This window comes from Nocardia sp. JMUB6875, from assembly GCF_041154655.1.
Lineage (GTDB): Bacteria > Actinomycetota > Actinomycetes > Mycobacteriales > Mycobacteriaceae > Nocardia.
In genome coordinates this window covers 1-51,224 of record NZ_BAAFGR010000042.1, presented here as the reverse complement: position 1 = coordinate 51,224, position 51,224 = coordinate 1, and the positions used below count along the sequence as shown (strand labels likewise).

The window sequence follows — 51,224 nt, the reverse complement described above, 5'->3', positions numbered from 1 at the left end:
CCCGCCTCTCGATCACGGTCCGGGACTGAACCCGATCCCGTTCGAACGGTTTCGAGGAATCAGCGCAGGTGGGTTTCGAAGAAGCCGAAGATGCGCTTCCAGGCGTCCTCGATGGCTTCCTCGTTGTAGCCCAGGCCGGTGACGCGCAGCAGCGGTTCGGCCGGGGTCATATTGGCGAAGGAGTGGGTCACGCCCGGGTAGGTCTTCACGTCGTGAGCGATGTTCTGGTCGGCCAGCACCTTCTCGAGTTTCGGTCCGCGACCCGGATTCGCGGGGTCGAGCGCGCCGTAGCTGGCCACGACCGGGCAGGAGCCGCGCAGCATTTCGTCGTAATTGCCGCGGCCCGACGGATAGAACGGCGCCGCGACGTCGAAACCCTTGGTGGCCACCAGTAGTGCGAAGCCGCCGCCCAGGCAGAAGCCGACCACCGCCACCCGGCCGGTGCAGTTCGGATCCGCGATGAGATGGGCGCGGGCGCTGAGGATGTCGTGCACGGTGACGCCGTCGCCATTGGCCAGCAGCTCGCGCATCATGCCGGGCACGCAGCGAACGCGGCCGCGCGCGAACAGGTTCGGGGCGATGGCGAGATAGCCGTTCGCGGCCAGGCGGTTCGCGGTGCCCTGGACGTCCGCGCCCATGCCGAGGCCGTCGTGCAGGACCACCACACCCGGCCAGGGTCCTGCCCCGGCCGGAGTGGCGACATAGGCGTCGATCGGTCCGTTAGGCGTGGTCAGCTGGATAGAGCTCATCGTCGAACCCCTCGGTCGTGGACGGAACCAGTGACCGCATCCTAACGTGTCTGGGACAATCAGCTCTCGATCGGGAGGCCCGCTTCGGTCCAATCCTGAATGCCCTCACGGTATTTGCGGACATTCGTGTAGCCCAGCTGCTCGAGCTTGGTGGCGACGAACTGACTGTTGGCGCAGGCGGGGTTGGAGCAGTAGGTGACGATGGCCGCGTCGAGGTCCGGGAGCAGTTGGGGCGCCTTGGTTTCCACGTCGGCCTCGACCAGGGCGAGCGCGCCGGGGAGGTGCGCCTTGGCGTAGTACTCGCCGCCGAGGGCGTCGAGCACGATCACCGATCCGGCCTCGATCTCCTTGACGAGTTCGTCGCGAGTGATGAGTGCGGTCATGGGATTTCCCTTCGGAACATCGGATCGAACTTCTAGCGCACGAAAGTGTGTGCGTGTGCACGCTACTACTTACGTGCGCGCGCACGCAACTGGTTATGATGGGGCGGTGTCCACCTCCCGATCCCATCCGGCCGTCCACGCCTGGGCCGCCCTGCTGCAGGTCCACGCCAAACTGGTGCCCGAACTCGACGCCGAACTGCGCCGGACCACCGGGCTGCCGCTGAGCTGGTACGACGTCCTGCTGGAACTCGATGGGCCGCACCGGCTCCGGATGAGCGACCTGGGCGAACGCGTGGTACTCAGCCGCACGCGGGTGAGCCGGCTGGTCACCGAGATGGAATCGCACGGTTTGGTGCGGCGTGAATCCAATCCCGACGACGGGCGATCGGCGTTCGTGAGCATTACCGATACCGGCCGCCGCCGCTTCCGCGAGGCCGCGCCGCACTATCTCGCCGGGATCGAGGCGCGCTTCGGGGGCAGACTGGACAAGGCCGAACTCGAGACCGTGGCCGCGGCGCTGCGCAAGGTGCTCGGCCCGGCCGACGTCGATCAGCGGCCGAGGTGACCACACCGAACTCGAACAGAGGAGATATCTAGTGCGTTTCGGCATCTTCGTCCCGCAGGGCTGGCGGCTCGATCTGGTCGGAATCGATCCCGCCGCGCAATGGGGAGTGATGCGAGACCTGGCCCGGCGGGCCGACTCCGGCGACGCCTGGGAATCCCTGTGGGTCTACGACCACTTCCACACCGTGCCGGTGCCGACCGAGGAGGCCACCCACGAGGCGTGGTCACTCATGTCCGCGTTCGCGGCCAGCACCTCACGAATCCGGCTGGGACAGATGTGCACCGCCATGAGCTACCGCGATCCGGCCTATCTGGCCAAGGTCGCGGCCACCGTGGATCTCATCTCGGGCGGGCGCGTGGAAATGGGTATCGGCGGCGGCTGGTACGAGCACGAGTGGCGTGCCTACGGCTACGGATTCCCCTCCGCCGGTGTGCGATTGGGCCGCCTCGACGAGGGTGTGCAGATCTTCAAGCAGGCCTGGACCACCGGCAAGGCCACCTTGAACGGCAAGCACTACCAGGTCGACGGTGCAATCGTGCGTCCGCTTCCGCTGCAGGAGGGCGGCATTCCGATCTGGATCGCGGGCGGCGGCGAGAAGGTGACGCTGCGCATCGCGGCGAAGTACGCGCAGTACACCAACTTCGCGGGCGATCCGGAGACCTTCGCGCAGAAGTCGGAGCTGCTGCGCGGCCACTGTGCCGCGGTCGGAACGGATTTCGACGCCATCACCCGCAGCTCGAACTTCAACACCCTGGTCGGCGCGACCGAGGGCGAGGTGCAGGAGCGACTCTCCGCGCTGGAGGCACGCTTGACGCCCTTCGTCGGCGCCGAGGGCGCGGCCCAGCACGTCAAGGATCTGTTCCGGAACTCCCCCGCCGTCGGCACCCCGGAACAGATCGTCGAAAGGCTGTCTCAGGTAAAGGATCTCGGCCTTGGCTACTCGATCCATTACTTCCCTGAGACAGCCTACGAAACATCGGGTGTGGAGCTGTTCGAGCGGGAGGTCATTCCCGCTCTGCGCTGATCACCGGAAGAACGAGAAGAACTCGTAGCCGGTCGGATCCCCGCTCATCTTCCAGTGCAGGCCTTGGAGGAAGAAGCAGGCGATCAGATTGGTGGCGGCGAAGGTGAACAGCACGGCCGGAGTGATGCGGGCGGCCCGGCGCAGGGCCTGCGAGGTGGCGCTCACCCGGCCGGGTTCGCTGAAAGCGGCCAGGAAGAGCACGATTCCGGCGGCGAGCACGGCCATCACGAAGGTGATGAAGGCCCAGGTGTAGAGGTGCAGGCCGAACAGGGCGCCGGCGTAGCCGGGATCCGGGGGCACGATGTGCATGAGCACCTGGGCTCCGGAGACGAAGCTGCCGAGGATGGCGGCCATGACGGCCCAACCCCAGCCGGAGGCGAATTCGCGGGTGGTCACCGACCCGGTCCGCGAGCGGACGATGATGTAGGCGGGGCCGATGGCGCTGAGCAGGAAGAACATTCGCTGCAGCAGGCACATGGGGCAGGGGTACTCCCACAGCACGAACTGGAAGGTGTAGGCGCCGAGCAGGGTGGCGCACATGCCGATCACGTAGACGTGGGCGAACCAGAGGCCGAGCTTGTTGGAGAGCGAAGGGGAATCGGTGGTGACCCGGGCGCCGGTGCCGGCGGGGGCGGTGAGGGTGGTCATGAGATCAGCTCCTGGGGTGGTGGTCACAGGTCGAGGACGAACGAGTGATCGATGACGTGGGGAAGGAAAGCGAGAACCGACAGGGCCAGGGTCGCCGAGCACAAACCCATCGCATAGCCCCGCGGCCAGCCGCGTACCACCGCCACCACACACAGCAGGATGAGAGCGAAGAGGAGGGTGTACATTGTGTCCTGATTTCGTCGGGGATTCGGTCACCCCTTACTTTTCACCCGACGAGAACACGCTGGTAGACGCCCCGTTTCGATGCACCCATAGAACCGGCCTATGACATCCGGAGGAGTCGCCAGGTGGTCTAGCGGGGCACGGTCACCGGGTCGGTGCAGCTGGCGAGGGCGTCGACCAGGGAGCAGGGCTTCGGGTCGCGGGTCGGGCGGTAGTCGGCGGGGACGCCACCGGCGTGGGTGATGTCGGTGTAGGCCGGGACCGCGTCGGTGGGGCGGCGGGTGAGGGTGGGGTCGGTCAGGACGTCAACCGTGTAGAGGCCGAAACGCGGTGTGTAGGAGCCCCATTCGTAGTTGTCGGTGAGGCTCCAGTAGTTGTAGCCGATGACGTTCATGCCGTCGGCCTTGGCGCGCTGGATCCAGTAGACGGTGTCGCGCAGGTCGTCGGCGCGGGTGTAGCCGTCGGGGCGGGGCTTCCCGTTCTCCGTGGGCATGCCGTTCTCGACGATGTAGAGCGGTTTGCCCGGAAAGGCGCGCGAATAGTGTTCCAGCGCATAGTAGATGCCGTCGGCCTGGAGCGGGTTGTTCCACATGTCGAGTCCTACGGGCGAGCGCAGCGCATCGGGCGAGAGGCCGTAGTAGTAATCGATGCCGATGTAGTCCAGCTTGGGCGCGATCTTGTCGATCAGCGGGCCGTTCACCGCGTCCTCGGCGGTGGGGATGTAGGCGACATTGCTGGTGACCTGCGCGCCCGGCTGCACCTGGTGGATGTAGTCGTAGATGGCGTTGTGCGCCTGCGCGATTCGATCCTGCATGACCGGGACGGCGGTGGCGGGCAGGGTGCCCAGGCGGACCTCGTTGATCATGTACATGGTCGGCTCGTTGAAGGTGACCCACAGCGGATTGCCGGAGGCGTAGCGATCCACCATCTTTCGGGCGTTGGCCAGCCAGTCCGCGACCATCTCGGGGTGGTTCCAGCCGCCGCGGTCGGCCTCCCAGCCCGGATACACCCAGTGGTCGAGGGTCAGCATGGGCCGCATGCCCGCAGCCTCGATCGCGCCGATCACCTTGTCGTAGAAGCGAAGTCCGTCCTCGTCCCACACACCCGGCCGCGGCTGCACCCGCGCCCATTCGATGCCGATCCGGTACACCTTCACGCCCAGCCCCCGCGCCAACTGGATGTCGGACAGGTACCGGTCGTAGAAGTCGATCGAATCGTGGTACGGGTCCTGGGTCTGGCCGGAGGCGGCGTAACGGGACCAATTACTGTCCGGCGCATGGCCTTCGGACTGGAAGCCGGAGGCCGCCACACCCCAGAGGAAATCCGAGCCCAGCGGCGCGACGCGCGCGGGCGGCTCCGGGCGGGCGAAGGCCGGGGCGGCGGTCGCGGTCAAAGCGGCGGCGGCGGCCACGACGGCCAGGCTGAGGATGCGGCGGCGGGATCCCATGCCGAAAACCGTACAGTCCACGGTTTTGGAGGACAAGCAACTCTCAGAGTCCCTTTAGACTTTCCGGGTGGCGAAACGCGGACCCTACGGGAAGGGCATCGAACGGCGGGAGCAGATCCTGGAGGCCGCCCTGCGCACGATCTCCGAACGCGGATTCCTGGCGACCTCGGTGGCCGAGCTGGCCGAGGCGGTCGGGCTGAGCCAGAGCGGGCTGCTGCACTACTTCGGTTCCAAGGAGGAGCTGTTCGTCGCGGTCCTGCGCAAGCGCGATGAGATCGACGCGAGCATCCTCGACGAGCCCGGTCCGCGGATCCTGGTCGAGATCGTCCGGCGCAATACCCAGGTGCCCGGGCTCATCGAGCTGTTCACGCACATGCAGGCGGCCGCGGCCGATCCCCGTCACCCCGCCCACGAGTTCATGCGCGAGCACTACGCACGCGGCACCGCCGGATTCGCCGAACTGCTGCGCGGGATGCAGCAGGCGGGCCAGGTCCCCGAGAACGTGGATCCCGAGGTGATGGCGACCGCGTTCATGGCGCTGAGCGATGGGCTGCAATCGCGCTGGCTAATCGACCCTTCCCTCGATATGGAGTTCCACCTCCATCGGTTCTGGACCCAGTACACCGGAATGCCGTTCCCGGACGCCTAACCGATCCAGGCCGCGACGGCCAGGAACACGCAGATCAGCACGAACAGGATCGCCATCAGCGGGGCGATGAACTTCACGTAGCGGTCGTAGCGCACCTTGGCCAGGGCGATACCACCGGTGACCACCGCGGTGGTCGGCGTGACCAGGTTCGCCCAGCCCGACGCCGACTGCCAGCCCGTCACCACCAAAGACCTTGGCACGTGCGCGAAGTCGGCCAGCGGGGCCATGATCGGCATGGCCAGGGTGGCGTGCCCGGAGGTGGACGGGATGAGGAAGGCCAGCGGCACGTTCACCAGGAACACGCCCACCGCGAACACCGCCGACGAGGTGCCCGACACCACGCCCTCGAGCGCGTGCAGCACCGTGCTGGTGATCTGGGTGTTGTTCATGATGACCGTGACGCCGCGGGCCAGCACGATGACGATGCCCGCGCCGACGAAGTCGCTGAACCCCTTGCCGATGTTCTCCGACATCTTCCCCTCGCCCAGCCCGCCGGCCAGGCCCACCACCACCGCGCCCACCAGGAACAGCGCCGTCAGCTCGGAGAAGCTCCAACCCAGTTCCCACGGGAACGGTTTCGCGCCCTGCCCGTTGACGACCGTGCCCCACGGGATGACCGCGAAGATCATGAACGCGAAGGTGAGGCCGACCAGCCACACCACCGCGATCTGGCGCGCGGTCATCGGATCAGGTTCATGCTCATCGGCTTTCACGTCGCGGTCCCCGGGTTGCCAACCGGACCACGACTTGTCGGGATCCGCCTTGACGCGGCGGGCGTACCAGACCACGTACGCGACCGTGACCGCGGTCAGCACCACCAGCATGGCCAGCCGCAGCACGATGCCGTCACCGAGCGCCACCCCGGCCGCCGAGGACGCGGTGCCCGTGGCGAAGGGGTTGACGGTCGAACACAGCACGCCGATGCCCGCACCGGCGATGATCGCGCCCACCGCCGTCATCCGGTCGTAGCCCAGGGCCAGGGTCAACGGCACCAGCAGGGCGTAGAAGCCCAGCGTCTCCTCGGCGAAACCCTCCACGGTGCCCGCGATGGCGAACACCACCATGATGCCGACGATCAGCAGATACGACTTGTTGCGCAGCTTGAACGCCAGCCGCCCGATGCCGCTGTCGAGCGCGCCGGTCGCGAACGCGACGGTGATGAACGCGCCCACCGCGAGCACGAACAGGAACACCGCGGCCGCACCGTAGAGCGAGCCCACCGCATCGGGGGCGACCTGGCCGGTCTTGTCGTCCTCAATGCCGTACAGGCCGTTGACCGGAGCCAGGAACAGATCCCGCACCCGCGCGCCGAAGCTCTTCGCGTCCTCGATGCGGTGGTAGGAGCCCGCGATCGGATGCCCGTCGGCGTCCGAGTCGTAGGCGCCCGGCGGAATCACGAAGGCCGCCAGCCAGACCGCCAGGGTGACGCCCGCCAGAATGGTGTAGGTGGACGGGAACGCCCACTTCCGCTTGCGCGGTGCGGGTTTCGGCTCGGCCTCGATGATCCCGGCGTCGGTCACTTGCGCATCCTGTCCGCGAAGAGTTGGAAGAATTCGGCCTCGGCGAGCGCCACATTGCGCAGCTCGCTCACCAGCACCCGCTCGTTGAAGCCGTGCATATTGCACTTGGAATCCTCGACGCCGAGCATGAGCACCTCGGAGTTCGGATTGGCCGCGGCCATCGAATTGGTGAGCGGAATCGATCCGCCCATGGCCGAGTCGACGGCGTCCACGCCCCACGCCTTCTTCATGGCCTCCCCCATGGCCGTGTACGCGGGACCGCTGGTGCCGGCGGCGAATCCGGCGCCGACATCACCGCCGGTCACCTCCAGCTCGATCCCGTACGGCTTGACCTTCTTCAGATGCTCGATGACCGCCCGCTGCCCCTCGGCCGGATCCTGTTCCGGATGCACGCGCACGTTGAGATACGCCTTCGCATACGGAACCACCGCCGAGGCAGCGGTTTTCGTCGGGGGCGCGTCCAGGCCGATGACGGTGATGGCGGGGCCGTACCAGATGCGCTCGCCGATGGGCCCGGTCCCGAGCAGGGGCATGCCCGGCGCCATCCCGGTCACCTCGGCGAACTCCTTGTCGGTGTAGTTCGCCCCCTGCCACTTGTCGCGGCGCAGCCCGGGCACCGCCACATTCCCGTCGGCGTCGTGCAGCGTGGACAGCGCGGAGATCAAGGCCAGCAACGCATCCGGCGCGGCGCCGCCGAATTGCCCCGAATGCACCGGCGCGGCCAGCGTGCGCACCTCGACGAACACGTCCGCCACCCCGCGCAGCGCCGTCACCAGCGTCGGCTGGCCCGCCCGGATATTGCCCGCGTCGCAGATGAGCAGCGCGTCGGCCTGGAACAGTTCCGGCTTCTCCGCCGGGTAGTCGTCGAAGACCGAGCCGTATTCCTCCTGGCCCTCGATCACCACCGTCACGCCCACCGGCGGCTTGCCCCCGAAGGCCCGGAGCGCACCGATATGCGCCACCACATTGGCCTTGCAGTCCGCGGCCCCGCGGCCGTAGATCGCGCCGTCCTTCTCGGTGGCCGTGAACGGCGGTGTGTTCCAGAGCTTTTCATCCCCGGAGGGCTGCACGTCGTAGTGCCCGTAGAGCAGCACGGTCGGCGCTCCTTCGGGAGCCGGGATCCGCCCGTAGATCACCGGCGAGGTGTCCGGCAGATTCAACACCTGAATCTCGCCGACGCCGGACTTCCGCAACTCCTCGGCGACCAGGTCGTGGGCGCGCTGGACGTTCTCCTTGGGATAGTCCGGGAACGCGATGGATGGTATCGCCACCAGCTGCTCGAGCAGCCCCTTCAACTCGGGCATCAGCCCGTCGACAGTCCCACCCAGATCCTGGCGCAGTTCCATGCCCCCATCGAACCACCTCCGGGCCCGATTCCAGCGAATCTCAGGCGACACGCGCGGGCCGCACTCCCGCCGCTAGGGATCACCCGCCGCGGTCGCGCTGAACCGCAGGATCGCGGCCGTCGCGGCCGCGCCGTAGGCGCGACTCGCGAGAGTGGGACGGGCGGAAGGGAAATTGGAGCGGTGGATCACCGTGACGTCGTTCGCCAGCGTCACGGTGCCGTCGGCGCGGGTCACCACGCAGTTGCCGCCGGACTTGGCGGTCAGGTCGACCACTACCGCACCGGGCGGGAGGGCGGCCAGGCCGGAGCGGTCCAGCAGCATCGGCGCGGGCGTACCGCGCTGTCCCGCAGCGCATATCACCAGATTCGGACGGACCGCCGCGATGTACTCGGCCACCTGATCCGGACCGGGAGCGAGGAGGAATTCGCTCGCGCCGTGCGTCAGCGCGGCGGCCCGTTGCTCGGCCCGGCGGCCGATGGCGGTCGGCGGCACATCACCGCAGGCGACCGCGGCGTCGAGAGCCGCCAGCCCGGCCTGGCCGCAGCCGATCACCAAGGCGCGCACCAGGGGATCCGGCTGCCGCGTGCGCAGGCGTTGCCTGCCTTCCCGGTACGCCACCCCACCCGCGATCCGGCTCATGGCCGTGAGCGGATCGAGCTCGGCCGCATCCGGACCCGGTGGCAGGTGGTCGAATACCGCCATGTGCTCGAACGCGACGGCCTCCACCCCGCGCCTGCCCAGCCGGTGGATGTGCCGACTGCGCTGCACCGGATCCTGGAACCCGAAGAGCAGTTGACCGCTGCGCATCGGCATCGAATCCAGTTCGTAGACGGGCGGTTTCACCCAGGCCACCACATCGGCGGCGGCGAAGACCGGCTCCGGTCCGCCGACCACCGAGGCGCCCGCGGCCCGATACTCGGCATCGGTGAAATCGGCTCGCCAGCCCGCGCCCTGCTCGACCAGCACCCGCAGCCCGCGCCGGACCAGGGTCGCCACATCCTCGGGCGTCGCGGCGACCCGCAGTTCGCCCGCGGCCGTCTCGCGCAGCACGCCCACCGTGGCGACCCGCGCGGACCGGGCGGGTATCCGCCGTTCCAGCAGCGCGCCGGAATAGGTCAGCCCGCCGTCGATCCGCTGGAGCAGGCGCTCGATGCGATCGAACAGCTCCGAGACCAGGTCGGCGCCCGCGTCGCCGGAGGCGCGCCGGGGCGTGGTCACATTGAGCCGCACACCCATTCGCGGCGATCCGGTGCGGTCCAGGGCGACGCAGTCGACGCCCGCGGCCATCAGCAACAGGTCCTCGAGATCCGCGCTGGAGCGCACCGCGGCCGCGGACATGACCTCGGTGTCGAATTCGAGCGTGAGGAACATGCCGTCGCTGCTGCCCAGCGGGCGCAACAGCGCGGTCCCGAATCTGTCATTGATCCCGGCCACCCGCTGCCGCGCGAATTCCATTCGCTCCCTGAGGATCTTGCGATTCTGGATCAGGTAGTCCTCGGAGGTGCCTTCGATGGTGGCGCGGGCCAGATGCGTGGACTCGCGCTGGAACGCCACCCGCAGCCGCGAGCGGATCGCGGCCAGCCACTGTCCGTCCCCGGAGCACGCCGCGCCCAGCTTGCACGGGCCGAAGGCGTTGAAGGCCTTGGAGTTTCCGGTGATGGTGAGCACCCGGTCGTAGAGCCGGACCGGCCCGTCGGCGGTGGGGACCACGATCGAGGCGATCGGAATGTGCCCGTCCACCAGCAGGTCGAACGACATATCGCAGATCACCGGCACCTCGGCCGCGACGAGCACCCGGCCGATCTCGACCAGCTGCTCGACGGTGTAGTCGGCGACCACCGGATTGCCGGGCAGCGTCAGCAGCACCCCGCACAGATCGCCCTGCGCCGCATGGTGTTCCAGGGTGCGGGCCAGGGCCTCCGGGTCGATCCGGAAGTCGTCGTCGGCGGTCACCGGACTGATCACCATGCGCAGGCCGTACTTGGTGATGTGCCCCGCCACGCTCTTGTAGTAGCCCTCCGGGCAGACCAGGACCCCGCCCGGGCGCGCCAGCGTGGCGATCGCCTCCTCCAGCAGCACCATGCTCGAGTACGGACTGACGATCACATCCGCGAGATCGATGTCGACGCCGGGCATTTCGGAGGTGGGCTGCGCGATTCGTGCGAACAGCCGGTCCGCCGCCAGCCGCCGCAGGATCAGCGGCTGCTTCTTGTCGTAGGGCAGCCCGTCCTCGCGATCGGCGTATATGCCGCCCGACGCCCCGCCGTGGCCGGACATCACCTGCGCCCACGCCGAATTGAGGGCGGCCGCGGCGTTCTCGGCCATGGGCAGCCCGGTCTCGCCGTGGTAGGCGTCGATGATCCCGTGATGAATCCGCCCCTCGGTACCCGGGAACCGGGTCGCGCCGTCGAGATAGACCCGCGCGGTCCGCTTGCGTTGATCCGAGCGGTCCGCCGCGTCGAGCGGGTTCGGCGGTACGGTCTGTCGGCTCACCTGGGTGCGCTCTCGGTGCCCGGATCCTCGTCGTTCCACGCGCGGTGCAGCGCCGCATGGAACCGGGGCCGGCAATCCTGATTGTCCAAGCGCTCGAACGCGGCCAAACCCGTCTCCTCCACGAGATCGTTGACGACCAGCGCCATTCCGTAAGTCCTGAGCTCACGCAGGTGGTTGAACTTGCGCAGCGCGGTCTGCACATCGTGCCGCAGCGTGGAGAACCGGCTGGAGTCGCGTTCCCGGCGGCGGAAGTCGTAGTCACCGGCCAGCACATAGCTGTCGTCGACGATCAGCATGCCCTGGGCGTTGGGCGCGAAATCCCGCTTCACCAGGATCGTCTCCACGCCCGCCTTGACCTGCTGCCAGAGTTTGTCCGCGTACGGCACCACATTGTCGACATCGTCCAGCACATAGACACGCTGCACCGACACCCCGGAGCGTGCCTTGCCGAGGATGGCGCGGTGGTACTCGTCGCCGATATCGCCGCCGATGGCGCCCAGTTCGGCGGAGTGGATGGCGCAGATCCTGCGCTGCGCCCGCAGCAGCACCGAAAGCCAGTCGTTGACCGTATTCCATTCCCGCACAACGACACTGCCCGACGGGATCTGGGCGACGACCTCCGCGGCCCGGTCCAGCTGCCGATCGGCGATCTCCCGGAGTGGCACGAGTTCGTCGCCGGTGTCCTCCAGCGCGACCAGGCTCTGCCCGAGGCCGACGACCCGGTCGGCGATTTCCGGGCTGCGGCTCAGCAGCTGTTCGAATCGGAAACGCAGATCGCGCAGCGCCTCGTCGGCATCGGTCTCGTCGCCTACGCCGGGCAGCCGCTCCCCCAGCGCCCAGCTCAGCTTCTCGCGCTGCGCGGACGGGGGCACGCGTTTACCGTTCTCGATCTGTTGAATCAGGCTGCGCGAGCAGCCGACCCGCAGGGCCAGCGCCTCCTGAGTGAGGCCACGCTGCCGGCGCAGTCGTTTGACCGTCACGCCGATAACCTCGCCGTCCGAGGCCGAGCCAGACATGCTCGTCTCCCCTCATGTTCCGCGTTTGCCCCGACGTGTCATGCGAAGCCCATCCTAAGCACGGTGTGTCATTTTCGCCATCGCAGGACTTGCAAGGTTCCCCGGAATCTTTTACAAGCCAGGCTAAACGGGCGAAAGGGCTATAGCTGGCATGCGGAGTCGCGTCCAGTTCCGCATCGAACTCGTCAATCGAACGGCTGTCGAGAGCCAAAGTGCTTGTCATCTACGATATCCGGCCTTGCTGCTGTCTGTATCGCTTATCTATAAGCACAATTCGCTTACCAAGTATCTCCGATGAGCATAATTTCTGGCTTTTTGCCATCGATGCCCGTGGGTATCGTTAGTGCTACAACCAGATTTGAGGAGGTGTCCGACCTCATGGCCCTCGACATCAACCCCGAGACCGTCCGCAGCGACAAGACGCCCGAGATCGCGGTTCGCACAACCCTTCCCACGGACTCCTGGGTGCTCTCCTGGCTCCCGAACCGGTTGCTCACCTTCGAACAGGCCCGCAGCGGCATGGTGCTCGACGAGATCCTCAGCGATCCCGCGCCCGCCGATCCCGAACAGGCCCTCGAATTCGCCGAACTGCGCGCCGCCGAACTCGGCCTCGCCCTCCCCGAAGTCGTTGCGCTGCTGTGGGATCGCTACGAAGAGCGCGATCACCGACCCACCCCGCGCCGATGCGCCGCCACCGGCCACCCCCGGTGCCGTCCCGATCGGCGACCTCCCTGGTGCTGCCGTCCCGCGGGGCGGCACGGGCGGTGACGGCCGGAGGGGTGCCGTCACCGTCCGGGAACCAGCGACGGATCGGAAAGGATTGCGCGGCGGGCGAAACCGAGCGCACCGGCCACGATGCCGTCCTCACCGAGGGCCGACGGTGAGATCCGGAGACCGAGCCCCGGGGCGAGGGCCCGGCGGCCGCTGAGGTCGGCCTCCAGCGCCGGGGACAGCCACGGATACCACTCGGCGAGCAGGCCGCCGAGCACGACCTCGTCGACGTCGAGGAGGGCGGTGATGGACAGGACGGCCGCGCTCAGGGCGCGCGCGGCGGTCGCCAGCGCGGCCGTGGCACGCGGGTCGTCGCGGCGCAGCCGGGCCAGCAGCTCGGCCTCGGCACTCCGTAAACCTCGCTGCCGCAGTAGATCGGTGAGCCCCGCCGCCTCGTAGACGGCCTCCGGACCCGCGAAGCAGACCAGGCAGCCGCGGGCGCCGCACAGGCAGTCGGGGCCGTCGAGCGAGACCGGAAGATGGCCGGGCTCCCCCGCGATGCCGTGGCTGCCGGTATGAATGCGGCCGTCGAGCACCACGCCGCCGCCGATCCCGGTTCCGGCCTCGATGAGCACCAGGCCGCGCGAATCACGGTCCAGGGCATGGAATTCCGCCAGGGCGGCGGCGTTCGCGTCATTGACCACGTCGATCGCGATGGGCAGCTCCGGCAGGCGCGCGGTAACCAGATCGCGCAGGCGGACCGGCCCCATCCAGCCGAAATCCGGTGCCACCACCACGGTTTGGGCGGCGTCGTCGCGTACCGGCCCGGCCATCGCCACCACGACACGCGCCAGCATCGGGCCGGGAATGCCCTCGGCCACCGCAGCTCGCGCGGCGGTCGCGGGCTCGGCGGCCGGCCGGGACACCGCGTCCGCGAGCCGGGCGATCACGCCCGCGATGAGGTCGGCCATGGCCTCGGGTGTGCCCGGTGCGAGGTCGTGCGCCACGGTTTCGCGCCGCGTCACCTCGCCCGCGAGATCGGCGACGGCGATGCGGAGGTGTTCGGAGGTGACCTGGACGGCGGCGACGGCCGCGCGGTCGGGGACCAGGCGCAGGGGGCGGCCGGGGCGGCCGCGGGTGCCGGAGCGCAGGGCGTCGTCCTCGCGGAGCAGGCCGCGGTCGGTGAGGTCGGCGACGAGGGCGGTGACGGATCCGTGGGCCAGGCCGGTCGCGGCGGCCACCTCGGTGCGGGCGCAGGGGCCGTGGTCGGCGATGTGACGCAGGACCAGGCCGAGGTTGCGGCGGCGGATGGCGGCCGAGTCGCTGGGCGGGGGTGCGGGATCCACGGGGTTGAGATTAGGGTGTCGGGTAATTATTTCAAGCATTGACGTTAATGGTGGATCAGGGGTTTGGCATGGCCGCGGGACAGATCGGACGACGGACGCTACTGATGGGGGCGGGGGTGCTGGCCCTGACCGCGGCATGTTCGAACGGGAAATCCGGGTCGGGCACGACCGACACGGACACCGTCACCACGGCGTACGGCCCGGTGCGGGGTGAGCGGCGGGAGACCGGGGTCGCGTTCCTCGGGATTCCGTTCGCGCAGCCGCCGGTGGGCGATCTGCGCTTCGCCGCGCCCAAGCCGCCGATTCCCTGGGCCGAGGCCCTCGACTGCACGAAGTACGGCCCGACCGCGCAGGTCAAGCAGCTGGCCGAGGTGACCGCGATCCCCGAGCCCTCGATCCCCGGCGACGGCATCCTGACCGTGAACGTCTTCACACCGAAGCCGGACAAGGCCGCGAAACTGCCGGTCCTGGTGTGGATTCACGGCGGCGGCTTCGTGGCGGGCAGCCCGGCCAGTCCCTGGTACGACGGCGCGGCCTTCAATCGCGACGGCGTGGTGCTGGTGTCGGTCGGCTACCGGCTGGGCATCGAGGGCTTCCTGCACCTGGACGACGCCCCCGACAATCGCGGCGTGCTGGATTGGATCGCGGCGCTGACCTGGGTCCGCGACAATATCGCGGCCTTCGGCGGCGACCCGGCCAAGGTGACCGTCGCCGGGCAGTCGGCGGGCGGCGGCGCGGTGTGGGCGCTGATGAACACCCCGGCCGCGAAAGGCCTTTTCCGCGCGGGTATTTCGGAGTCCGGCGCGGTCACCCAGCCCAATGACCGGGCCACCGCGCTGGCCGTGTCCGCGCTGTTCACCAAGCGGAACGGCCTGCCCGCCACCGCCGCCGCGCTGCGCGACGTGAGCAAGACACAGCTGCAGGACATGGAGGACAAGCTGCGCGCGCCCGGCCCGGACAGCGGGGCCGCCGCCCTGCTCGGCCTGGCCCCCTGGGCGGATGGCACGCTGATTCCGGCGACCAGCGCCGAGGTCCTGAAATCCGGTGCGGACCAGGATATTCCGTTGATGATCGGCTTCACCGCGCACGAGTTCAACGCCGCCTCGCTGAGCGGCGAGACACCGCAGGTCACCGACGCGACACTCCCCGTGGCGCTGGGCGCGCTCGGTTTCGCGCCCACGACCGCCGACGGCTTCCGCCTCGCCTATCCCGGTCTGAACGCGAATCAGCTTGCGGGACAGGCGCAGAGCGATGCCATCATCCGGATGCCGTCCTTCCGGGTCGCCGAGATGCGGGCCGGGCGCGGCCAGCCCACCTGGCTCTACGAGTTCACCTGGACCTCGAATGCGCCCAAGTTCCAAGGACAGTCGTTCCACTGCCTGGACGTCCCGTTCGCCTTCGACGTGTTGCGGAAGGACGGCGTTACCGCCATCGCGGGGGACAACCCGCCACAATCGCTGGCCGACGCGGTCCACCGGGCGTGGGTGTCGTTCGTGAGCAACGCGGACCCGGGTCCGGCCTGGCCCCGCTACACTCTCGACCGGCGCGAGACCATGATCTGGTCCGCGGCACCGCACGTCCAGTCCGATCCGTTTGCCGCACAGCGACCGATCTGGCTGCGCTGATCCGAAGGGCACGGTTTATCTCCGCCGTCGCGGGCTACCGTGTAGCTAAAGACATCGAGTCGGATGGGTGGTACGGCATGCAGGTGGCGCAGCGTTGGATCGCACCGGCCGCGGTGATCGTGGCCTGCGCATTCGCCGCCGCGCCCGCGGCCAATGCCGATCCCGGCGACTCCCAGGCCGCGCTCGGCGGCGGGTCGGGGCTGGTGCTGGGCCGGTCCACCAAATGCAGCCTGACCACCATCGGATACGACGCGGCGGGCCGCCTGGTCGGCTTCACCGCCGGACACTGCGCCGAGGCCGGGACGCCCGTGCGGGGAGAGCAGTTCCCCGATGCCGGGGTGGTCGGCGTGGTGCGCGACTCGGACGCGCAACTCGATTACGCCGTCATCGAATTCGATCCGAGCGTGGTCACGCCGCTGCGCACGGTCAATGGCGGCACCATCGCCGGACTCGCGGCCGCGCCCCCGGCCTGGAGCATCGTCTGCCAGAACGGGCGGACCAGTGGCGTCGGCTGCGGTGTGGTCTGGGCGTCCAGCCCGGTCGGGTTCATGGAACAGGCGTGTTCGAGTTACGGCGATTCGGGCGCCCCGGTGACCGCTGGTGACCAACTCGTCGGGATCGTCTCGGCTCCGCTCATCAGCGATACCCGGGTGCTCCGCTTCAGCTGCACCGATGCCAACAACCCGATCCACACACCCGTCATCGCGGTCGCCTTCGACACCGTGCGGGCGGCCGTCGACGCGGGCAAGGGCGTCGGCAGCGGCTTCCAGCCGATCTGATCAGTCGACGAGGACGTCGAGGGCGCGATCCACGTCCTCCTCGGTGTTGTACAGGTGGCACGCCAACCGCAACCGCCCGGCACGCACGGCGCCGACGACCCGTGCGGCACGCACCCGCTCGAGGGTTCGCTCCGACACCTCGATCGACACCACGGCCGAATTGCCCTCGGGCAGGCCGAGTCCCTTGCGCAGCCGATCCGCCAGCGCCACATCGTGGCGGTGAATCGTCTCGACACCGATCCGCTCGATGAGTTCGAGGCTGCGCCGCTGCCCGATCCACGCGGGCCACACCGGGCCGACATCGAAGCGGCGCGCGTCCTCGGCCAGCCGCAGCGGGCCGTCGTAGCAGGTCTCCCACGGGTTGTATCCGGCGTACCAGCCCGCCGCGGTGGGGGTCAGAGTGTCCAGGGCCGCGGGCGTTCCCGCGAGGAAGACGGTGCCCTTGGGAGCGCACAGCCACTTGTAACCGGCACCGATGATCCAGTCGGCCCCGGTGTCGTGCAGCGGCAGCCAGCCCGCCGCCTGGCTCACATCGAAGAGCACGCGCGCGCCGTGGGCCCGCGCCGCGGCAACGGTCGCGGCGATGTCCAGCACCGCGCCGTCGGCCGACTGCACCACCGCGGCGGCGACCACATCATCACCGGGCCGGATCGCCGTCGGGATCTCCGCCAGCGGGACCACCCGCACATTCAGATCGGGCCGCACCAGGAAAGGCCAGAGCACGGAATTGAATTCGTGCTCGGGCACCAGCACATTCGCGCCCGGCCGCAGGCTCTGCGCCACCAGGCCGACCATCTGCGACACCTGCGACCCCACCGCCACCTGTGAGGCGGCGAACCCGGTCAGCCGCCCGAACGCGGCCCGGCAGTCATCGATCACCGAATCCACGCCCGGGATATCGAATTCCCCGTGCATGCGCTGCTCTTCGGCCGCGACCACGGCCGCCAGCGCGGACCGGGGCAGCAACCCCGTCGAGGCCGCGTTCAGATAGACGGTGGTAGGCGCGAACTCATCTCGCACAAGGCTCTCGAAGGCGGACGCAGTAGTCATACCTCCATCCTGCGACCGTCCCCCGGCAACCCGAAAGATCCAGCCGGCCACCCACTGGCTTGATCGTCAGGCGGAGCGGGATTCGGCGGGGACGGCGGCGCGGGTGGTGCGGCGGAAGCGGAGGATGCCGTCCTCGAGGGGAGCCTTGCGGAGCATGGCGCGGTCGCGGAAGTAGTTGTTGATGACCTGCCACGGGCCTCGGGTGCCTTGACGGGGCATGACGCCGTCGCCGCGCTGGATGTAGCCGGAGGTGAGCGCGCCGCCCATGAGGGACGCCTCGGAGCGATCGCCTTCCTCGGGGACGGCGACGACCTCGGTATATCCGTTGTCGCGCATGTGGTTCAGCAGGCGGCAGAAGTACTCGGCGGCCAGGTCGGCCTTGAGGGTCCAGGAGGCGTTGGTGTAGCCGAGGACCACCATCATGTTGGGGACGGTGCCGAGCAGCGCGCCCTTGTAGGCCACCAGGTCTCGGGTGGCGAGGGTTTCGCCGTCCACCTCGAGGGTCGCGCCGCCGAGCATCTGGACGGTGAGACCCGTTGCGCTGACGATGATGTCGGCCTCGATCTCCTCGCCGGAGGAGACGCGGATGCCCTTCTCGGTGAAGGTCTCGATGGTGTCGGTGACGATGGACGCCTCACCCTTGCGCAGGATTCGGAACAGGTCGCCGTTGGGGACCACGCACAGGCGCTGGTCCCACGGGTTGTAGCTCGGGGTGAAATGCTTCATGTCGACATTCGGGCCGACCTGGGCGCGCACCGCGGCCAGCATGAGCTTGGCCGACAGCTTCGGATTCGTCCGCGAGAGTTGGTAACTCGCGCGCTGCAGCGCGATATTGCGCGCCCGCCCGGCCTTGTAGGCAAGGGCGGCGGGGACTTTCGCGTACTTGAAGCCGACAGCGACCGGGTCGTCGGCGGGCAGCGCGGCGATGTAGGTGGGTGACCGCTGCAGCATGGTGACGTGCTCGGCGTCCTTGCTCATGGCCGGGATGAGCGTGATAGCGGTTGCGCCGGAACCGATTACGACGACCTTCTTGCCGCGGTAGTCGAGGTCCTCGGGCCAGTGCTGCGGGTGCACGATCTGCCCGCCGAAGTTCTCCTCGCCGGGGAAGGCGGGCCGGTAGCCCTTGTCGTAGTCGTAGTAGCCGGTGCAGCCGACCAGGAAGTCGCTGGTGTAGGTCTCGGTCTTGCCGCTGCGCTCGTCGAGCACCTCGACGCTCCACACGCCCCGGTCGCTGGACCAGGCGGCCTTGGTGACCTTGCGGCCGAAGCGGATGTGATCGGTGACGCCGTACTCGCGCGCGGTGTCCTCGATGTACTGGCGGATGTGCGGTCCGTCGGCGAGCACCTTGGTGCCGTGCCAGGGCCGGAAGCCGTAGCCGAAGGTGTACATGTCCGAATCGGAGCGGATGCCCGGGTACTTGAACAGGTCCCAGGTGCCGCCGATGGCGGTCCGCCGCTCCAGGATCAGGTAGCTGCGCCCGGTCTTCTCCCTGGTCAGATGGGCAGCCATACCGATACCGGACAGGCCGGCGCCGATGATCAGAACGTCGACATGCCGCGTCATTGAAGTACTCGCTTCTGGTCGCGCCCGGACACCGGCGTCCGGGCGCACCGAGTATTACATGTGAATCTAGGTAACGTCTACTAGGCCGGGCAATGCCCGCTATGCGGCCCTGACCTGGCCCGGCCGATCCGGTTCCGAGCGGTACCGGGTGGTCGGGCCGTCGATGCCGAGCACCTTCCAGACCCGTTTGGACACCGGATTCATCAGCCCGATCCGCGTGGCCAGCGCGCGGACGTCACCGAAGAAGCCCGCGAACGCCTCCTTGGACTCCTCCGACCCGAAGAAGACGTCCTTGCGCACCGAGCGCGGGATGTCGAACTCCCGGAAGAACGCGCGCGGCGGGATCACGATGGCGCGGCCGCCGATCCACATGACGATCGGGAAGGCCAGCGACAGCACGAACTTGCTGAGCGGATCCGCCTGCGGCACATGGTGTTCCAGGAACTCGTGGGCGAAGGAGATGTGCCGCGCCTCCTCGGCGATGTGAATCGCCATGACGCCGCGCATGATCGGATGCACCTCCTCGCCCGCGCGCAGGATCGCCTTCTGCACGTGGTCGATCGGCTCCTCGCCGGAGAGCACCGCGATGAAGAACAGATTCGGGAACAGCGACGCCAGCGGCGGCACGATGAAGGTGAGCTGCTTGAGGATCGGCCCCATGCCGGGCACGTCGATCCCGATGCGGTTCACCATCTCCTGGAACATGAGGGTGTGGTTGCACTCCTCGATGACCTCGTGGGTGCAGTAGCGGAACTCCGGCGAGCCGTTGCGCAGCTTGAACGTGTGCTGCACCATGCCGCCGATGAGCAGGGTCTCGAACTGCAGGCCCACCTTGGCGATATTGGCCTGCCGCCACAGCCCGATGGCGATCTTGCGCGCCTCGGACTGCGCCTGATACCAGGGGTGACGGGCGAACATGTCACCGGAGACGGGCAGAATCCAGCGCTTGTCGTCCGGGCTTACCGCGAAATCGGGGTTCTCCCAATCGATATCGGTGAAAGGATCGAAGTGCTTGTCGACCGAACCCTGCGACAGCAGCAGGAGCTTCTCGGCGTACTGCCGCGCGATCTCGACCGTGGGGTCGGTCTTGACGGGTGCTGACGTCATTGTCAGAGCCTCTCGAAGAGTGACCTAAGTAACTGTTACCCATGGTTACACCGACACTGGCGGGCCGTCAATAAAAGATCAGGACCAGAATCGCGGTCGCAGACCCCAGGATTCGAATTCGTCGATGACGTAGTCGCGCAGGGCGGCCCGGGTCGGGAAGCGGTCGGGGTCCGCGCCGGTGATGGCGAGGGTGACGGTCTCGCCGTCGCTGGACCAGGACAGATTGAGGCCGATCTCGACGCGGCGGAAGAGGTCGGTTTCGCCGGTGCAGACCACCGGGCGCATGAGGACCGAGCGGGCGCGGATGCCCGCGATGGTGGCCACGCCCTGGCCGGTTTCGCCGAGGTTCGTGCACAGGCATTCGGGGGCCTTGGCGGTGCGGGAGAAGTAGCCGAGCACGAATTTCGGCAGCATCTGCTGGATCGGTTGCAGGTGCTGCAGGGAGGGGGTGGTGGCCGGGTCGGCGTAGGCGAGGGCGGCCTGTTTGATGGCGGTGCGGATGTGGCGCAGGTCGGTGCGCTCGCCCTTGCGGTACGGGACGGCGATGGGCAGGCCGGTGGTGGCATTGGCGCGCGGGTCGTCGTGGCCGCGCATGGAGTGCGGGATGTCGACGCGGGCGGAGGTTCCGTCGGCGACGCGGCCGCTGCGGCCGAGAATGCCGACCGCGACGCCGACCAGGAGGCCGTTGGCCGTGCCGTCGTGGGCGGCCGCCACGGAAGTCCATTCGGCCGCATCGACTTCCAGGACCAGGTCGGCGGCGGAATAGGTGTCCGGCAGCAGTCGCCGGGGCTCCTCCGGGCGCGGATTGCGTTCGGGCTCGGTGACACCGCGGGACTCGAAGGCGGCCCGCAGGCTCAGCGCGGCGGCGCGCAGTTGGCCGACGCCGTCCGCGAGATGGGTGCGCAGCAGGCCGGTTCTCGGCAGCGAGCCGACGAGCCGTCCCGAACTGGTTGCGGTATCCGGGGTTCGGCCGGAGTCCAGTCGGCGCAGCGCGTCGCCGACCGCGTAGAGCACCGCGCCGCCGTCCGAGCTCACATGCGAGGTGACCAGGGACAGCAGGGTGCCGCCGTCGGTGGTCGGCGCTGCCGACAGTCGCCACACCCGCCCGGCGATCGGATCGAACTCGACCCGGCTCTGTTCGAAAAACCAGTCCAGGACACCGATCTCGGGCACCGTCTCGGTCTGATAGGCGAGCGGCTCCGAATGCTCGGCCGGGACCCACCAGGGGCGGGCGAAGGGCACCGCGGTCGTCATCACCCGCCGGGCCAGGAAGCCGCGTGCCAGGTGCGCGTGAAAGCGTTGCAGCACAGCCGGATCCAGCGGTTCGTCGAAGCGCCAGGCCAGCTGGTTGACCAGGGCGTTGCCGTACAGGTCGTGCAGTTTCAGGAACAGATCGTCATCGGCGGTGAGCCGGTTCAGGACCGCGGTCATGGCTTCTCCGGATCAGCGGGCACGCAGCGTGCGAACGGTCAAGGGCGCGAACACGATCGCGACGACCAGCGCCGCACCCACCGACCAGGCGAAGTCGGAACCCACCGACCCGGAGTCGGCGAGGGTGCGCACGGCCGCCACCAGATGCGAGACGGGGTTGTAGTCGGAGACGTGGCGCAGCCAGGCGGGCATGGCGGCCACCGGGACCAGGGCATTGGAGGCGAAGCTGACGAAGGTCAGCACCAGCATCGACATGCCCTGTACCGCGGCCGGTTTGGCCACGGTGACGCCGATGAAGGCGAACAGCCAGCTCATGGCGGTGGTGGCGAAGACCACCAGGGCCGCGCCCAGAATCAGGCCCAGGGGATGCTCGGGCCGGTAGCCCATGCCGAAGCCGACCAGCAGCACCATGAGCGCGGCGATCACGTAGCGGGTCGCGCCCGCCAGCAGGCCCCCGGCCACCGGCGCGAAGCGGGCGATGGGCATGGAGACGAAGCGGTCGAAGACGCCGGACCGGATGTCCTCGGAGAGTTGCACTCCCATGGCGACCGAGGAGGTCAGCACGATCTGCACCAGCACGCCCGGGATGAGCGTGGGCAGGTAGGCGTCGAGGCTGCCCGCGATGGCCTTGCCGAAGACATTGCCGAACAGCAGCGGCCCGACGATCGGCAGCAGGACGGCGTCGTAGAGCAATTGCGGACTGTGCCGGAAGGTCTGCATGCCGCGCTGCGCCATGAACAGCGACTGCGCCAATCCGGCGCGCAGGCCGACCTGGGTGATGCGCGGCTGCCGTGCGATGCGGGCGGTCGGGTGCACGAGCACGGTGTCGGAGACGAGGGTCATGCGCTCGCCCTTTCTGCCGGGAGGGAGGGCCGGGCCGGGCGCTGGGTCAGCGCCAGGAACACCGAATTCAGGTCGGGACGGTCGACGCCGAAGCCGCGCAGGCGGATTCCGCTGTCCCGGCAGGCCGTGATCACGTCGGCGGCGGTGCCGATATCGTCGAGCGGGACGGTCAGGGTGGCGGGATTGTCGCCGTGCAACGGGGTTGTGCCGGTGAGCCTTTCGACGGCGGCATCGGCCAGTGCGCCCTGGGCCGGATCGACCAGATCGATCCTCAGCATCTCCTCCCCGATCGAAGACTTCAGCTCCCCCGCCGTCCCCTCCACCACCACGGTCCCGTGATCGATGACGGCGATGCGGTCGGCCAGCGCGTCGGCCTCCTCGAGGTACTGCGTGGTGAGCAGGATCGTGGCGCCGCGCCCGACCAGGCCCCGCACCACACCCCACATGCGCTCGCGGGTGTGCGGATCCAGCCCGGTCGTCGGCTCGTCCAGAAAGATCAAGGGCGGCACCGTGATCAGCGTCGCCGCCAGATCCAGCCGCCGCCGCATGCCGCCCGAGAACGAACTCACCCGCCGCTGCGCCGCCCCGGTCAACTCGAACTCCTCCAGCAGTTCGGCGGCACGATCCTGCGCGGCGCGCTTGGTCAGCCCGAGCAGTCTGCCGAACAGCCGCAGGTTCTCCCAGGCGGTCAGGTTCTCATCCACGGCCGCGTACTGCCCGGTGAGCCCGATCATCGACCGCACCGCGGTGGCCTGCCCGACCACGTCGTAGTCGAAAACCGTTGCGGTACCGCGCGACGGCTTCAGCAGCGTCGCCAGCATGCGCACGGTGGTGGTCTTCCCCGCGCCGTTGGGACCGAGCAGCGCGAACACCGTACCCGCCGCGACGCTCAGATCGACCGCCTCCACCGCGGTCATAGTTCCGAAACTCTTACCCAGCCCCCGGGTTTCGATAGCGATCTCCGTGCTCACAGCACGCCTCCGATCCTCGCCGGAACCTCGCGAACGACCCTGTCCGGAGTAATGGATTCAATGACATCGACGGCCCGCGCGACCCCGTCGTCCCGGAACCCCGCACCGAAGGCGGCCGCCCACGCCACCACCTCGGGTTCGGTCGCCCGAATCAGCAACCGCTCCAGCCGATTCGCGGTCAGTCCGGCGAACGACGTGGTCGCCCCCAGCCCGAGCGCCTCGATCTGCCGCCCCCAGTACGGTTGATCGGCCTGCACCGAGCAGATCACCGACGGCACCCCCGCCCGCAGCGCCGCCGCGGTGGTACCCGCCCCGCCGTGGTGCACGGCCACGGCGCACAGCGGCAGCACAACCCCGTGATCCACCTGATCGACCACTGCCAGCCCGTCGCCGATCCGATGGCGGAACATGGATCCCGCCAGCAGAACTCGCCTGCCGAGCCGCCGACCCGCCTCCCGCACCATCGATTCCGTCGCCACCGGATCGGTGATCGGCATCGATCCGAAGCCGACATAGACCGGAGCCGGTCCCACGCGCAGCCATTCGGATAGTTCATCGACCAGGTCCGGGCGGCGGACGTCGCTGTCGGAGGGTACCGGGAACCCGGTGAAAGGCAGGCCCGGCAACTCGTCCGCGAGGCCGGGGAACAATGCCGCGTCGTACGCCTGAATCGCGGTGTATGCCGGGACTTCTCGGCCCGCGATCCGCCCCGGCGTCGCCGAGGCCGCGGCGGCTCGACGGAAGGCCGCGATCTCGGGAGCCAGCGCCCGGGCGCGCGCCATCGTCAGCGCGTGCCAGCCGAGCCGGTTGAACTCCGCGGGCAGATGGCGCGCCCGGTCCACCGGCAATACCGGGACACTGCGGCTGGGTCGGATGGGGAAGAAATGCACAGCGGCGAGCGGGATGGCGTGGTGGCGGGCGACTTCGGCGGCGACCTCCTCGCACGCCATCCCGGTGACGAGGACATCGCTGTCCTCGGCGAGGGCGAGCAGATCTGCCGCTGCCTCGCCGAATCCGCGCCGCTGCAGGTCGACGACGGCCTGGACGCGCCGGAGCGGATTGATGTGGCGGAACCGCGCGTCGTCGCGCTGCGCCCGCAGCAGTTCATCGCTGTCCAGCCCGAAGGGCACGGCCGAAACCCCGTGTCGTTCGGCGAATCCGACCAGATTCGGCGATACCGCCACGGTGACGTCGTGGCCTCGGCCCGCAAGCTCCCGCCCTATCAGCACACCCGGCTGCGCGTCACCCCGGCTGCCCGCGAAGGCCAGCAGCATCTTCATCGCGGCCCTCCGACCCGGTAGCCGGGGCAGGGCCGGACCGCCGGGTGTCCGGACGCGACCGAGAGATGATGGCTGCGGCCGGAGGGGTCCCGGCCCAGTAGGCCGCCTGGACGGCTATCCCCGTGAGCGACTGTGCCTTTCGATAGCGCTCGCATGGCTCACACCCGGGCCGGGATGGGTTCGGCTGGCGCTGTCGCGGGGGCGTGGCCACCGGCCTCGCCCGGGACGCCGAAGGGCGCGAGTGCGGCGGCGGTTCGGCCGCTGTCCCGGCCCGCGGCTGCCGACGGATCAGCGGCCGCTTCGGTGGCGGGCGCCTTCGAGGCTCCAGGCGCGAATTCGGCCATGGCTTTGGTGAATTCGGCTAGGAAGCGGTCCATTTCGACGGCCGGGAAGGAGGCGGGGAAGCGGGTGGAGAGGCGGAGGCCGTCGGCGGCGCGGACTATCCAGAAGAAGACCTCGTCGCCGGAGTAGGACTCGGCGCGGAGGGTGTGGCCGCGCAGGGATTCGACGAGTTGGTAGTCGGGGAGGGCTCGGATGTCGAGGAAGGAGATGCCGAAGCGGGGGCGGTCGGTGCACTCGAGGAGTTCGAGGACTCGGGTCCAGGTGGCGTCGTTGGCGATTCGGGAACGACGCAGCACGGTGCGGGTGGTTTCCAGGGCGCTGTCCACGTCCAGGTCGGGGGCGAGGGTGATGTCGATGGGGACGACATTCACGAACCAGCCCATGGATTCGAGCCAGCGCAGGTCGGGGCGGGTGGCGATGGGCATGATGGCGCGCAGCGAGATGTAGCCGAAGGTGCGGCGGTAGGCGATCGCGAGAGCGGTGAAGACGGCAACCGACAGGCGGTGGCCGCGCTCGGTGAGAGCCTGCTCGACCCGTTCGAGATCGTTGAGGGGCATGAGCTTTCGCGAGACGCTGAGCTGCGCCCGCTCGGACACCGCGCTGCTCCCGGCGGTGATGGCGGGTTCGAAGCGGGGCAGCATGCCGCCGGAGCCGTCCAGGAAGCGCCGCCAGTAGCGCACGGGTTCGCACGCGGTGGTGAGCGCGGCCGCGGCGCCGCGCTCCCAGTGCGCGAAGTCGGCCGAGCTGCCGAAGGTCGGGGATTCGCGCACCGGCTCGCCCTGGGCGACCGCGCGATACAGCGCGCGCAGCTCTAGAATGACGATGGCCTGCGAATAGGCGTCCATGACCGAGTGATCGGCGGCCACCAGCACGGTGAAGTCGCCGGTCTCGGCGTGCTCCACCGTGGCCAGCAGGCAGTGCGGCCAGCGCAGCGGGGAGAGCCGGTATTCCAGTGTGCCGGTGAGGTATTCGTTGATCTGCTCGGATCCGGTGACGCCGGGCACCGGCTCGTCGGCGACGGTGACGTCGGCGGCCGCGCAGACCAGCCGCTGCGGTTCGGGCTCGGTGTGCGAGGCGAGGGTGGTGCGCAGGCCCTCGTGTCGCGCGTGCCACAGCCGCACCGTCTCGCGCCAGTGCGCGGCGTCGAGGGCCGCGTCCATTTCGAAGATTGTTCCGATCCAGCGGCCCCGGCCCGGCCGCGGGTCGGCGGCATCGGCCTCCCGGCAGTGACGGACATGCACGCTGGTGAAGGGTCGCTCGTCGGTGGCCCAGTCGGCTCCGGCGGCCAGTTCGGCCCGCCACAGGGTGAGTGCGCCTGGGCGCACGGCGAATTCGGACAGGTGGGTGTAATCCATGACCGTCTCCCTCATCTAATTCCGTCGCGACGGCCACCGTAAGAAATCCGTAAATGAATCACGGCGAGCGAAAACCTCGCTCAGAAAACGGTTTATGGGCCGTCCGGCGAATGGAAAGCTAATGCCCCTACTTACCGGCGGATCCAGCGCCCGCGGCGGCGCTGCCGGTGCCGAGCGCGCCGGCCAGTCCGGCGGCGGTGGAGCCGCCGGTGCCGACCGCCGCGCTACCGGTTCCCAGCTGCGGCAATACCGACGGCTGCGCAGCGGGCGGGGCGGGCGCACCGGCGGACGGATCGCCGTCCGCCGGTGCGGCGGTAGCCAGGGCAGGCGCGAGAAGGGGCACTGCGAGGCCCGCGAGAATGATGGCCGCACGGGCCACACGGGGTGCGTTCATGGCCTGTATTCCTTTCACCTTCATCAGGACAAGCGCCGGAAACGGCGACTTGGTGGTCGCAGATCGAATGTGCGGCGGCGACGCTGCCGAGAAAATGGCACCCGATGGGTAATTACGTCTTCGTCCATCGGTGGGGTCTGAATCGACCTGCGCACCAAGAAAAACACCAACATTCCAACCGCGCAACCCATAGATGCGCAAACAATTGGTTAACGAAATGTTCCCAAACGCTTCGACTGTGCTTCAGGACACTGCACAGGAGAAATTGGCCTCCACTTCACTTTTTCGCCGCACCGCCGGAGAACCAAGATCGAAATTGAGTTGCTCGCCGGTCCCCCGCATCTGGGATCCTGGGCTGGTGAACGCAGGGGAAATCGCCGTCGAGTTCGCGCCCGAGCTGCGCGTGTTCGTCGGCCAGCGGGCCGGCACACCGGTTCGCATCGACGGCACCTCGACACTGGGGCATGTGGTGGAGTCGCTCGGCGTGCCGCTCACCGAGGTGGGCACGCTGCTCGTGAACGGGAAATCCGTTGCGGCCGGTTATATTCCGACCGCCGGGGACAAAGTCACCGTATCGGCAGTGGCCCGTCCGCAGCCGAGTCCGGAGCCGTTGCGCTTCCTGCTCGACATCCACCTGGGCACCCTCACCCGGCGGCTGCGACTGCTGGGAATCGATGCGGCATACGAGAATCCGGATATCGGCGACGCCGCACTGGCCGCGCGGTCGGCCGCCGAACGCCGGGTGCTGCTGTCGCGCGATCGCGGCCTGCTGCGCCGCCGCGAGATCTATTCCGGCGCTTATGTTTACAGCCATCAGCCCGCCGAGCAGCTGGACGACGTGCTGTCCCGCTTCGCCCCTCGGCTCGCGCCGTGGACCCGCTGCACCGCCTGCAACGGACAGCTGCGCGCCGCCGCGCGCGAGGCCGTGCGCGACCGGCTGCCCGACAACACCGGCCAGAGTTACGACTCCTTCGCCCAGTGCCTCGACTGCGGCCAGACCTATTGGAAGGGCGCGCACCACGCGCGGCTGGACGCCATCGTGGCGGCGGCATTGGCCAAATTCGCCTGATTCACGCGTGCATATTGTGTGCCGCGCCACTCTCCCCTACGCTCCTGTGACACCACTCGGTCTCACAACCGGCCGGGCGGCTTGGGAATGGAGGGACCTCGATGGCGAGGGTTCGGGCGGGCCGACGCGTGCTCACGGCGGCGCTGACGGTGGCCATGATGGCCGGGGGATCATGGATGGCGCCAACGGCGTTCGCCGACGAGACGGCGACCGCCCCGCCCGGCGCTTCGGGCGCACCGGATGTCACCGCCCAGACCCTGTACGGCGGTATGGGTTCACATCCGGTGGCCACCAATGCCCAGGTCGGTCCGTGCCAGGCCTCGATCGTCGGGTTCGTCCAGAACGTGGCCGTCCACATCTTCGGCAATACCGAGGACCTGACCTGCACCGCGGCCTTCCCCAACGGCTTGGACTCCCCCATCGGCGTGAACACCTATTTCCCCGCCGACATCGCCGATCCGGCCGAAGCGCCGCTGATCGTCCTGACCGGCGGCATCGACGCCAATCCCGGTATGTACGACCGTCTCGCGCGGCAGTGGGCGAGCAATGGCTTCGTGGTGACCGTCCCCTACGACTGGTTCAACTCGCTGGCCTATGTGCCCGCGGCCGGTCTGGCGTTGGCGATCTGGCAGAACCGGGACGCGGGCTCACCGCTCTTCGGCAAGGTGGATCTGTCGCGCACGATCTTCGCGGGCCATTCGGCGGGTGGTCAGTCCACTCAGCAGATCGTGTCGGCGCTCCCGGGGGTGGCCGGGCTCATCGACCCGAATCTCCATGTGGCGGGCGCGCTCGCGATCGAGCCCGGCCCGCTGGCGCTCGGCCCGCTGCTCGGGGTGCCGACGCTGTATCTCACCGGTGTGAACGACTTCGTGGTCCCCGACTTCGCGTGGGTGCGCTGGTGGCAGTACAACCTGACCTGGAACGCCCCGGCCTGGATCGCCAATGCCCGTGGGGTGAGCCATTTCTCGCCGGTCGACGGCATCGAGGACTACCGCTCGTCCGGGACCGCGGTGGCGTGGCTGCGGTATCTGGGCTTCGGTGACGAGACCGCCAAGCGGTTCTTCGTCGGCCCGGAGTGGGCGCTGCGCAATGACAAGACGTACTTCAGTGTGGAACGCAACGCGCTCGCCAACGCGGTGCGGTGAGGGAGCTTCGATGAAATCGCATCGCCATTGGTTCGGTACGGCGCTGGTCGGCGCGGCGCTGACCGCCGGGTCGCTGCTCGCACCCGTCGCCGTGGCGGATCCCGTCGCGAGCGCCTGCGCCGATCCGGCCTCGGCCGGAGTGGATCCCGCCGCGCTGGCCGACGCCATCGACTTCGGCACGCGCGGTGGCGGATTCGCCATCCAGGTGTATCGACACGGCTGCCTGATCGGGGATCGCACCGGTACCGGGAACCTGCCCTTCCCGCTGGCCAGCTCCAGCAAGGGTGTCGCCTCGGTGGCGATCGGCCGCGCGATCACCATGGGGTACTTCGGCCTCGACGATCCGCTGGGTAGGTTCTTCCCCCAGGCCGATGCCGCGCACGCCGCGCTCACGGTGCGGCAGGTGCTCACCCAGACCACGGGTCTGCGCTTCACCTGGGCGGCCGACGTGGCGGGCATCGCCACCGACGAGGTGCTGCAAACCCTGGAAACCCCTTTCGCTTTCGAGCCGGGGAAGACGTTCCAGTACGCGCAGGCCGCGCTGGTACTGCTGCCGCGCATCGTGGAAATCACCACCGGACTGGACTTCCAAGAGTTCGTGCAGCGAGAAGTCATGTCCCCGTTGGGAATCAACCGCGACCACTGGGTGTGGCTGCGCGATCGCAGCGGGAACACGGCGGTCAACGGCGGATTGGCCATGCGCGCGGACGATGTCGCGCGCCTCGGTCAGCTGATGCTGAACGAAGGCCGCTGGGGCGAGCGGCAACTCATCGATCCCGGCTACATCCGCGAGGCCCAGCGCGGCACCCCGGGCAATCCCGGCTACGGATTCATGTTCTGGCTCAACTCCGGTGACTCGTACAAGTCGGCGACCGTGCCCGTCGCCAAGACCTTCGACCACCCGATGTTCCCCGGCGCGCCCCGCGACCTGTACTCCTTCGTAGGCGCGCTCGGCCAGTTCGTCGCTATCATCCCCAGCCGCGACATGGTGATCGTGCGCCTCGGCGTCCCGGGCCGCATCGACCCGGCCAACCTCCAGACTTCGCTGGCCGCCGAGACCAATCCGGACAACAAGGAGTTCCTGCGCCGGGTCACCGCCGCGGTCACCGATGTCCCCGCCGAGCCCTACGACGACCCCTACCGCTACGACAACGGCCTGGGCCCGATCATCGGCGGCCTCGACGATCTCGCCTTCTGGACCGACCCGGTCACCGTCGCCCAGATCCTGCTCGGCGTCGGCCCCTACGCCTCCGGCAACTGCAACATCCTCTGGTGCAACGGCAAACTGGTCCCGCAGGACGTCTTCGCCGCCATGCTGGATTCGGGCGGCCAGATCGCGGCCGCACTGCTCGCCCTGAACCAGGGCCAGCGGTGATCAGCGGGCGCGGGCGGCGGCCGCTGCCGCGTCGAGGCGCGCACCCAACGCCTTGACCTGGTCGCGGAGGACCTCGATGTCCTCGACCGGAACGCCGACGAGGTCCAGCACGGTCTGGATCATCTGCTGTGCGCCGTGCTGCAATGCACGGCTGGACTCGGTGGCGTGCAACACCACCGCGCGCCCATCGGTGGCGCTGCGGACGCTCTCGACCAGGCCGCGCGACTGCAGCCGCTGGACCAGGGGCGAGAGCGTGCCGTAGTCGAGGTGGACCTGTTCGCCCAGGTCCTTCATGGTGATGCCCGGGCGTTCCCACAGCGCCAGCAGCACCAGGTACTGCGGGTAGGTGAGGTTCATATCGTCCAGGAACGGCCGGTAGGCAGCGGTCATGGATCGTGACGTGGAGTACAGCGCGAAGCACAGCTGGGCATTGAGCGAGAGCAGCGCGTAGTCGATCTCCTCGTCCGCTCCGGCCCGGTGCCCGTCGGGTGCGGAAGGCGGATGTTCGTGCATTACTGCACTGTACTGCGGACGCCGGCGTGCACTGTGTCACGGACAGTGGCCAGCACCGCATCGGTGGCCGCGCGATCGCCGACCGTGATGCGAATACCGGTGGGATAGGTCTTGACGTGGATGTCCGCGCCCGCCAGCGCGGTTGCCACACGATCGGCATCCGGGCCGGGCAGGGTGAGATAGGAGAAGTTGGCGTAGCTGTCGGGGACACACAGGCCGAGCTCGCGCAGCCCGGTCGTGAGGCGGGTGCGGTGCTCGCCGAGCACCGCGATGCGCGCCTCGATCTCGGCCTCCGCCTCGTAGCAGGCGCGCACCGCGACCTCGGCGAGGGCGGTCATGCCGAAAGGCAACTGCCAGCGCGAGATTCGCTCGATCAGCCGCGGGTCGCCGATGGCGTAGCCGACCCGCAGCGCCGCCAGGCCGTACGCCTTCGAAAAGGTGCGCAGGACGAGCAGATTCGGATGGCGGTCCAGCAGCGCGAAGACGTCGGCCCGCTCGGATTCGGCGACGAAATCCACGTACGCCTCGTCCAGGACGACGGTGATCGCGGCCGGAATCTCCCGCAGGAACGCCTCGAATTCCGCCGGTGGCACCAGGGTTCCGGTGGGATTGTGCGGACTGCACACCACCACCAGCCGGGTCCGCTCGGTCACCGCGGCGGCCAGCGCCGCCAGATCCTGGCATCCGGAGCCGGTGAGCGGCACCGCGATCGGCCGCCCGCCCGCCATGGTGGTGAGGATCGGGAAACCGTCGAAGGTGGGCGTGGCCATCACGACTTCCGCTCCGCCGGAACCGAATTCCTGGACGATGTGCATGATCACCCCGGTCGCGCCCGCGCCCACCGCGATGGCGTCGGGCGCGCAGCCGAGCCGTTCGGCGATCAGGCGCGGCAGTCGCTGGGGCAGGAATTCGGGGTACCGATTGGCCGAGGCGAGCGCGCGGCTCAGCGCCGCCCGCACCGAGGCGGGCGGGCCGTAGGGAATCTCGTTGAGCTGCAGCCGATGTCCGGCCGATATCAGCGGGGTCATGGCGCTCACCCCCTTCAGCGTCCGCCCCACCGGACCGCGGCGGCCGCGGCGAAATCGCCCGCGTGCGCGAAGCCCGCGAACATCACCAGCGAGCCCGCCGGTACCCGGCCCTCGTCGACCGCGCGGTCGAAGGTGACGGGAATGCCCGCACCGAACAGGTTTCCGCAGTCGTCGAAGGTGTCGGGATGCTTGTCCTGCGGCAGTTGCAGCGCATCGCGCCAGTTGCGCAGGAAGGCGCGGTTGGGCTGATTGGTGACCAGCAGATCCAGTTCCCGCGACTGCACCCCGATGCGCCGGCACACCGCGTCGGCGACCTCCGGCACCAGCCGGTTGCCGCGCTGCAGCACCTTGGCGATCTTGGATTCGGTGAAGCCGACATGCATCTGGCCGCTCCCGGCCTCCCAGTAGCGGCGCGGCGGCTCGGCGATGGCGGTCATCTGCCCGGCGAACTCCGGCAGATGCCGGGTCTCGATGTCGAGGATCGGCGAATCACCGGATTTCACCAGCAGTCCCGCGCCCGCGCCGTCGCCCGGGATGGCGGCCTGCGCCTTGCCGCGCACCTGCTCCTGGGTGAAGATCTGGCCCGCCGCGTTCTGCACGGTGACCACCAGCGCGGACCGCGCCTCGGAGGAGAGCAGGATCTGGCGGGCCAGTTTCATGCCGTGCACGAACGACGCGCAGCCGCCATTGTGCAGGTCGATCAGCCATTCCGGCGAGATGCCCAGGCGGGCAGCGACTTCGCCGCCATTGCCGACAATGGCGACCTCGGGTAACTGGGTGTGGACGATGAGAATGTCGATGGTGCGCAACACATCCCGGCCCTGGCGTTCCAGGATCGGGGCGACGGCGCGCTCGGCCATATCGGCGGGCGTCTCACCCGGTGCGATGTGGCGGCGGAACTTGGGCGACTTGAACATGATGTTCGAGGTGACCTCGTCGGGATCCGCGTACTGCGCGAAATAGTCTGCGGGGACGATGTTCTCGGGCAGATACCCGGCGACGTCGATCAGGCTGACGGTGCTCATGCTCAGTTCATCCATTCCGGCTTGATCGGCTGTCCATTGGCGTGGCGGTGTTCGCAGATGGCCTTGAGATTGCGCAGTTCCAGCAGGTGCCCGGCGGCGAAGAGATGCCAGAAGTCGCCGACCCAGACCGGGCGGCCCTCGGGCTCGGTCTCCGGGTAGCCGTTGTTCTCGTAGAACGGGTGGTGGCAATTGGTCCAGGTGACAACGCAACCCGGCTTGTTCAGCACCAGTTGCGCGTCGACGACCCGCATCAGGTAGATCATCCACAGGTGGTCGGCCTGGTCCCAGGCGCAGTGATAGTCCACGGTGCGGGCCTCGGCATTGGACACCGTGCGGGTGTAGATGCGGGTGTGCGAGCCGATCCGGTCATCCGACACCCAGACCTCGGGATCGGCCTCGGTGCGCTCGAAACCCCGCATGCTGTAGGTCCATTCGCACAGGCTGCGGGTGTCGGCGAGGTAGTCGAACACCTCGTCCGGCGGGGCGTCGATGAATTCGGTGACGGTGCAGTACTGGCCGTAGATCTCGTCGTGCGGGTAGACGGATCGGGTCATGTCCAGCACCAGCGGCATGCCCTCCTTGAGGGGCATGGACTCGATGCGGTACACCCCGGGCACATTCACATCGGGTACTTCGATCGGCTCGGCGTTGACGGTCTCGGTCATGCGAGGGGCTCCTTCAGAAACGGTGCGAACGGTGGGATCTCGTCCGGGTCACACTGCAGTTCGATGAACGCGGGCCCCGGTATTGCCCGCGTCTTCTCCAAGGCGTTCTCGAATTCGGTCAGGGTGCGCGCGGTCCACGCGGGCAGATCCGGGAACATCGCGGCCACCCCGGCCCCGATCTCCGCCGCCCGGAACCGGTTGAAGCTGTACTCGCCGGAGTAGTAGACCTGCTCCCGCGTCACGCACATGCCGTGCGCGTTGTTGTTGAACACCACGAACGTGACCGGCGCCTGATACTCGACCGCCGTATGCACCTCGTGGCCATGCATGAAATACGCACCGTCCCCGGCGATCACCACCGCCCGCCCGCGGGAACCCGCAGATGATGCACCACGGCCGCCCCGGTATTCCCGGCATCGACGACGACATCGGTGCCCGGTTCCAATGCGTTCTCGAGCGCGGCCACCGCTGCCCGATATCGGACGCCGGGCCCGGAGGCCTCCGGCACAACGAGTTCCGGCAAACGCCGACTCGCCTCGGGGTGCGCCGGTTTCGCGCCCGCGTGCCCGGCAAGTTCATTCAGGTTGGCGGCCAATGGCCCTCGCACGACGGTGTGCACCGGGACGAAAGGCTCCTCCGCACCCAGGTAGACCACCTGCGGGCAGGCCTCCAGGGCCGCATCCAATCCCGCTCGCGAGGTCACCGGGAGGGGCGCTCCCACCAGCAGGCACAGGTCCGCTTCGGCGACGAGTTCCGGTGCCCGTGGATGTCCCATCACTCCGGTGACACCGGCGAACAACGGATCCCGATTCGGGAAGGCGTCCTTGGCATCCGGCGTGACCAGGACAGTCGCACCCAGTGCGCGCACCAACGCCGCCAGTTCGTCCCGCGCATCCGCGAGCCCGACCTCGGGCCCGGCGATCACAACCGCCCGAGATCCGTCGAGTGGTACATCGGCCAGGGAAATTGGGGAAAGTTCAGTCACTGGTGTGTCACTGGACGGGGCAGCGACGGATGTCGGCGAGGAAGGTGCGGCTTGAATGTTCTTGGGCAGCAGTAGGACTGAGGGACCACCTTCGAGCGCCGCCGCTATGGCCCGATCCAGTGCGGCGGAAATATCCTGCGGGCTGGTGACTTTCACGCAGTAGCGGGAGACCGCACCGAAGATCTTCTCGGCATCTAGTCGCCCGGGGAGGCCGCTGCTGTCCTGGAAGGCGCCACGGCCCTCGAGGTTGGTCGGCGGCTGGCCGACGAGGGCCAGGACCGGGACGCGGGAGTCGAAGGATTCGGGCAGGGCGGCAAGGAGATTCATGGCTCCGCCGCCGGAGGTGGCGGCCACTACGCCGAGGCGGTGGGTGGCGCGGGAGTAGCCGTCGGCCATGGTGGCGGCGCCGAATTCGTGTTTGGCGAGAATGCCGGTGACGGCCGGGTGGCGGTGGAGGGCGTCGTAGAGGTCCTCGATATTGGCGCCGCCGACACCGAAGACATGGCCGGTGTGGGCCGCGATGCGGTCGACGATGAGGTCGGCCACCGTATGCGCTTCAGATTCGATACTGCCTTGTCCGCGATACATCGCACACAAGGTATCCATGGAGAGTGAGTTCGATCAACGTGTCGCAGGTCACAATCCAGACCGAAATGCGCTGTTAGCCAGGGCAATTAGCCAAGCGAAGACCCCGCCGGGGGACGGCCCCGGCGGGGTCCCGGTCCGGCTGCAGGGGAACCGGACCGCGGGGTGAACCGCAACCGGCTCAGAGCCGGTACACAGGAATCAACGAGTGGCGGCCGGGCGCGGTTCACCGCTCGTGCTCGATCGGCGTGTCGAATGTCCGAAGACCGCGCGGGACAGGCGCAGGCAGCGGTTGTCGCCATTGAGGGTGAGGCCAGGCGGTTGGGGACGTAGGCGAAGGACAGGCCGGTGTGGGGATCGGCGAATCCGAGCGAGCCGCCCATGCCCGGGGTGCCGTAAGCGCGGTGGTCGGGTGAGCCGAACGGGAAAGTGGGACAGGACTTTCGGAATCCGAGATGGAATCGCGTGATGGTCTTCACGACGGCATCGGGGGCGGGCACCGGACCGGCGTCGGCCAACCGGGCGCGGACCGCGCCGGAGATCGGCAGCTCCCCGGTGAGACCCGCCGCGTAGATGCGCGCCAGCCCGCGCGCCGAGCCGACGCCATTGCTGCCGGGCAGTTCCACCGACATGATCTCCGGCCGCACGAAGTCCTCCGGCATGCCCAGGTCCGGCACCGCCAGCGCGCGGAAGAGCTGGCCGCGGCGCAGCAACGCCGGAATCGCTTGATTCCAGGGCAGATTCCGCTCGTACCGCAGCTCGAGGCCATTGGTGCGGATCAGCCGCGCGATGCGGTCGCCGCCCAGGTCCGCGTCCAGTCCGAGGGTGAAGTCGACGGCGAGCGGTCCGGCGATCTCCTCGGCGAGGAAGCGCCGGATGCTGCGCCCGGCCGGGTCGGCGCGGCGCACCAGCTCATTGATGAACAGCCCGATGCTGACGGGGTGGTAGCCCTGCCGGGTGCCCGGCGTCCACGCGGGCCGCTGCGCCGCGAGCACTCCGGCGACCCGATCCAGATCGTGCAGATCGGCCAGCGTCATCCGGGTGCCGCGCAGAATGTGCAAGCCCACTTGATGGTCGATGAGCTGGCGGACGGTCACCTCGCCCTTGCCGCGCGCCGCGAACTCCGGCCAGTAGCGCGCCACCGGCTCGTCGTAGTCGAGCTGTCCGCGGGTCACCAGCATCGCGAGGATCAGTGCCGCAACGCCTTTGGTGGACGAGAAGACCGGCACGATGGTGTCACGCTCCCACGGCAGCCGCCGCTCCCGATCGCGCAGGCCGCCCCAGAGATCGACCACGGGCGTGTCCCCGTCGAAGACCGCGACCGCCGCGCCGATCTCGCCGTGGTGTGCGAAGTTCCGCCGGAAGGCGTCGGCGACCCGGCCGTATCCCTCGGCGACATACCCGTGCGTCTTCGTATCGGTCACAGCTGGCGAGCCTAACGAAGCGCGGTGCGCGGGTCCCGGCCCCAGACGTCGAATGGGATATGCCCCACCGCGCGGCCGCGCGGGCCGAGGGTCCGGCCCATGCGCTTGAGCGTCCGCAAGGTGAGCTGGCGCTCGGTGATGCGCAGCTCCGGAAACTCGCGCTGCAGGCGGGTTTCCAGCAGGACGCCCTCGCGCGGGCTGCGCAACCAGGCGATGAGCATGACATTGGCGTCATCGGCGGTGGCGACGCAGAGCCGGATCTCCGGCCAGGACGCCAGGGCCTTGCCGAGCCGGTCGAGGTCGGGCGCGGGAAGTTGCGCCCAGTAGTTGGCGGTGACGGTCCAGCCCGCGGCCTGTTCGGCGAAGTCGCAGCGGAACACCAATCGGCCCGAGCGGGTCATCTCGGTGATGCGGCGGCGCACGGTGGTTTCGGTGAGGCCGGTGTCGCGGGCCAGGTCCGCGATGCTGCGGCGGCCGTCGGCGGCCAGGGCCAGGACCAGGGCCGGGTCGCCGGGCCGGATGCGGGAGTGGGCGGGCGCGGGTGCGCGCGGGTCGGTCAGCAGCGTGCGCTGGCTCGGGTCGAGGGCCTGGGGTCGCCAATGGCTGCCCTCGACATAGACGTGCTGACTGACCGCGGTGCGGATCTCCTCGACGCCGGGCAGGGCGGCCAGCTCGCGCGCGGTGAGATCGTCCAGGGCGGCGAGGTTTTCGACGGCCACCGAGAGCTGCATCGGATAGCCGCCGGTGAGGCGTTCGACGCTGAAGACGCACGGCATGGCGGCGACGCGGTCGGCGAGTGCGGTGAGTTTGTCGGCGCGGCAGCGCAGTCGCAGATAGGCGACGGTGGCGAAGCCGGGAGGGTAGGCGGTGATCCAGGCCAGCCCGGCGGCGGTGAGCTGCTGCCAGCGCCGGGCGGCGGTGGTGGCGTCCATGCCGAGCGAGGCCCCGATGCGCGTCCAGGAGGCGCGCGGATTGATTTGCAGAGCGTTCACCAGATCCAGGTCGCGCTCATCGAAGGCGGCCAGCGCGGCGGATTCCGGCGCACTGCTCGCCGCGATGGCGGTATCCGGCGATTCGGCCGTATCCTCGGACATGGGGCCCAGTGTGGCAGTTCAGCCACTCCTCCCGCCGCGAAGGGGCTTGGATGCCACGCACCACCCGGATAACCATCGTGCTGCTGTTCGCGGCCTGGGTTGTCGACTACATCGATCGGACCGTGATCAATTTCGCGCTGCCGGCGATCGGTGACGACCTCGGGCTCGATCACACGCAACAGGGTCTGCTGGTGTCGATGTTCTTCATCTCCTACGCGCTGATCCAGATTCCCGCCGGTTTGCTGGCGGACCGCTACGGGGCGTTGAAGGTCGGTATCGCGGGGTTGACAGCGTGGTCGGTGTTCACCGGATTGACCGCCGTCGCTTGGTCTTTCGCGGTGCTGCTGGCCATCCGGTTCCTGTTCGGATTGGTGCAGGGCGTGTTTCCGGCCGCCGCCATCAAGGCGCTCGCCGAACGCAGTCGGCCCGAGGAGCGTACGACCGCCGCGGGGTGGACGAACTCCTCCAATGCGGCGGGCCTGCTGCTGGCCGCGGTGATCGCGGGGGTCTTGCTGCCCACGGTCGGCTGGCGGGTGATGTTCGCGGTGATCTCGGTGCTCGGGGTGGCGGTCATTCTGGCCTGGCGGCGGTGGATGCCGGAACCGCTGGTGCAGGACGAGATTCCGATCGCGAATGTCGGGACCAGGGCCGAGCGGCGCGCGGTGCTGTTCTCGCCCGCGCTGCTGGGGTTCGCCGTCATCTTCTTCGGCTACGACGTGCTGGTGTGGGGCGTCACCGCGTGGACGCCGACCTTCCTGAAAGAGCAGCACGGAATCTCGCAGGCCGGTATCGCCTTCGCCGCGGTGCCGACCACGCTGGCCGCGGCGGTCGGGGTGGTGCTCGGGGCGCGGCTGTCGGATCGGATCGGCGGGCGGCCGCGGGTGATCGTGGTGCCGGCCATGGCGTTCACCGCCGTCATGCTCTTCGTGCTGCCGCGCGCGGAACCGTTCGGGCTGTTCGTGCTGGTGGGCACGGTGATGAGCCTGGTCGCCGGGATGGCGTACATGCCGGCGTTCGCGGTGCCGCTGCGCTCGCTGCCCAGCGCGTACATCGGCGCGGCCACCGGGGTGATCATCTTCGGCGGGCAGCTGGCCGGTGTGCTGAGCCCGCTGGCCTTCGGCGTGGTCACCGACCATCTCTCGTACACAACGGCTTTCGAAACGATGGCCGCCGGTCCGCTGCTGGCCCTGGTGGCGGCGGCCGTGGTACCCCAAACCGCCGAGGCGTTCCGGGCGCTGCTGTCCCGCCGCGGCTCGGCGACCGTCCCGTCGAAGGAGAGTCTCACATGACCGAGCAGTCCACCGCCGCAACGCTTTCCGAGCACTGGCAGCAGGTCTACCGCCGGTTGCACGCGCACCCGGAGCTGTCGGGTGAGGAGCACGCCACCGCGGCCCTGGTGGCCGAAGAGCTGCGGGCGCTGCCGGGCTGGGAGGTGACCGAGAATGTCGGCGGCACCGGCGTTGTCGGCGTGCTGCACAGCGGTCCCGGGCCGGTGATCTGGCTGCGCGCGGATATGGACGGGCTGCCGGTGCAGGAGGAGACGGGACTCGACTACGCCTCCACCGTGCCCGGCGTCATGCACGCCTGCGGCCACGATGTGCATGTCACGGCATTGCTCGGCACCTGTGCGGAACTGGCGGCGAATCCATTGCCCGGCACCGTGGTCGCGCTGTTCCAGCCCGCCGAGGAGACCGGCTCGGGTGCGCAGGGGATGCTCAATGACGGCCTGCTGGAACGCTTTCCGCATCCGCGCATCGTTCTGGGCCAGCATGTGGGCCCGCTGCCCGCCGGACTCGTGCTGAGCAAGCCCGGCACCCTGATGGCCGCCTCGGATTCGGTGCGCGTCACCTTCCTCGGCAAGGGCGGGCACGCCTCCCAGCCGCACACCGCCATCGATCCGCTGCTCATGGCGGCCTCGCTGGTGCTGCGCCTGCAGTCGCTGGCCGCGCGCCAGACCGCGACCGCCCTCAGCCCGGTGCTCACCGCCGGTGCGCTGCACGCGGGCACGCGGCCGAACATCATCGCCGATACCTCCGAGGTGCTGCTCAGCCTGCGCACCTTCACCGACGGCTCACGCAACCGCATGGTGGAGGGCATCCAGCGCCTGGCCGAGGCCGAGGCGGCCGCCGCCGGTGCGCCGCAGGAGCCGAAAGTCGAGTTCTACGACCACTTCCCGGTCACCGAGAACACCCCCGGCGACACCGAACGCGTCCTCGCCTCGCTCAGCGCGGCGAACCTTCCGGTCATGCCCATGAACCACCCCATTACCGGCAGTGAGGATTTCGGCGCTTTCGGCACCGCCGCGAAGGTTCCCTCGGTGTTCTGGCACATCGGCGGCATCGACCCCGCGCGGTTCACCGAGGAAGACCAGATCCACATGCTCACCGAAGGCGCACTGCCCGAACGCTTCCCCTCCAACCACTCCCCTCACTTCGCCCCCGACCCCGCCCTGGCACTGCCCGCCGCCATCACCACCATGGTCACCGCGGCCCGCGCCGAACTCGAACGGCCTACCATGGCTGAATGAGCGGATCCGGCAGGTGGGAAGTCGAGGATCTCGCCCTCCGAGACCGCCGGGCGAGATCCTTCGGGGCGGCGGCCGCCGCCTACGATGCCCACCGTCCGGACTACCCCCTGGCCGGGCTGCGCTGGGCACTGGAACCGCTGGGCTCCACCGATGTCCGCGTACTCGACCTCGGCGCGGGCACCGGCAAACTCACCGGGGTAGCGGTGGCGGCGGGCGCGCGGGTCACCGCCGTCGAACCCGACGAAGGCATGCGCGCGGTCCTGCGCGAGCGCCACCCTCGGGTGCCCGCATTGACCGGGACCGCCGAATCCATTCCGCTCCCGGACAATTCGATGGACGCGATCGTCGCGGGCCAGGCCTTCCACTGGTTCGACCTCCCCCGCTCCTTCCCCGAATTCGCCCGGGTCCTCCGCCCCGGCGGCGTCCTCGCCGCCTTTTGGAACGACCACGACGATTCAGTCGAATGGGTAGCCGCCTTCGACCGCCTACGGCAGTCCTCGGCCTCCTTCCCGCCCGCGAACCCGGAACCCGACCTACCCACCCATCCCCTCTTCACCTCCTTCACCAAATCCGTATTCGCCCATTCTCAGTCCCGCACGGCCGAATCCCTCACGGCCACGATCGCCACCCACTCCCACGCCCTGGTGATCCCGGAATCCGAACGCGAGGCGATCCTGGGTCGGCTCACGGACTTCCTCCGTTCCCGGCCCGAAACCTCCAGCGGCACATTCGAAATGCCGCTCCGCACGACGGTCATCCGCGCGACCGCGATCTAGACCGCACGGAGGGTCTCGCCCCTCCTGACGATCACGACGCCGAGCAGGATGAGCAGACCGCCGAGCAGCTGGATGGGGCGCGGAGTTTCGCCGAGCAGGTACCACGCGAACACCAGGCCCGTCAGGACTTCCAGGAGCGCGGCGAACGCGGCCAGGCGAGGACCGAGTAGGCGGGTGGCGGCGATGCCGGAGACATAGGCGAGGGCGGCGGTCACGGTGCCCAGCACCAGCGCGGGTGGCCACCAGGGCACGGTGAAGTCTTGGAAGGCAATGGTGTTCGCGGTGGCGCGCAGTGGGACGATGCCCACGATCCCCGCCGCCAGCAGGGTCAGGCCGCCGATGAGGAGGCCCGAGGTGGCGAGCACGGTGCCCGGCAGCGCGGTATCGGTGCGGGAGGACAGCAGGATGAACGCGACTCCGCCGAGCATCGAGGCGAGCGCCCACCCGATGCCGACCCAGCCGACGGCCGCCCCGGAATGCAGGCCGACCACGAGCGGCAGCCCCGCCAGGCCGAGAGCGGCGCCCACGAGCGTCATCCCGGGCGGCCGTTGCCGATGCCGCGACCACAGCCAGCCGGTCACGGCGATCGGCGCGGTGTTCTGAATGAGCAGCGCCACCGCGACTTCCAGATGGGATACGGCGTTGAAGTAGGTCAGCTGAACTCCGGCGACCGCGAACAAGCCGTAGTAGGCGAGCAGACGTGCGTTGCGGCGCAGGAGATTCCACCGGCCGCGCAGTTGCACCAGCGCGATCGGCAGCAGCACCAGCCCGGCCGTCAGCACCCGCACCACGGTCGCCGCCGCCGAACTCCACCCGGCCGCCATCAACCCGTGCGCCAACGGGCCCGACAGGGAGAACGACGCCGTCGACACGACCGCGTAGCCCAGCCCCAACCCCATCTCAGTGCTGGGTTTCGGTGGTGAGGTAATGGATGAGATCACGTGGGAGTCCATGGGTGTCGTGGAGGTAGTGGTAGTCGTCGTCGGTCAAGGTGCCACTGAAACGGCTGCGGGACAACAATTGTCGGCCGCGTTCGAGCAGCTGACCGAACCTGCGCTCCTCGTCGCGCAGGGCGGTGCGTATTTCGTCTGGCGATCCGAGCTGCCCGAAATGGTCGAGGGTGTGCTCGATGAGGTCCGTCGGCAGATCCGAAAGGGTGCCGGTGGGATCGTTGCGCCACAGCGTGGTCAGCACCCGGCGGATCAGTCGGCGAAGAACATAGCCACGGCCGTTGGGGGACGGGGTGATTCGATCGCCGAGGAGTACCACGACGGAACGGAGGTGGTCGATGACCAGATTGCGGGAGGAGTCGTCCAGCCCGGGCCACAAGCGGGGCAGCGTCGAACGCCAAGGCTCGAAAAGATCTGTCTCATAGATCGATTCGACACCCTGAAGAATGCTCACCAGGCGTTCCAGCCCCATACCGGTGTCGATATTGGGTTGGGGTAATGGTTCGAGGGTGCCGTCGGGGTGACGGTGGTAGCGCATCATGACGTGGTTCCAGACCTCGACCCACCGATCATCGGTTGTCGGTGTGCCCCGCGGGGTTTCGGGACCGCTCCAGACGAAGATCTCCGAGTCGGGGCCGCACAGGCCGGTGGGCCCGTTGGACCACCAGTTGTCGTCGGTGGTGGGCTCGATCGGGACGCCGAGATCGGTCCAGGTCTGCCAGGAGTCGTGGTCGGGGCCGACCTGCTCGTCGCCACCGAAAACGGTGACGTGCATTCGCGAGGGATCGAGGCCGAAGCCGTCACGAAGCAGTTCGTAGCCCCAGCGCAGGCTCTGCGGGCCCCGGTAGTCGCCCAGCGACCAGGAGCCGAGCATCTCGAACACCGTCAAATGGGTGTCATCGCCGACCTCGTCGAGATCGGTGGTGCGCAAACAGCGTTGGAGACCGACCAGGCGGCGACCGCTCGGGTGCGGGCGGCCCATCAGGTACGGGGTCAGCGGGTGCATGCCGGAGGTGGTGAACAGCACCGGATCGCCCGGTGGCGGGACGAGCGATTCGCCCGGTATGAGTTCGTGTCCGCGCTCGCGGAAGAACTCGAGAAAGATCTGGACGATGCGGTCGGTGGTGAACATGGTGATTGCTCCATCGAGTGAGATCGACTGGAAGCGACCACGAGTGGCAATGGAAACCGACACACACCGGCGGACCGCTTCCGGTCGCCGGCTGGGGAATAGAGGTCAGACGGCCGCGACCGACGAGCTGTGAGCTCGCGGGTTCGCGGCTGCGGTGGGTGGACAGACCTCCATGCGCCTCACGGTAGCAACGAGTCCGAAGCGAGCACGAGCGAATATTCGCGGGCCTGTGCTGCTGAGCTATCGGTTCAAAACTGTCACAGACGGTTGATCGCCCTGTTACGTTGCGCACGAGAGCAATTGAGGGACAGGTGATTCAGTTTGTCACTGCGTATACGACGCCTCGCCGCAGTACTGTTCGCCACGGTCGCGGCGTTCACGCTGGCCGGGACCGGATCTTTCGCCACCGCCGAGCCCGACGGCGGCCCTGGCGCGGAGATCCAGGATGGGCAACTGCCGGAACCGGCGGCGGCCTGCTCGACCACCGATACCGCGGGCAAGCGCATCACGATGACGACCGCCGACGGTCGGCCATATCTGGTGTATGTACCCAAGGGATTGACCGGTGCCGCACCGCTGATCGTGGCCGTGCACGGCGGGATGAGCTCGCCGGACAAGTTCGCCGGTGAGACCGGATTCGACGGGTACGCCGAGAGTAAGAAGTTCATCGTCGCCTATCCGCGTGGCCCCAAGGCGGAGACCGGCGGCTACGGCGGCTGGGACTGGAACAAGGGTTCGGCCGATGTGACCTTCCTGCGCGCGGTGATGAGCGGTGTGTCGGGCAAGTACTGTGTGAACCCGCATCGCGTACACATGGTGGGACACTCCAATGGGGGCCAGATGACCTCGCGCATGGCGTGCGACTCCGCGGGCACGATCGCCTCGGCGGCGACCTTCTCCTCCTATTTCCCCGGCGGATACGACTGCGCCCCCACCCGCGACATCTCCTTCGGCGTGATGCTCACCGCCAATGACGCACTGACCTGGCAGGCCGGCGCCGAATCCAATCGCGATATGTGGCGGATGCACGATGGCTGTGGCGCCAAGACCACCGAAACCGGCTATCAGGTGAAGAATGGCGAAAGCTCCGCTTGCGCAAACGGTTCCGAGGTCGTCTACCGTCTCTACCAGGATCAGCCGACACCGGACAAGGCGCACAATTGGCCGACGCCGAGCGGAGATCCGAGCTGGAATGCCGACATCTTCAACCGCATGTGGAAGTTGTTCGTGGACAACCAACTCTGATCAGTCGGCCGGCCACCTCCATCCTGCGCCCTGGGGTATGGGTAGGTCAGCGCCAGGTGGGATCGCCGTCGAAGTGGACGTCGAACTGGTCGTGGAGGTTGTCCATGCTGTCCCAGTCCGCTTCGCCGCGGGCTATTCGGCCGAGTTGGCGGAAGTAGTCGAAGCGCGCGAGGCCGGGGGTGAGGACGGCGAAGAATTCGGCGCGGCCCTCGGCGGATGCGCCGAAGGCGTGGACGGTGCCGGGCGGGATGACTACCAGGCCGCCCTTGTCGACGTGGTGGAGTTCGCCGTCGACGAGGAATTCCATTGTGCCGTCGAGGATGTAGAAGATCTCGGTCGATCTGGTGTGGTGGTGGGGGCGGGTGCCGTCCGCGCCCGCGGGGAGCAGCAGGCGGTTCGCGCCGAAGAGGCCGTCGGAGTTCTGGCTGTCCTCGAGCAGCCAGAAGGCGCCGTCACCGGGGAGCCGGACCGCTTCGACATCGCGTTCGTTGATGATGAAAGGCTTTGCCATAGCCAGCACAACCGGACCACGGCCCGTTTTATTCGCCTATTGGTCGAAGGCGATGTGGAGGTCGTCGGATTCGGGGAGGGTCTGGCAGGCGAGGGTCAAGCCCTGCGCGAGTTCCTCTTCGATCAAGGATTCGTTCTGCAGCATGCGGGTGCGGCCACGTTTGACGGTGCAAACGCAGGTGGCGCAGGCGGATTCGCGGCAGACGTAGGGGGCATCGATGCCGTGGTCGAGGAGGACATCTAGGAGCTTCTTGGATCTGGGCCAAGGGAGAGTGTGGGTTTCACCGTCGATATCGACTCGGACGGTCGCGGTGTCGGCGGCAGGTGTGGTGACCGCGGTCGGGGCGTGGTATTCGAAGGGATTGTCGGTCAGCGAGCGGTATTGCTCCTGATGGATGGACCGGTCGGAGATGCGGAGCTGATTCAGGCCCTGCTTGACCGTCGAGGCGAATCCGGCCGGGCCACAGAGATATACGTCGTGACGCCGGTACGGCCGAGCCCAGCTCGAGACGGACCGCGGCGTCGGCAGGCCGCGCTCGGATTCCAGCCAGTGCGTCACGGTCAGGCGGCGCGGATGACGACGCAGCAGGTGTTCGAGCTCGGCGTCGAAGATGATGGACGGACGATCGCGATTGGCATAGAACAGCGCGATAGTGCCGCGCCCCAGAGCCAGCGCCGATTTGAGGATCGACATGATCGGGGTGATACCGCTCCCGGCCGCGCAGAGCAGGAGGTCGTTGTTCCAGCTGCGCGGGGTGAAGTTTCCGGCGGGTTCCAGGACGGTGAGGATGTCGCCCGCGGAGACGTTGTCGCACAACCAGTTCGAGCCGTAGCCGCCGGGCGTCCGCTTGACGGTGATGGTGGGCCGCTCGTCGCAGTGCGGGCTGGACGATAGCGAATAGCAGCGGGCCACGGAACCGGTCCGATCGCTGGGCACGCGCAGGGTCAGGTACTGCCCCGGCGAGTAGCCGAAGCGGCCGGTCAGATCGGTGGGGATATCGAAGATCAGCGAGACCGCGTCGGCGGTCTCGCTGACTACTTCGCGCACCTTGAGCTCATGGGCGCGAGCATTCACCGGGTGCCCCCTCCCCTGCCCATGACGAGCTCACCGAGGGACTGGATCCGCTCCATCGAAAGCGGTTGGGTGATCCGGCGATTCACGCCGGGCGCGATCCGCAGCATGAAGTAGCCGAGCCAGGCCTCCGCCCGAACCGGCACGACGGCCAGGTCGTAGCGGATGGAGCGAACCACCGCGCGCGCCACCAGATCCGGACTCAACGGCGAGAACGGCAGCCGCTCGGCCAGCTCCTGGAGCTGGGTGGTGATCTGCTGCCCGCGGGCGAGCAAGGCCGGATCGACGCCGACCGCGATGGCGTGCTGAGCGATATTGGTGTTGATCACGCCAGGGCAGATCGCGCTCACACCGACACCTTTGGGGGCCAGCTCCAGCCGCAGGCATTCGGTGAGCATCTTCACCCCCGCCTTGGACACCGAGTACGCCGACATGACCGGCGTCGGCGTGAATGCCGCCGCGGACGCGATGTTCACGATGTGCCCGCGCTTGCCCTCGTCGATCATGAGCCGCCCGAACGCCCGGCACCCGTACACGACGCCGAGCAGGTTCACGCCCAGCTGCCGCTCCCAGTCCTCGGGCTCGAGATCCAGAAACGCACCGCTGACCAGAATTCCGGCATTGTTGACCAGCACATCCGGCACCCCGTGATCGGCGTGCACGTCACGGGCGAATGCCGCCCAGGCATGCGGATCGGTGACGTCGAGCTGCATGGCGACCGCCTGTTGCCCCTTCGACTGGATGATGGCCACCGTGGACAGCGCCGCGTCCTTGTCGATATCGGAAACGATGACCTCAGAGCCCATGCGCGCGAACCGAAGTGCCGTCGCCCGCCCGATGCCGCTGCCCGCACCGGTGACCACGACCAGCCGCGGATCGATACCGTTGATTTTCACGAGGCCTCCTCGGAGAGCGCGACCGGCCGCGACGCCGTCGGAGCGCCGACGGTGTAGCGGTAGACGTCGAGATCGAAATGGCGGTTCTGCCAATACATCTCGCCGTGTGTGGACGGCCGGAACGGCGAATCGCCGTGATTGTCGATGTAATAGGTGTTGGAGCCCTCGCAGACCGGGGTGAACAGGAAGTTCTTCTCCTGCCGCCGCAGGCAGCGCCGGAAGTACTCGTCGTGCACCTCCTGCCGGATCTCGACCTCGGTGGTGCCGCGCGCCTTCGCTTCCGCGATGACCCGCGCCAGATGCGCCGAGGTGGCCTCGATCATCCAGATATAGGAGCCCAGCACGAACCCGTAGGGCCCGGTGATGGTGAAGGCATTGGGGAATCCGGGCACCGAAACGCCCTGGTAGGACTGGTAGCGCTGCTCGTCCCAGAACTTCTCGAGATCCTTGCCGCCGCGCCCGTACACCGGGAACGGCGGCACCGAGCCCTTGTCCCAGAGCTTGAATCCGGTCGCGCAGATGAGCACGTCGATCTCGTGTTCGGTTCCGTCCACGGTGACCACGCCGCGTTCGGTGATCCGCTCGATGGAGTCGGTGACCAGGCTGACGTCGGAGCGGTTGAACGTCTTCAGGTAATCGTTCGACATGGAAGGCCGCTTGCAGCCCAATCCATAACGGGGCGTGAGCTTTTCCCGCAGTTCAGGATCACTGACCTGCGAGCGCATCCACCGCCGGATCGGCACCTCGGCGAGCCGCCGCCCGGTGTCGGTGACCCACGTCGGCCCGACCACCATCCCGCTCATGGCGAGCTCGGTCCCGGCATTGCCGACCAGCCGCAGCACGGACCGAATCCGCTTGTTCCCCAGCACTTGCCGCCCGAGCCAGCCGACCTCGGCGTCGTTCTTGGGAAACACCCAGATCGGCGTCCGCTGGAACACCGTCAGATGCTCGGTCTCGTCCACAATGGCCGGAATCAGCTGCAGCGCGGTGGCTCCCGTCCCGATGACCGCCACCCTTTTACCGGCCAGCGATACATCGTGATCCCACAGCGCCGTATGCATCAGGGTCCCGCCGAAATCGTCGAGCCCCTCGATATCCGGCATCTTGGGCCGCTCCAGCCCGCCGACGGCCAGCACCACGTACCGCGCCGTGAGGCACTGCCCACCGTCGGTGGTCAAGCGCCACAGGCTGTTCCGATCGTCGAACTCGGCCGCCACGATGGTGGTGTTCAGCCGCAGCCGGTCTCGCAGCCCGTACTTGTCGACCATGCTCTCGGCATAGTCGCGCAGTTCGGTGCCGGGGGCGAAGACCCGCGACCAGTCGCCGCGCTGCTCATAGGAGAAGCTGTAGATGAACGACGGAATGTCCACCGCCACACCGGGATAGGTGTTGGCATGCCAGGTGCCACCCACCCGATCCCACTTGTCCACGATCACGAAGTCGTGAATGCCCTTGCGCTGCAGTGCGATACCGGTGCCGATTCCTCCGAACCCGGCCCCGACCACGATGACCTCGTGGTCGGGGCGGGCATCGGTGGGCACACCACTGCCACCATCTCTTCCCATTGCTGAAAGTCCTTCCGGCTCAGCCGATGCGATCCAGCAGTTCGCCGTCCGCCCCGAACAGCTCCCGCCGCCACTGCTCGAGCAGCGCGCTGGTGTCGATATCGTCGGGGTGGAAGCCGGGCCGCATGTACGGCCGCATCTCCTTGAGCAGCCCCTTCACGATCGGGCCGCGATACAGCCGGATCGACTGCCGCACCACCTTCAACGGCCGCCAGCTGCGCGGATCGCTCAGGATGGAGGCCAGCACGCCGAGCGAGACCACCGGAATGGTGAAGACGTACATCCCCGCCATCACGCCGATGCGCACCACCTCGGCCCCGCCCGCATTGCGGAAGACGTCGAAGGCCACGGACTTGTGCTCGAGTTCTTCGAAAGCGTGCCAGTTCAACAGGTTCCACACCTCGGCGTCACCCGGAATGTCCTGGATCTCCTCCGTACCCAGCACCCGCTTGGCGAGCGTGGCCGTGTAGTGCTCGGCCGCCGCGGTCACCGCCAGGTGCACCTGCCGCGGCACCGCGTTCTCGACCGCGATCACGCCCTTCTCCCGCAGCGCGCCCGGACCGAAGGTGAAGACGCGCACGATCGGGAAGCCGTTCTCGATGAGCTGCTCGTTCAGCCGCCGATGCTGCTGCCCGTGCACCGCCTCCTGGCCGATGAACCCGGCCACCCGCTTCTTGAGCACGGGATCGGTGATCTCCCCGGAGAATTTGCGCACCGAGCGAATGAAGGATTCCTCGCCCGGCGGGAAGGCCGCGGAGAGCACCGCGATCAGATGGGTGAGGGGGATATCGCCCTGCACGAAGTGGTGCGCCATCGGCTCGGGCTCGCCGAACCGGAATCGCATGCGCCGCACCTTCGGATAGGGCATGGGGGACTTGGTTTCCTGCCGACCGATCGCCATTGGTCGGTCCTTTCTAGCGATGGAATCGTGATTACTTCAAGTGGTCGACGAGCTGGCCGTCTTTCCCGAAAAGCTCCTGCTGCCAACGGGACAGCAGCGCCGAGGTGTCGATATCGTCGGGATGGAAGCCGGGGCGCAGATACTTGCCCAGCTCCGGCATGAGCCCGCGGAAAACCGGCCCGGTGAACAGCCGGTACGCCTCGCGCGCCACCCGCACCGGCTGGCGGCGTGCGTTCTCGTCCCGCCCGACGGCCAGCGCCAGGCTCAGATAGGTGAGCGGCAGGGTGAGCGAGTACATGGCGAGCATGACCCCGATGCGGGTGCGCTCGCTGCCGCCGACCGCGCGGAAGACGTCGAAGGCCACCGATTTGTGCTCGAGTTCTTCCAGCGCATGCCAATTCAGCAGATTCCACACCTCGGGATCGCCCGGAATGTTCTGGATCTCGTCGCTGGACAGCACCCGCTGCGCCAGCACCGCGGTGTAGTGCTCGGCCGCCGCTGTCATGGCCAGATGCACCTCGGGTGAGAGCCGCTGTTCGAGCCACAGCGCCCGCTCCTTGGCCTTCTCCGAGTCCAGCCATTGAATGGGATAGCCGAGTTCCACCAGCTTTTCATTGAGTCTGCGGTGCTCGTGGCCGTGCATGGCCTCCTGCCCGACGAAGCCGGTCACCCGCTTCTTGAGCACCGGATCGGTGACCCGGTCGGCCACGCGCCGGACCGAGCGGATGAAGGATTCCTCGCCGGCCGGGAAGCCGCCGGACATGCCGGCCACGAAATGGCCGTAGACCATGTCGTTTTCGACGAAGTACTTGTCGTTCGAAGGGCGCTGATCGAATCGGAACTTGATGCGGCGGGCCTTGGGATAGGCCTGCGCCGGAAGGGTATTCGCCATCTGGACCATCCTTGGTGCAACACAAAGTACCTAGTACTACGTGTTCGATGTGATGCCCAGTGTAGGATTGTCCCAGACACCACACAAGGGGGTGCGCCCTAACGAATCGAATTACAATCTGCCCCATGGCCTCCCACCCGAATCGCGACCGCCCGGGCGAGCGGAAGGGTGATGCCCGCTACGACCGCTGGCATACGCACCGCACCTCGGTGCGGGCCGAGCTCATCGAGGCCACCATTCGCGCCATCGACGCCCACGGGCCCGATCTGTCCATCGACGATGTGGTGAAAACCGCTGGTATACCGCGCCCCAAGCTGTATCGCTTCTTCGGCGACAAGGTGGAACTGCTGGCCGCGGTGAGCGGGCGCGTGCAGGAGCTCATCGTCGAACGCGTGACCCCGCACCTGGACCCCACCGGACCGGTGCGCGACGGCATCCGCACCGCCCTGTCGGCCTATATCGATCTGGTGGCCGAGCGCCCCAACCTGTTTCGCTTCATCGTCAGCTCACATGTGGTCGCGGCCTTCGGTGCGGCCCGCCTGATCGACGATGGCCGTCCACTGTCCGATACAGTCGCCGACTTCTTCTCCGGGGTGCTGCGCCTGCGCGGCGCGAACGGCGACCACACCCAGTTCGCGGTCGACGCCATGCTCGGCGCGATCGGGCTGGGCGTGCTGCGCTGGCTCAACGAACCGGTCATCACCGCCAAGGAACTCACCGAGGAGCTGACCGCCTTCGCCTGGGGCGCGCTCTCCGCGACCGCCGAATCCCGCGGCCTCACCCTCGATCCCGCGGCGCCCCTGATGCCCGTCCACGAACTCAGCGAATGAACCGCTCCACCATCCGCCGCTCACTCGCGGCATCGCCCAGCGGCCAGGTCAGCAGCGACAACACCATGCGCACGATCCATTGCGCCGCTTCGTCATCCGGCGCGATCCCGGTGATCAGCGTCGCGATCCGCCCCAGCTCCGGCGAACTCGCGAACGCCACATCGCTCCCGCCCGCCCGCGTCCCCGCGAACCCCTTGGCC

General features: G+C 68.3%; 49 protein-coding genes and 1 pseudogene. 14 read left to right on the top strand and 36 right to left on the bottom strand.

Annotation, left to right across the window (positions count from 1 at the left end; translation table 11 throughout):
• Positions 1-59 precede the first annotated feature (59 nt).
• Positions 60-749, bottom strand: a complete 690-nt coding sequence (locus ACAM49_RS13470) for a dienelactone hydrolase family protein (RefSeq protein WP_369635815.1) — start codon at positions 747-749, stop codon at positions 60-62.
• 59 nt (positions 750-808) lie between these two features.
• Positions 809-1,132, bottom strand: coding sequence for a rhodanese-like domain-containing protein (locus ACAM49_RS13465; RefSeq protein WP_369635814.1), 324 nt, complete (start codon positions 1,130-1,132; stop codon positions 809-811).
• A 106-nt stretch (positions 1,133-1,238) separates the two neighbouring features.
• Between ACAM49_RS13465 and ACAM49_RS13460 the strand changes: the two genes are divergently transcribed.
• Together ACAM49_RS13460 and ACAM49_RS13455 are read left to right on the top strand one after the other, a co-directional pair.
• Positions 1,239-1,697: a MarR family winged helix-turn-helix transcriptional regulator gene (locus ACAM49_RS13460; protein ID WP_369635813.1), complete on the top strand. Its 459-nt coding sequence runs from the start codon at positions 1,239-1,241 to the stop codon at positions 1,695-1,697.
• Positions 1,698-1,728: 31 nt separating this feature from the next.
• Positions 1,729-2,721, top strand: a complete 993-nt coding sequence (locus tag ACAM49_RS13455; protein WP_369635812.1) for an LLM class F420-dependent oxidoreductase — start codon at positions 1,729-1,731, stop codon at positions 2,719-2,721.
• On the opposite strand, the gene ACAM49_RS13450 is transcribed toward ACAM49_RS13455, so the two are convergent.
• From ACAM49_RS13450 to ACAM49_RS13440, 3 genes are all read right to left on the bottom strand, one after another.
• Positions 2,722-3,369 carry a disulfide bond formation protein B gene (locus ACAM49_RS13450; RefSeq protein ID WP_369635811.1) on the bottom strand — a complete coding sequence of 216 codons (648 nt, stop codon included), beginning with the start codon at positions 3,367-3,369 and terminating at the stop codon, positions 2,722-2,724. It lies immediately after the preceding gene.
• Positions 3,370-3,392: 23 nt separating this feature from the next.
• Positions 3,393-3,554 (bottom strand): hypothetical protein, encoded by a 162-nt coding sequence (locus ACAM49_RS13445; protein ID WP_157514249.1) that lies wholly within the window; start codon positions 3,552-3,554, stop codon positions 3,393-3,395.
• Positions 3,555-3,682: 128 nt separating this feature from the next.
• On the bottom strand, positions 3,683-4,999 hold the full coding sequence (locus ACAM49_RS13440) for a family 1 glycosylhydrolase (protein WP_369635810.1): 1,317 nt from the start codon (positions 4,997-4,999) through the stop codon (positions 3,683-3,685).
• A gap of 67 nt (positions 5,000-5,066) precedes the next feature.
• On the opposite strand from ACAM49_RS13440, the gene ACAM49_RS13435 reads away from it, so the two are divergent.
• Positions 5,067-5,648 (top strand): TetR/AcrR family transcriptional regulator, encoded by a 582-nt coding sequence (locus ACAM49_RS13435; protein ID WP_369635809.1) that lies wholly within the window; start codon positions 5,067-5,069, stop codon positions 5,646-5,648.
• Here ACAM49_RS13435 and ACAM49_RS13430 read toward each other — a convergent pair.
• From ACAM49_RS13430 to ACAM49_RS13415, 4 genes are all read right to left on the bottom strand, one after another.
• The gene (locus ACAM49_RS13430; RefSeq protein WP_369635808.1) at positions 5,645-7,168 is read right to left on the bottom strand and encodes a YfcC family protein; all 1,524 of its coding nucleotides are present in this window, start codon (positions 7,166-7,168) and stop codon (positions 5,645-5,647) included. The genes ACAM49_RS13435 and ACAM49_RS13430 overlap by 4 nt on opposite strands.
• Positions 7,165-8,514: a M20/M25/M40 family metallo-hydrolase gene (locus tag ACAM49_RS13425; RefSeq protein WP_369635807.1), complete on the bottom strand. Its 1,350-nt coding sequence runs from the start codon at positions 8,512-8,514 to the stop codon at positions 7,165-7,167. The genes ACAM49_RS13430 and ACAM49_RS13425 overlap by 4 nt, the downstream gene beginning before the upstream one ends.
• Before the next feature lie 72 nt (positions 8,515-8,586).
• Positions 8,587-11,007 carry an aminotransferase class I/II-fold pyridoxal phosphate-dependent enzyme gene (locus ACAM49_RS13420; RefSeq protein ID WP_369635806.1) on the bottom strand — a complete coding sequence of 807 codons (2,421 nt, stop codon included), beginning with the start codon at positions 11,005-11,007 and terminating at the stop codon, positions 8,587-8,589.
• Positions 11,004-12,023 (bottom strand): multiprotein-bridging factor 1 family protein, encoded by a 1,020-nt coding sequence (locus ACAM49_RS13415; protein WP_369635805.1) that lies wholly within the window; start codon positions 12,021-12,023, stop codon positions 11,004-11,006. The genes ACAM49_RS13420 and ACAM49_RS13415 overlap by 4 nt, the downstream gene beginning before the upstream one ends.
• Positions 12,024-12,389: 366 nt before the next feature.
• Between ACAM49_RS13415 and ACAM49_RS13410 the strand changes: the two genes are divergently transcribed.
• Positions 12,390-12,791, top strand: a complete 402-nt coding sequence (locus ACAM49_RS13410) for a hypothetical protein (RefSeq protein WP_369635804.1) — start codon at positions 12,390-12,392, stop codon at positions 12,789-12,791.
• 17 nt (positions 12,792-12,808) lie between these two features.
• Here ACAM49_RS13410 and ACAM49_RS13405 read toward each other — a convergent pair whose 3' ends face one another.
• The gene (locus tag ACAM49_RS13405; protein WP_369635803.1) at positions 12,809-14,080 is read right to left on the bottom strand and encodes an ROK family transcriptional regulator; all 1,272 of its coding nucleotides are present in this window, start codon (positions 14,078-14,080) and stop codon (positions 12,809-12,811) included.
• A gap of 68 nt (positions 14,081-14,148) precedes the next feature.
• Here ACAM49_RS13405 and ACAM49_RS13400 point away from each other — a divergent pair, with 68 nt between their 5' ends.
• Together ACAM49_RS13400 and ACAM49_RS13395 are read left to right on the top strand one after the other, a co-directional pair.
• Complete coding sequence (locus tag ACAM49_RS13400; RefSeq protein WP_369635802.1) at positions 14,149-15,705, top strand: carboxylesterase/lipase family protein; 1,557 nt, start codon at positions 14,149-14,151, stop codon at positions 15,703-15,705.
• A gap of 77 nt (positions 15,706-15,782) precedes the next feature.
• Positions 15,783-16,484: a hypothetical protein gene (locus tag ACAM49_RS13395; RefSeq protein WP_369635801.1), complete on the top strand. Its 702-nt coding sequence runs from the start codon at positions 15,783-15,785 to the stop codon at positions 16,482-16,484.
• Here the strand turns inward: ACAM49_RS13395 and ACAM49_RS13390 are convergent, their stop codons facing one another.
• From ACAM49_RS13390 to ACAM49_RS13350, 9 genes are all read right to left on the bottom strand, one after another.
• On the bottom strand, positions 16,485-17,534 hold the full coding sequence (locus ACAM49_RS13390; protein WP_369635800.1) for an aminotransferase class V-fold PLP-dependent enzyme: 1,050 nt from the start codon (positions 17,532-17,534) through the stop codon (positions 16,485-16,487).
• A 66-nt stretch (positions 17,535-17,600) separates the two neighbouring features.
• Positions 17,601-19,097: a flavin-containing monooxygenase gene (locus ACAM49_RS13385; RefSeq protein WP_369635799.1), complete on the bottom strand. Its 1,497-nt coding sequence runs from the start codon at positions 19,095-19,097 to the stop codon at positions 17,601-17,603.
• Between the two features lie 99 nt (positions 19,098-19,196).
• Positions 19,197-20,204 carry a diiron oxygenase gene (locus tag ACAM49_RS13380; RefSeq protein ID WP_369635798.1) on the bottom strand — a complete coding sequence of 336 codons (1,008 nt, stop codon included), beginning with the start codon at positions 20,202-20,204 and terminating at the stop codon, positions 19,197-19,199.
• A 78-nt stretch (positions 20,205-20,282) separates the two neighbouring features.
• Complete coding sequence (locus ACAM49_RS13375; protein ID WP_369635797.1) at positions 20,283-21,635, bottom strand: hypothetical protein; 1,353 nt, start codon at positions 21,633-21,635, stop codon at positions 20,283-20,285.
• A gap of 12 nt (positions 21,636-21,647) precedes the next feature.
• Positions 21,648-22,478, bottom strand: a complete 831-nt coding sequence (locus ACAM49_RS13370) for an ABC transporter permease (protein ID WP_369635796.1) — start codon at positions 22,476-22,478, stop codon at positions 21,648-21,650.
• Positions 22,475-23,449, bottom strand: a complete 975-nt coding sequence (locus ACAM49_RS13365; protein ID WP_369635795.1) for an ATP-binding cassette domain-containing protein — start codon at positions 23,447-23,449, stop codon at positions 22,475-22,477. The genes ACAM49_RS13370 and ACAM49_RS13365 overlap by 4 nt, the downstream gene beginning before the upstream one ends.
• A complete protein-coding gene (locus tag ACAM49_RS13360) occupies positions 23,446-24,729 on the bottom strand; it encodes a glycosyltransferase (RefSeq protein WP_369635794.1) in 1,284 nt (427 codons plus the stop codon). Before ACAM49_RS13360 ends, ACAM49_RS13365 begins: the two co-directional genes overlap by 4 nt.
• A 158-nt stretch (positions 24,730-24,887) precedes the next feature.
• Entirely contained in the window at positions 24,888-26,426 is a 1,539-nt protein-coding gene (locus ACAM49_RS13355) for a condensation domain-containing protein (protein WP_369635793.1), read from the bottom strand.
• Positions 26,427-26,553: 127 nt separating this feature from the next.
• Positions 26,554-26,820, bottom strand: a complete 267-nt coding sequence (locus tag ACAM49_RS13350; protein ID WP_369635792.1) for a hypothetical protein — start codon at positions 26,818-26,820, stop codon at positions 26,554-26,556.
• A gap of 358 nt (positions 26,821-27,178) precedes the next feature.
• Between ACAM49_RS13350 and ACAM49_RS13345 the strand changes: the two genes are divergently transcribed.
• The 3 genes from ACAM49_RS13345 to ACAM49_RS13335 all read left to right on the top strand — a co-directional run bounded on the left by ACAM49_RS13345 (position 27,179) and on the right by ACAM49_RS13335 (position 30,409).
• Entirely contained in the window at positions 27,179-27,889 is a 711-nt protein-coding gene (locus ACAM49_RS13345; protein ID WP_369635791.1) for a Mut7-C RNAse domain-containing protein, read from the top strand.
• Between the two features lie 101 nt (positions 27,890-27,990).
• Complete coding sequence (locus ACAM49_RS13340; protein WP_369635790.1) at positions 27,991-29,034, top strand: hypothetical protein; 1,044 nt, start codon at positions 27,991-27,993, stop codon at positions 29,032-29,034.
• 10 nt (positions 29,035-29,044) lie between these two features.
• On the top strand, positions 29,045-30,409 hold the full coding sequence (locus ACAM49_RS13335; RefSeq protein WP_369635789.1) for a serine hydrolase domain-containing protein: 1,365 nt from the start codon (positions 29,045-29,047) through the stop codon (positions 30,407-30,409).
• Here ACAM49_RS13335 and ACAM49_RS13330 read toward each other — a convergent pair whose 3' ends face one another.
• From ACAM49_RS13330 to ACAM49_RS13295, 8 genes are all read right to left on the bottom strand, one after another.
• The gene (locus tag ACAM49_RS13330; protein ID WP_369635788.1) at positions 30,410-30,922 is read right to left on the bottom strand and encodes a MarR family winged helix-turn-helix transcriptional regulator; all 513 of its coding nucleotides are present in this window, start codon (positions 30,920-30,922) and stop codon (positions 30,410-30,412) included. It abuts the gene before it with no gap.
• Complete coding sequence (locus ACAM49_RS13325; protein WP_369635787.1) at positions 30,922-31,950, bottom strand: histidinol-phosphate transaminase; 1,029 nt, start codon at positions 31,948-31,950, stop codon at positions 30,922-30,924. Before ACAM49_RS13325 ends, ACAM49_RS13330 begins: the two co-directional genes overlap by 1 nt.
• A gap of 14 nt (positions 31,951-31,964) precedes the next feature.
• Positions 31,965-32,975: a 3-oxoacyl-ACP synthase III family protein gene (locus ACAM49_RS13320; RefSeq protein ID WP_369635786.1), complete on the bottom strand. Its 1,011-nt coding sequence runs from the start codon at positions 32,973-32,975 to the stop codon at positions 31,965-31,967.
• Between the two features lie 2 nt (positions 32,976-32,977).
• Complete coding sequence (locus ACAM49_RS13315; RefSeq protein ID WP_369635785.1) at positions 32,978-33,640, bottom strand: SRPBCC family protein; 663 nt, start codon at positions 33,638-33,640, stop codon at positions 32,978-32,980.
• Complete coding sequence (locus tag ACAM49_RS13310; RefSeq protein ID WP_369635784.1) at positions 33,637-33,996, bottom strand: thiamine pyrophosphate-dependent enzyme; 360 nt, start codon at positions 33,994-33,996, stop codon at positions 33,637-33,639. The genes ACAM49_RS13315 and ACAM49_RS13310 overlap by 4 nt, the downstream gene beginning before the upstream one ends.
• Positions 33,993-35,213, bottom strand: a complete 1,221-nt coding sequence (locus tag ACAM49_RS13305; RefSeq protein WP_369635783.1) for a thiamine pyrophosphate-binding protein — start codon at positions 35,211-35,213, stop codon at positions 33,993-33,995. The genes ACAM49_RS13310 and ACAM49_RS13305 overlap by 4 nt, the downstream gene beginning before the upstream one ends.
• 86 nt (positions 35,214-35,299) lie before the next feature.
• Entirely contained in the window at positions 35,300-36,634 is a 1,335-nt protein-coding gene (locus tag ACAM49_RS13300) for a serine hydrolase domain-containing protein (RefSeq protein ID WP_369635782.1), read from the bottom strand.
• 11 nt (positions 36,635-36,645) lie between these two features.
• Entirely contained in the window at positions 36,646-37,728 is a 1,083-nt protein-coding gene (locus tag ACAM49_RS13295; protein ID WP_369635781.1) for an Lrp/AsnC family transcriptional regulator, read from the bottom strand.
• Between the two features lie 50 nt (positions 37,729-37,778).
• Here ACAM49_RS13295 and ACAM49_RS13290 point away from each other — a divergent pair, with 50 nt between their 5' ends.
• From ACAM49_RS13290 to ACAM49_RS13280, 3 genes are read left to right on the top strand one after another with little or no spacing between them, the layout of a single operon-like run.
• Complete coding sequence (locus ACAM49_RS13290) at positions 37,779-39,017, top strand: MFS transporter (protein ID WP_369635780.1); 1,239 nt, start codon at positions 37,779-37,781, stop codon at positions 39,015-39,017.
• Positions 39,014-40,255: an amidohydrolase gene (locus tag ACAM49_RS13285; protein WP_369635779.1), complete on the top strand. Its 1,242-nt coding sequence runs from the start codon at positions 39,014-39,016 to the stop codon at positions 40,253-40,255. The genes ACAM49_RS13290 and ACAM49_RS13285 overlap by 4 nt, the downstream gene beginning before the upstream one ends.
• Positions 40,252-41,031, top strand: a complete 780-nt coding sequence (locus ACAM49_RS13280) for a class I SAM-dependent methyltransferase (RefSeq protein WP_369635778.1) — start codon at positions 40,252-40,254, stop codon at positions 41,029-41,031. Before ACAM49_RS13285 ends, ACAM49_RS13280 begins: the two co-directional genes overlap by 4 nt.
• Here the strand turns inward: ACAM49_RS13280 and ACAM49_RS13275 are convergent.
• Together ACAM49_RS13275 and ACAM49_RS13270 are read right to left on the bottom strand one after the other, a co-directional pair.
• Positions 41,028-41,930, bottom strand: a complete 903-nt coding sequence (locus tag ACAM49_RS13275) for an EamA family transporter (protein WP_369635777.1) — start codon at positions 41,928-41,930, stop codon at positions 41,028-41,030. The two genes, ACAM49_RS13280 and ACAM49_RS13275, sit on opposite strands and share 4 nt — an antisense overlap.
• Position 41,931: 1 nt before the next feature.
• A complete protein-coding gene (locus ACAM49_RS13270; protein ID WP_369635776.1) occupies positions 41,932-43,113 on the bottom strand; it encodes an alanine--tRNA ligase-related protein in 1,182 nt (393 codons plus the stop codon).
• 321 nt (positions 43,114-43,434) lie between these two features.
• Between ACAM49_RS13270 and ACAM49_RS13265 the strand changes: the two genes are divergently transcribed.
• Positions 43,435-44,358 carry a PHB depolymerase family esterase gene (locus tag ACAM49_RS13265; protein WP_369635775.1) on the top strand — a complete coding sequence of 308 codons (924 nt, stop codon included), beginning with the start codon at positions 43,435-43,437 and terminating at the stop codon, positions 44,356-44,358.
• Positions 44,359-44,404: 46 nt separating this feature from the next.
• Here the strand turns inward: ACAM49_RS13265 and ACAM49_RS13260 are convergent, their stop codons facing one another.
• The 6 genes from ACAM49_RS13260 to ACAM49_RS13235 are packed head-to-tail and all read right to left on the bottom strand — an operon-like array spanning position 44,405 to position 50,194.
• Complete coding sequence (locus ACAM49_RS13260) at positions 44,405-44,869, bottom strand: cupin domain-containing protein (RefSeq protein WP_369635774.1); 465 nt, start codon at positions 44,867-44,869, stop codon at positions 44,405-44,407.
• A gap of 36 nt (positions 44,870-44,905) precedes the next feature.
• Positions 44,906-45,943, bottom strand: a complete 1,038-nt coding sequence (locus ACAM49_RS13255) for a 2Fe-2S iron-sulfur cluster-binding protein (protein WP_369635773.1) — start codon at positions 45,941-45,943, stop codon at positions 44,906-44,908.
• Complete coding sequence (locus ACAM49_RS13250) at positions 45,940-46,836, bottom strand: SDR family NAD(P)-dependent oxidoreductase (RefSeq protein ID WP_369635772.1); 897 nt, start codon at positions 46,834-46,836, stop codon at positions 45,940-45,942. The genes ACAM49_RS13255 and ACAM49_RS13250 overlap by 4 nt, the downstream gene beginning before the upstream one ends.
• Positions 46,833-48,401: a flavin-containing monooxygenase gene (locus ACAM49_RS13245; RefSeq protein ID WP_369635771.1), complete on the bottom strand. Its 1,569-nt coding sequence runs from the start codon at positions 48,399-48,401 to the stop codon at positions 46,833-46,835. The genes ACAM49_RS13250 and ACAM49_RS13245 overlap by 4 nt, the downstream gene beginning before the upstream one ends.
• A 19-nt stretch (positions 48,402-48,420) precedes the next feature.
• Positions 48,421-49,302, bottom strand: a complete 882-nt coding sequence (locus ACAM49_RS13240) for a metal-dependent hydrolase (protein WP_369635770.1) — start codon at positions 49,300-49,302, stop codon at positions 48,421-48,423.
• Positions 49,303-49,333: 31 nt separating this feature from the next.
• Entirely contained in the window at positions 49,334-50,194 is an 861-nt protein-coding gene (locus ACAM49_RS13235; RefSeq protein ID WP_369635769.1) for a metal-dependent hydrolase, read from the bottom strand.
• Positions 50,195-50,319: 125 nt separating this feature from the next.
• Here ACAM49_RS13235 and ACAM49_RS13230 point away from each other — a divergent pair, with 125 nt between their 5' ends.
• On the top strand, positions 50,320-51,024 hold the full coding sequence (locus tag ACAM49_RS13230) for a TetR/AcrR family transcriptional regulator (protein ID WP_369635768.1): 705 nt from the start codon (positions 50,320-50,322) through the stop codon (positions 51,022-51,024).
• On the opposite strand, the pseudogene ACAM49_RS13225 reads toward ACAM49_RS13230, so the two are convergent.
• Positions 51,014-51,224 (bottom strand): annotated as a pseudogene (locus tag ACAM49_RS13225) (TetR/AcrR family transcriptional regulator); the annotation flags it as partial. The gene ACAM49_RS13230 and the pseudogene ACAM49_RS13225 sit on opposite strands and share 11 nt — an antisense overlap.

Bases quoted from the DNA above. Each gene is read 5' to 3' on its own strand.
- ACAM49_RS13470 (WP_369635815.1), bottom strand. From the start codon at position 749: ATGAGCTCTATCCAGCTGACCACGCCTAACGGACCGATCGACGCCTAT.
- ACAM49_RS13465 (WP_369635814.1), bottom strand. From the start codon at position 1,132: ATGACCGCACTCATCACTCGCGACGAACTCGTCAAGGAGATCGAGGCC.
- ACAM49_RS13450 (WP_369635811.1), bottom strand. From the start codon at position 3,369: ATGACCACCCTCACCGCCCCCGCCGGCACCGGCGCCCGGGTCACCACC.
- ACAM49_RS13445 (WP_157514249.1), bottom strand. From the start codon at position 3,554: ATGTACACCCTCCTCTTCGCTCTCATCCTGCTGTGTGTGGTGGCGGTG.
- ACAM49_RS13440 (WP_369635810.1), bottom strand. From the start codon at position 4,999: ATGGGATCCCGCCGCCGCATCCTCAGCCTGGCCGTCGTGGCCGCCGCC.
- ACAM49_RS13425 (WP_369635807.1), bottom strand. From the start codon at position 8,514: ATGGAACTGCGCCAGGATCTGGGTGGGACTGTCGACGGGCTGATGCCC.
- ACAM49_RS13415 (WP_369635805.1), bottom strand. From the start codon at position 12,023: ATGTCTGGCTCGGCCTCGGACGGCGAGGTTATCGGCGTGACGGTCAAA.
- ACAM49_RS13400 (WP_369635802.1), top strand. From the start codon at position 14,149: ATGGCCGCGGGACAGATCGGACGACGGACGCTACTGATGGGGGCGGGG.
- ACAM49_RS13395 (WP_369635801.1), top strand. From the start codon at position 15,783: ATGCAGGTGGCGCAGCGTTGGATCGCACCGGCCGCGGTGATCGTGGCC.
- ACAM49_RS13390 (WP_369635800.1), bottom strand. From the start codon at position 17,534: ATGACTACTGCGTCCGCCTTCGAGAGCCTTGTGCGAGATGAGTTCGCG.
- ACAM49_RS13385 (WP_369635799.1), bottom strand. From the start codon at position 19,097: ATGACGCGGCATGTCGACGTTCTGATCATCGGCGCCGGCCTGTCCGGT.
- ACAM49_RS13380 (WP_369635798.1), bottom strand. From the start codon at position 20,204: ATGACGTCAGCACCCGTCAAGACCGACCCCACGGTCGAGATCGCGCGG.
- ACAM49_RS13375 (WP_369635797.1), bottom strand. From the start codon at position 21,635: ATGACCGCGGTCCTGAACCGGCTCACCGCCGATGACGATCTGTTCCTG.
- ACAM49_RS13370 (WP_369635796.1), bottom strand. From the start codon at position 22,478: ATGACCCTCGTCTCCGACACCGTGCTCGTGCACCCGACCGCCCGCATC.
- ACAM49_RS13360 (WP_369635794.1), bottom strand. From the start codon at position 24,729: ATGAAGATGCTGCTGGCCTTCGCGGGCAGCCGGGGTGACGCGCAGCCG.
- ACAM49_RS13355 (WP_369635793.1), bottom strand. From the start codon at position 26,426: ATGGATTACACCCACCTGTCCGAATTCGCCGTGCGCCCAGGCGCACTC.
- ACAM49_RS13350 (WP_369635792.1), bottom strand. From the start codon at position 26,820: ATGAACGCACCCCGTGTGGCCCGTGCGGCCATCATTCTCGCGGGCCTC.
- ACAM49_RS13340 (WP_369635790.1), top strand. From the start codon at position 27,991: ATGGCGAGGGTTCGGGCGGGCCGACGCGTGCTCACGGCGGCGCTGACG.
- ACAM49_RS13335 (WP_369635789.1), top strand. From the start codon at position 29,045: ATGAAATCGCATCGCCATTGGTTCGGTACGGCGCTGGTCGGCGCGGCG.
- ACAM49_RS13330 (WP_369635788.1), bottom strand. From the start codon at position 30,922: ATGCACGAACATCCGCCTTCCGCACCCGACGGGCACCGGGCCGGAGCG.
- ACAM49_RS13325 (WP_369635787.1), bottom strand. From the start codon at position 31,950: ATGACCCCGCTGATATCGGCCGGACATCGGCTGCAGCTCAACGAGATT.
- ACAM49_RS13320 (WP_369635786.1), bottom strand. From the start codon at position 32,975: ATGAGCACCGTCAGCCTGATCGACGTCGCCGGGTATCTGCCCGAGAAC.
- ACAM49_RS13315 (WP_369635785.1), bottom strand. From the start codon at position 33,640: ATGACCGAGACCGTCAACGCCGAGCCGATCGAAGTACCCGATGTGAAT.
- ACAM49_RS13305 (WP_369635783.1), bottom strand. From the start codon at position 35,213: ATGTATCGCGGACAAGGCAGTATCGAATCTGAAGCGCATACGGTGGCC.
- ACAM49_RS13295 (WP_369635781.1), bottom strand. From the start codon at position 37,728: ATGTCCGAGGATACGGCCGAATCGCCGGATACCGCCATCGCGGCGAGC.
- ACAM49_RS13290 (WP_369635780.1), top strand. From the start codon at position 37,779: ATGCCACGCACCACCCGGATAACCATCGTGCTGCTGTTCGCGGCCTGG.
- ACAM49_RS13285 (WP_369635779.1), top strand. From the start codon at position 39,014: ATGACCGAGCAGTCCACCGCCGCAACGCTTTCCGAGCACTGGCAGCAG.
- ACAM49_RS13280 (WP_369635778.1), top strand. From the start codon at position 40,252: ATGAGCGGATCCGGCAGGTGGGAAGTCGAGGATCTCGCCCTCCGAGAC.
- ACAM49_RS13275 (WP_369635777.1), bottom strand. From the start codon at position 41,930: ATGGGGTTGGGGCTGGGCTACGCGGTCGTGTCGACGGCGTCGTTCTCC.
- ACAM49_RS13270 (WP_369635776.1), bottom strand. From the start codon at position 43,113: ATGTTCACCACCGACCGCATCGTCCAGATCTTTCTCGAGTTCTTCCGC.
- ACAM49_RS13260 (WP_369635774.1), bottom strand. From the start codon at position 44,869: ATGGCAAAGCCTTTCATCATCAACGAACGCGATGTCGAAGCGGTCCGG.
- ACAM49_RS13245 (WP_369635771.1), bottom strand. From the start codon at position 48,401: ATGGGAAGAGATGGTGGCAGTGGTGTGCCCACCGATGCCCGCCCCGAC.
- ACAM49_RS13240 (WP_369635770.1), bottom strand. From the start codon at position 49,302: ATGGCGATCGGTCGGCAGGAAACCAAGTCCCCCATGCCCTATCCGAAG.
- ACAM49_RS13235 (WP_369635769.1), bottom strand. From the start codon at position 50,194: ATGGCGAATACCCTTCCGGCGCAGGCCTATCCCAAGGCCCGCCGCATC.
- ACAM49_RS13230 (WP_369635768.1), top strand. From the start codon at position 50,320: ATGGCCTCCCACCCGAATCGCGACCGCCCGGGCGAGCGGAAGGGTGAT.